This is a genomic window from Actinosynnema pretiosum (assembly GCF_024171695.1).
Lineage (GTDB): Bacteria > Actinomycetota > Actinomycetes > Mycobacteriales > Pseudonocardiaceae > Actinosynnema > Actinosynnema pretiosum.
In genome coordinates this window covers 447857-504125 of sequence record NZ_JAMTCF010000003.1, presented here as the reverse complement: position 1 = coordinate 504125, position 56269 = coordinate 447857, and the positions used below count along the sequence as shown (strand labels likewise).

The following is a 56269-nucleotide window of genomic DNA, read 5'->3' as shown; positions in this document are numbered from 1 at the left end:
GAGGTGACCGGCGCGCAGCGGCTGTACGGCATCGTCAACAACGGCGACCTGGCGTACGTCGAGGAGCGCGCGATGGTCGGCCAGCCCATGCAGCCGCACTCCTCGGCGCACCTGCGCCGGGTCGTCGGCTAGCACCGGGCCGACCTCCCGGAACGGCAGGACCGCGAGACCGCAGCACCGGCAGGACCGGCAGGACCGCAAGACCACTGAACGGCGAGGCAGCGAGGAGGTCGGGCCCGGCGCGAGCCGGGTCCGGCCCACCGGCCGAGCGGGACCCCACCCCGGTCCCCGAGGCCACCCGACCGGCGCGACCCGCCGGTCGGACACCCGGCGAAGAGCGGACCAGCCCGGCGCGAGCCGGGCCCGGCGCACCACCGGCGGCGTTCCACGGCCGCCGTTCCCGACCACGCGGACCGGACCACCGGCCGAGCCCCGACGGGGGCTCCCGACCGGCCCCGCCACGGGGAGCACGCACGACACCACCGCCCGTTCGGGGGATAGCCCTTCGCACGGGTTGTTGAACAATCCAACAATCAGACGATCCAGACCAACCGATCCGGGCGGAGGGCCATGCGGGTGCGGCGGTGCGGCTCCGACGCGGTGCTCGTCGAGGTGGGTTCGCTGGACGAGGTCGCCGCGGTGCGCGCGGCGGTGCGCTCCGCCGACCTGCCGCAGGTCGACGAGGTCGTCCCGGCCGCCAGGACGGTGCTGGTCAAGGCCGCGCCCGGCGGGCTGGGGGCGGTGCGCGAGCTGCTCGACGGGCTCGACCTGTCGGCCGTCGCCCCGGCGCGGGCGCGCGAGGTCGTGCTGCCGGTCCGCTACGACGGGCCGGACCTGGAGCTGGTCGCGGAGACGGCGGGCCTGGCGGTGGACGAGGTGGTCGCGCTGCACACCGGGGCCGAGTACGAGGTGGCCTTCTGCGGCTTCGCGCCCGGCTTCGGCTACCTGACCGGCCTGCCGGAGCCGCTGCGGCAGCCGAGGCTGGACTCGCCGAGGACCCGCGTCCCGGCCGGTTCGGTCGCCGTGGCGGGCGAGTTCACCGCCGCCTACCCGAGGGCGACGCCCGGCGGGTGGCGGTTGATCGGCACGACGGACGCGCCGCTGTTCGACCCCGCGCGGGACGAACCGGCACTGCTGGCTCCGGGTGACCGGGTGCGCTTCGAGGCGTTGTGACCGAGGCGACCCGACTCGCGCGGGTGAAGGGGCACAACCGGGGGAACCCCCGCGTTGTTTCGTAGTACTACGAAGGACTTTCGGCACTGTGCAGAACGGGAGGAGGTGGAAGATATGAGTTCACTGGCAAACCCGAAGCGGCTGCGCCTCGGCGTTCCCTCGCGGCCCGCGAGCAGCTCCGAGGAGCACTCGCTCGCCAACCAGACGCGGCACACCGCGGTCTCCGAGGAGCGCGCCGAGCGCGAGTCGGACAACGAGGTGGGAATGTGAGAACGCTCCGCGTCCTGCGGACCGGACCGCAGGCGCTCGTGCAGGACTTCGGCCGACCCGGCCACGCCCACCTGGGCGTGCCGCCCTCCGGGGCGCTGGACCGGGCGTCGCTGGCGCTGGCCAACCGGCTCGTCGGCAACGCCGACGGCGCGGCCGGGCTGGAGCTGCTGCTGGGCGGCCTGGCGGTGGTGGCGACCGGCTCGTGCACGGTCGCGGTCACCGGTCCGCAGGTCGCGGTGCGGGTCAACGGCAGGGCACGCGACTCGCCCTGCCACCTCGTCGACGGCGACGAGCTGGAGGTCGGGACCCCGACCTCCGGCTTGCGCTGCTACCTCGCGGTGTCCGGCGGGATCTCGGTGCCCGAGCAGCTGGGCAGCCGGTCGTCGGACCTGCTGTCCGGGATCGGCCCGGACCCCGTCGAGCGGGGCGACGTGCTGCCGCTGGGCGAGCCGACCGGCATCCCGGTCGGCGTCGACGTGCTGCTGCCCGCCCGCGCGCCCGACGAGGTCGAGGTCCCGGTGCTGCTGGGGCCGCGCGACGACTGGTTCCCCGACCCGGCCGGGCAGCTGACCGCCGGGAGCTGGGTGGTGTCGGACCGGAGCAACCGGGTCGGGCTGCGGCTGGCCGGGACGGCGCTGCGGCGCACCGGCGCGGCGACCGGCCGGGAGCTGCCCAGCGAGGGCCTGGTGACCGGCGCGGTGCAGGTGCCCGCCGACGGCCAGCCCGTGGTGTTCCTCGCCGACCACCCCACGACCGGGGGTTACCCGGTGATCGGGGTCGTCGCGGAGCGCGCGCTGCCGGGGCTCGGCCAGGCGAGGCCGGGCACGCGCCTCAGGTTCAGGGTCGAGCGCTGACGCGGGGGACCCGCGCGGGTCCCCCGACCGCTCTCTCCTGGTACCGCGCCCCTAGTACTGCGACTCGTAGAGCGCGTGCAGCTCCGCGTGCAGCGCGGTCGAGTCGGGCAGCGCCTTCCCGTCCAGGGTGTGCACGCGGGTGATCGTGCGGACGCTCGACACCAGCAGCACCGCGTCGGCGGTGAGCAGCTCCTCGGCCGCGATCGGCTCGACGACGACCGTCCACCCGGCCTTCTCGGCGGCCTGGAACAGCACGGCCTGCGTCGTGCCGGGCAGGATGCCCAGCGTCGCGGGCGGCGTGGTCAGGGTCCGGCCGCGCACCGCGATCAGGGTGGACGTCGGGCCCTCCAGCACCGAGCCGCCGGAGGTCGTGAAGACCACCTCGGCCGCGCCCCTGCGCTCCGCCTCGCGCAGCGCGGCCATGTTCACCGCGTACGACAGGGACTTCGCGCCGAGCAGCAGCCACGGGGCGCGCTCGGCGAGGCCCGGCTCGATCCCCCGGTCGAGGGTGACCGCCGCGATGCCCTCCGCGCGCTGCGCGAGCACCTTCGGCGAGATCTCCAGCCCGAGCGCGAAGCCGGTGGGGGTGCCGTCACCGCCCTCGACGCCCCTGGTCATGACGAGCTTGAGCGCCATCTCGGCGCTGCCGGACCAGGCGTCCAGCACCGCCTTCGCCGCCCGCTCGAAGCCCGCGCGGTCCGGCGCGGGCAGGTCGAGCATGGCCGCCGACCGCTCCAGGCGGTCGAGGTGGGGGCCCAGCTCCCTGGTCTTGCCGTCGACGACGAGGATCGTCTCGAAGATCCCGTCACCGCGCACGAGGCCGAGGTCGTCGACCCGGATGAGCGGGGCGTCGGGGTCCGCGAGGGTTCCGTCGAGCAGTGCGAGCACGCGCATGGGGGCGAGACTACCCACGGGCTTACCATCGAGGTCGTGGACACGGCGGGCGGGCAGCGGGCTTTGCGCAGCACACTGCACCAACGGGGGATGCGGATGACACCGCAGCGCCAGCTGGTGCTGGACGCGGTGCGCGCGCTCGGCCACGCGACCCCCGAGCAGGTGTGCGCGCGCGTCCAGGAGACCGCGCCCACCGTCAACATCACCACCGTCTACCGCACGCTCGACCTGCTCGACCGGCTCGGCCTGGTCAGGCACACCCACCTCGGCCACGGCGCGCCGAACTACTCGGTGGACGAGCACGAGCACGTGCACCTGGTGTGCCACCGCTGCGGCCGGGTGGACGAGGTGCCGTGCGAGCTGCTGGAACCGCTGTGCGGAACACTGCGCGAGCGGGACGGGTTCGAACTGGACGCAACGCACCTCGCGCTGTCCGGCACCTGCCGGGACTGCCTCAAGGAGACCGAGTGAACTCCCCGACGCTGACCACGCCCGGCGCCGTGGCGCCGTTCGACGGCGCGCCCGACCAGGGCGTGCCCTGGCACTTCGGCGACCCGTTCTCCGAGCAGCGGGCGGCGGCGCGCGGCGTCGCGGTGTTCGACCGCTCGAACCGGGGCGTCATCGCGGTGCCCGGCGAGGACCGGCTGACCTGGCTGCACTCGTTGACCAGCCAGCACTTCACCGCGCTGGCGCAGGACCGGGGCACCGAGATGCTGGTGCTGGACGCGCAGGGCCGGGTGGAGCACCACGCGGTGGTCGCCAACACCGGCGGGACCGCGTACCTGGACGTCGAGGCGGAGACGACCGCGCCGCTGCTGGAGTACCTGTCCCGCATGGTGTTCTGGTCCAAGGTGGAGCCGCGCGACGCGACGGCCGAGCTGGCGCTGCTGACCGTGGCCGGGCCGGACGCGCCGGAGCTGCTCGGGAAGCTGGACGTCCCGCTCCCGGCCGAGCCGGACGGCGTCTCCCCGCTGCCCGGCGGCGGGTTCGCGCGCCGGGTCTCCTGGCCGGGCGAGAACGCGGTGGACCTGGTGGTGCCGCGCGGCGAGCTGGCGGACTGGTGGTCCCGGTTGACCGGCGCGGGCGCGCGGGCGGCGGGCAGCTGGGCGTTCACCGCGCTGCGGGTGGAGTCGCTGCGGCCCCGGCTCGGGGTGGACACGGACGAGAAGACCATCCCGCACGAGGTCAACTGGATCGGCTCGGCGGTGCACCTGGACAAGGGCTGCTACCGGGGGCAGGAGACGGTGGCGAAGGTGCAGAACGTCGGCCGCCCGCCCCGGCGGATGCTGCTGCTGCACCTGGACGGCACGCGCGAGGTGCAGCCGGAGACCGGCGACCCGGTGAAGCACGGGGACCGGGTGGTAGGCCGAGTGGGTAGCGTCGCGCTGCACCACGAGCTGGGCCCGGTGGTGCTGGCGCTGGTGAAGCGCTCGGTGCCGGTGGACGCGGAACTGCTGGTCGGCGACGAGGACCGGGTGGTGCAGGCGAGCGTCGACCCGGACTCGGTCCCGGCCGACTCCCCCCGCCTCGGCCACGAGGCGGCCCGCAGGCTCGCCAGGTGAGGGGCGGGGATGTGCCACTATCACGGCATGTCCCGTCCCGGTCCACGCGGAACGATGATCATCGCGGCCCCCGCCGGGGTCGCGCGCGGCGACGTCCCCCACCTGCCGGTGGCCCCCGGTGAGCTGCTGACCGCCGCGCTGGCGTGCGAGCAGGTCGGGGCCTCGGTGGTGCGGGTCGACGTGCGCGGCCCGGACGGTCTGCTGTCACTGGACCCCGGCCTGGCCGCCGAGGACGTGGCGGCGCTGCGCGAGGGCTCCTCGCTCGCGGTGCTGCTGTCGCTGGAAGGCCCCGAGGACGCTCCGGACGCCGACCGGTTGCGCGTGCTGGACGCGCTGCCGGACTCGGCGTCCTTCGCGCTGGGCGCGCCCGGTTCGGACGGCGCCGACCGCTGGGAGTTCGCGGTCGCCGCGCACGAGGCGACGCGGGAGCGCGGGATCGTCCCGGAGTACGGGATCAGCGGCGCCGGGCAGCTCGCGCTGCTGCGCAGGCTGCTGGACGAGCGCGGCCTGCCCGCGGGCGGGCTGGTGCACGTGGGGCTGGTGCTGGGCGCCCCCGGCGGGCTGCCCGGTGACGCGGACACCCTGGTGTCGCTGGTGCGGGAGCTGCCGGAGGGGGCGCTGTTCTCCGCGACCGGGCTCGACCGGGCCGGGTTGCCGGTGCTGCTGGCGGCGCTGGCCTCCGGCGGGCACCTGCGGGTGGGCCTGGCGGACACGCCGGAGTACGCCGAGGGGCAGCGGGCGCAGAGCACCACCCAGCTGGTGGCGCGGGCGGCGGGGGTCGCCCGGATCGCCCAGCGACCGCCGCTGTCGGGCGCCCAGGCGCGCGAGTTGCTCGGTCGGCGCGCACCGGTACGGGTTTGAGACAACTTTGGAAGCAGGTTTGTGTTGGCGGCCAAGCACGGACTACCCCAGGATGAGTACGTGATCGAGGTGCGCCCCGGAGGGCGCCGCCGCATCGACCGGGTGCTCGCCCCCGACTACACCGAGGGTGTCGAGGAGCTTCCGCTCGCCGAGGTGCGCGCGAAGCGCGACGAGGCCGCGCAGGAGGAGACCGACCTGTCGTACCTGCGGCGGTTGCTGCACGCCCGGATCGACATGGTGCGGGCCGAGCAGCAGCGGCGCAGCACGGGCGGGTCGGCGGTGGTGGACCGGCTGGCGGCGATCCTGTCGTCCAACGCCGTGGGACCGGCGACGGGACTGGGCCGCTACCAGGCGCAGGAGCCGTCGCGGGCCGACGCGCACCAGCGGCACGTCGAGGCGCTGGTGTCCGACGTGGACCTGTCGGACGTGAGCGCGCTGGACGATGAGAAGCTGGACCTGGCGCTGCGGACGTTCGTCGCCGAGGAGGCGTCGGTGTCGGCGCGGCGGCGCGAGGTGCAGGGCGTGGTGGACCGGCTGAACGACGAGATCGGCGGGCGGTACCGGAGCGGCACGGCGTCGGTGGACGAGCTGCTGGCGGTGGAGCGCGGGCTGCGCGGCAAGCGCGCGGGCGAGTAGTCGCGACCTGTGGTAACGTCGTTCAGCGTTCTAACATATGGGATCACACTCCCACATCTTGAGCAACCGGGCTTAGCGTCGGGGGCGTGATCAGCCGCGCCCTCCTCCCGCCCTCCCCGTCCGCCCGCGCCCGCCGGGGCGGTGGTCGCCGGTGAGCTACCGCTGGGTGGTGCTGCTGGTCGGCGCGCTCGCGCAGGGGACCAACGCGGCGGTGTTCCTGGGGCTGCCGTCGATCAGCCCGCACCTGCGCGAGCACTTCGGGCTGTCGCTGCCGCAGGTCGGGCTGCTGCTGGGCGCGGCGAACCTGGGCACGATGCTGGCGCTGGTGCCGTGGGGCGCGGTCGCGGACCGGCGCGGCGAGCGGCTGGTGATGGCGGTCGGCGGGTTCGGCGCGGCGGCGTGCCTGGCGCTGGTGGCGCCCTCGGGGGCGGTGCTGGCCGGGGTGGCGCTGTTCGGGGCCGGGCTGTTCGGGGCGAGCGTGAACGCGGCCAGCGGGCGGGCGGTGCTGACCTGGTTCCCGAGGGAGCGGCGCGGGCTGGCGATGGGGGTGCGGCAGACCGCCGTGCCGCTGGGCGCGGCGGTGACGGCGGCGCTGCTGCCCGCCGTGGCGGTCGGGTTCGGGGTGCCGGTGGCGTTCCTGGCGCTGGCGGGCGCGACGGCGCTGGTGGCGGTCGCCGTCGCGGTGTGGGTGCGGGAGCCTCCGGGGGTGGTGCGGGTCGCGCGCGGCGGGCAGGGCCTGGTGCTCGCGGACCGGCGGCTGCTGCGGCTGAGCCTGGCCTCGGGGCTGCTGGTGGTGCCGCAGTTCACGGCGGGCGCGCTGCTGGTGGAGCTGCTGCACGGCCACCTCGGGATCGCGGCGGCGACGGCGGCGGCGCTGTTCGCGGTGGCCCAGGTCCTCGGCGGCGCGGGACGGCTCGCGGCGGGGATCTGGTCGGACCGGGCGGGCGGCAGGCTAGGACCGCTGCGGACGATCGGCGGCGCGGTCGCGGTCGGGTTCGCCGGGTGCGCGCTGCTGCTGGACTCGGCGCCCCGGTGGCTGGTGTGCGCGGCGCTGCTGCCGACCGCCGCGCTGGCGATGTCGTGGAACGGCCTGGCGGTGACGGCGGCGGGCGAGCTGGCCCCGTCGGGGCGCGGCGGGACCGCGATGGGGATGCAGAACAGCGCGAACTACCTGACCGCGACGGTGACGCCCGCGCTCGCCGGGTGGGTGGCGGTGTCGTTCGGGTGGACCTGGGCGCTGGCGCTGGCCGGGCTGTGCGCGGCGGCGGCCGGGGTGGTGCTGGCGCGCGGCGGGCTGACCGAGGGGCCCGCGACACGCCCGGCGGGGTGATCGAGTCAGGGAACCCGGTCGGCGGGTGGCGCGCGGGGCGTTGAGGGCTCTCGAAGGGGTGGTTCTGGCGAGATCACCCGATCGGGGCGAACGGTGGATCTCCGGGCGGCTGAGTCGGACAGCGGGCGGCAGGGGGCGGGCAGCTCGGAGTCGGCGGCCGGACCGGATCGCCGGGTCCGAGCGGGTAGGGGAGTTCGGGCGACCGGGCTCCGGAAGTCCCGGAGTCCGGAAGTCCGACGGTCCTGGACCCTGGAAGTCCGGGACTCCGCGCCTCGGCGGCCCGGCGCCTCAGCCGTGCCGCTCGCGCCTGGCCAGTTCGCCCCAGAACTCGCGCAGCACCTCGTAGCGCAGCGCGACCTCCTCCGCGTCCCCCTCCTCCAGCGCGTCCACGATGGCGTTGACGTCCTGCGCCGAGGTGTCGTCGGCCAGGTCCCGGTCGTCGATCAGCTGCACGAGGCCGCCGTAGTCCAGCTCGACGGCCGAGCCCGCGTCGAAGTGCTCCAGCCAGCGGCCGGTGTCGGCCAGGACCTTCGCCGGGCCCTCCTCGCCGATCGAGTCCCGGACCACGCGCAGCGCCCGCGCGACCCGCTCGCGCGCGTCCGTCATGGACGCCCGCCAGGACACCTCGCGCTCCGGCGCGTCCCTGGTGGCCGTGACGAGCCGCCGGGCCGCCGGGTCGACCAGCGCGAACCAGGGCAGCGGGACCGTCCAGGTGGTGGAGATGACGTGCACCGCGCCACCGGTCAGCTCGGCCATCACCGCGCCCGCCCGCGCCCGGACGGCGTCGGGGCTCGCGGGCAGCGCCTCGTCCTGGAGCGGGCCCCAGGAGGTGGCCAGGAAGCCGACGAGTGCGGCGGCCGAGCGGGCGCGCAGGTCCAGCGGGCAGACCAGCGGGCCGTCGCCGACCTCGCCGGGGACGTCGGCCGGGTCGAGCGCCATCACGTCGAAGGGAGCGGTGGGCGAAGGTCCCCCGTCGGGGCGTTCTCCGGGGAGCAGGCGCGGGCGCCCGCCCAACTGTGATCGCAACCACAGGTGACGTTCCCGCTCTCCCGCCTCCGCACGGGTCAGCGGGCCGTCTTCCAGGGCTTTTCGCACCCGGTCCGCCAACGGTGCGTCAAGGGACGACAGCGGTTCGTACACCCTGAGGTAGGCGACGAACGGTCGAGGCACCCCCGCATCCTCCCACGCGGAGATTTGGCGGCACGTGTCACGCCTACCGCGTCGCGGACAACCCCATCGACACGGTACGGTAGTTACCAGGAACTAGTTGTCGAGACGAGTGGGGCCGCCGTTCCCCCGGCCGCCCCCGTCCCTGTGCGAGGGGGTCGAGCCATGGGGCGCGGCCGAGCGAAGGCCAAGCAGACGAAGGTGGCGAGGGAGCTGAAGTACAGCTCTCACAACACCGACTTTGATGCCTTGCAACGCGAGTTGTCCGGCGATTCCGACATCGGTCGACGAAGCGATGATCGCGTCGACGACTCGTCGGACGACGATTACGACGACTACCGTCGCTGACGCAATCACACCCATGCAGAGGTCGGGCTGCCGGTACCACCGGCAGCCCGATCTTTGACACTGACATCGCCCTGGCGCGCTGCCTCGGCGGAGTCGCCCACACCCCCGGACGGGACCGCCGAGCGCGGAGCCGTGCGGGGTTCGTGGTGCGACCCCTGCCACCGGTGGCACCAGGTCGGCCGCAGCACCGGCGGGAAGCCTCCCGTCCCGGTGCTCTTCGGCGAACCGGTTGAACGCCTCCCACCGCTCGTGCCACCGGCACGCGCGGTGGGTGGGCGACGTCCGGGACACCGGCCGACGTGGAGCGTCCGGGCGCGACACCGCACCGCCCGCCAGACCTGCGCCGCGCTCTTCGGAGCACGGCCGGGGACACGGGCGGATTTTGTGCTGTCCGGGTGAGCCCGGCCCGCGCGCGGCCCGGCGGGACACCCGGCGAGCAGGTCCCGTGAGACGGCGCACAACGACCGGCGGTGGCGGTCGTTTTCCTCGGCACCCGACTTCGACCTGACGCGGACCCCGCGCTCGCGCACCGCTGTCGACCGCCTGCGCGCCGTGACCGCCCCCTGGGCCGCTGGAGGCCCCGACCGGGGGACGCCATGACTGCGGGAGGCGGGGCAGGCGGGTTCGGTGCCGGGCTTGGCAACTCGGGCGCGACCGGGCAGGCTGTGGCCCGGCAGACCCGAGAAGGTTTCACGTGCCCCCCGAGGCACCCGCCCCGAGGGCGCGGTGGACGGGAGGGCGGCGGCCCTGCGGCCCGGTCACGGGGCTCGCGACCCGCCGAGCGGACGGGTTCGGGCCCTTCGGACATCTCAACAGGTCCAAGGTCCCGGATCGGACAGGTCTTCACCGGTCGGCGCGCCGATGGCGACGTGCGGGAGCAGGGCGATTCCATTTGATTGGGCATTGCGAACGTATTCGCGTGCGATCTTCCGGAGGCTCCCGATGGGCAAAACGCCGAACTGGCTCAGCGCACTTACCCCCCAATCGGGTGTACTGTCCGCAGCACGTTAGGGGAGACCATCACTTGCCGACCGCACCGGGTCGACCCAATTGAGTTCCGCCGGTCACGACAGTAACAGGACCCACATGCTGCCCATGCCGAGCACCGCGCCCCAGGAACAAGTGTGGCCCAGCAACAGCCTGCTGAGCAGGCTCCGCGAGAACACCAGACAGGAGCTGCTCGCGGTCGGCACCGTGGTCCGCTACGCCGCCGACCGGGAGGTCATCGAGCAGGACGCGAAGGACACCCACGTCCTGCTGCTGCTCGAAGGCGTCGTGAAGGTGCAGACCACCGACGAGACGGGTGACACCGCGCTGCTCGCGATCAGGGTCGCGGGCGATTTGGTGGGCGAGATGGCGGCGCTGGACCAGAAACCGCGCTCGGCGACCGTGGTCACCTGCGGGGACGTGGTCGCGAAACTCATCACCAGCGTCGAGCTGATGGGGTTCCTGCACCGCAGGAACGACGTGTTCGTGGAATTGATCGGAATGATCAACGACCGGTTGCGAACTGCCAACCAGCGGCGACGCGATTTCCTCTCGCACCCCGCCGCCGAACGCGTCGCACGGGTTCTGGTGGAATTGATCGAGACTTATGGTCGCGAGGAAGTGCACGGCTGGACGCTCGGAATTCCGCTGACGAAGGTGGAACTCGCTTCCATCGCCGGGATGAAGCCGAGGACCGCCGAGAAGGCTTTCAGCGATCTGCGCAAGGCCGGGGTCGTGGTGAGCCACCTGCGCCGGGACGTGCTGATCCCGGACCTGGACGAACTGCGGACCTTCGCGGGGATCTGAGCCCCGACCGCACTGGTGCGGGGTGCGCGCGGGCTCGGTGGTCCAGAGTGTGGTGGTCCGGGGTGTGGTGGTCCAGGGTGTGGTGGTCCAGGGTGTCCTGTCAGGAGGAAAGCCCAAAATCACGGAGCCGCAGCACAGGGGCCGGGGTGCAGTGGCTTGTGGTCTCGCACTGCTGCGCAGCGCGGGGATCATCGTCACACCTGCGGGTGGCGTTGATCACCGGTGGAACGGGTACCCGCGAGTAGCACCGGACCCGGTCGGGTCCGATCGGCAGCGCTCCCCGCGACCACCGGGTGGAGGCGGCGCCGAGGGGTCGACCGGCCGGGTGCTCGCGCTCACCGACACCGGGCTCCCCACCCCCTGTCCCCCCGCACCGCCTGATGAGAGGACGCACGACCTTGCCGGAGGCGTTGCTGATGCTGGCCGGGGCCGTGGCGAGCGCCCTCGCCAGGGCGACCGACACCCCGCTGTGGCCGGGGTTGCGGGACGGGGTCGCCGAGGCCGTCGACCCGGTGCGGCCGGGTGTGCCCAGGTTGCGGCTGGAGAAGGGGCGGCGGGCGCTGGTGTCGCAGCACGCGGTCCGGCGGGAGCCCGCCCGCGCCGCGTTCACCGCCGAGTGGCGGGACTCGCTGCACGAGGTGCTGCTCCGTCGGCCCGAGGCCGCCATAGGGCTGCGGCGGGCGCTGGCCGAGGTCAGCCCCTCGCTGCCCCGGTGGAGCGGGCAGGACGGGGTGGTGCCGCCCTCGGTGCTGCGCGGGTCGGTCAAGCTGGCGCAGGCCTCGCCCTACCGGTGACGCCGCCTCGTCGGTGACCCGGTCCTACCGGCGCCCCCGCCCCAGGTGGCGGACCTGGCGGCGCTTGCCCTCGGCGTGCTCCGCGTGGCCCGGCAGGGACCTGGGCACGCCCACCTCCCACCACGCGCCCGACTGCGTCCACGACGACGGGTGGGTGCGGATCACCACCACGGCGGGCCGCGCGCCGGTCACCGCCGCCTCGCGCGCCGCGCGGTAGGCGCCCGGCAGGGCGGCCAGGTCCGGCGCCGGGTGGACCGAGCAGCCCAGCGCGGCGGCGTGGGCGGCGAAGTCGACCGACGGCGGGTCGGCGCGCCCGGTGCGGACGTCCGCGTACAGGTTGTGGAACGGCCGCGCGCCCTGGTCGCGCTGGAGCCGGTCGATCACCGCGTAGCCGCCGTTGTCGCACACCACGGCCACGAAGCCGTGGCCCGCGAACGCGGCGGAGAACAGGTCCGAGTTCAGCATCAGGTACGAGCCGTCGCCCAGCAGGGTGGTGACCACGCCCCGGTCCCGCACGATCGCCGCGCCCCACGCGCCCGCCAGCTCGTAGCCCATGCAGGAGAAGCCGTACTCGACGTCCATCCCGGGTTCGCCACCGACCGCGCGCCAGCCGCCGACCAGCTCGCCCGGCAGGCCGCCGGACGCGGTCAGCGCGTAGTCGCCGTCCTCGGACAGGTCGTTGACCACGCCCACGACCTGCGCGTACGTGGGCAGCCCTGGGCTCGGGGCGCGCAGGGCGGTGACGTGGGCGTCCCACACCTCGCGCTCGGCGCCCGCCCGCGCGGTCCACGCCGGGTCCGCGCGCCAGCCGCCCATCGCCGCGCCGAGTTCGCGCAGGGCTTCCAGGGCGTCCCCGGTGACGGCGGCGGCGCCGTGCTTGACCGCGTCGAAGCGGGCGGCGTTGACGTTGACCAGCGCCGCCGAGGGGGCGAAGGCGGTCCAGGAGGCGGTGGTGAAGTCCTGCAGGCGGGTGCCGACCGCGAGCACGGCGTCGGCGTCGGCCGCCAGCCGGTTCGCGGACGCCGAGCCGGTGATGCCCAGCGGACCGGCGTGCAGCGGGTGCTCGTGCGGGACGAGGGTGCGGCCCGCCGTGGTCTCGGTGACCGGGACGCCGTGCCGCTCCGCGAGCGCCAGCGCCTCGGCCGCCGCGCCGGAGTAGCGGACGCCCCCGCCCAGCACCAGCAGCGGGCGGGTGGACCTGGACAGCAGGTCGGCCGCCGCCGCGAGCTCCGCGCGGTCGGGGCGGGGGCGCAGCGGGCGGTGCAGGACCGGCTCGAACAGCGCGTCCGGGAAGTCGTGCTCCTCGACCTGCGCGTCCTGCGGGAGCGCCAGGACGGCGGGGCCGCAGTCGGCCGGGTCGGTCAGCGCGCGGGCGAGCTGCGGGAGGGTGCCGATCAGCTGCTCGGGGCGGGTGATCCGGTCGAAGTAGCGGGCGACCGGGCGGAAGGCGTCGTTCGCCGTGGTGGTCGGGTCGTGGAAGTGCTCGACCTGCTGGAGCACCGGGTCGGGGGCGCGGCCGGTGAAGGTGTCGCCGGGGAGCAGCAGCAGCGGGAGGCGGTTGGCGTGGGCCACGCCCGCCGCCGTGACGGCGTTGAGCGCGCCGGGGCCGATGGAGGTGGTGACCACGCCGACCTGGCGGCGGTGGGCGGCCCTGGCGAGCGCGGTGGCGGCCAGCGCCATGCCCTGCTCGGTGTGGCCGCGCCACACCGGGAGGCGGTCGCGGACCTCGTCCAGCGCGGTGCCCAGGCCCAGCGCGTTGCCGTGGCCGAGGATCGCGAAGACGCCGGGGAACAGCGGGGCACGGGTCCCGTCGAGCAGCTCGGTGCGCTGGGCGAGCAGCCAGCGGACCAGCGCCTGGGCGGTGGTGAGCCTCATCGGGCCCGCCCCTGGGCTCCGGTGACCGGCACGCGCGGGTCCGGCGGCCTGCCTGCCCAGGAGTCGCGGACCCAGGAGTGCGCCGGGTCGTCGTGGAAGTCCATGGCGCGCGGGCCCGGTCCGGCCAGGACGTTCAGGTAGTAGAGCGGGTAGCCGGGGGCCGCCGCGCACGGGCCGTGGTAGCCCTCGGGGATCAGGAACACGTCGCCGTCGCGCACCGGGACGTCGTGCTCGGCGCCCTCGGCGGTGTAGGTGCGGTGCAGCGCGAAGCCCTCGCGGGACGGGGTGACGCCGTCGCGGCCCGCGACGCGGAAGTAGTAGACCTCCTCGTTGGGCACCGGGCAGGTGTGGTCGTGCTTGTGCGGCGGGTAGGAGGACCAGTTGCCGTCGGGGGTGATCAGCTCGCAGGCCATCAGGCGGTCCGCGTGGTCCCAGGCTCCGGGGACGCCGAAGTTGGTGACCTGGCGGGTGGCCGGGCCAGCGCCCCTGGTCTCGACGGGCACCCGGTCGGCGGGGCCGTAGGCGGGGGTGAGGCGGCGCTCGCAGCGGGCCAGCGGGACGGCAAGCTCGGTCGCGCGGTCGGCGCGGATCTCGGCGGAGGCGTCCCTGGGCAGGTAGGCGAAGTCGGTGACGCCGGTGAAGACGCTCTCGCGCCCGCGCAGGGTGAAGCGCTCGCCGTCGACGTCGACGGTGCAGCCGCCGGACAGGGGGAGCAGGAACGCCTCGTGGTCGCCGGTCTCCAGCAGGCGGGTCTCGCCGGGGGCGAGTGCGAGCACGCGCAGGCCGACGCGGTCCCAGCCCGCGTCGGCGGGGGTGAGGACGACGGGGTCGCCCGCGGCGGTGAGGGTGCCGAGGGGGCGGTGGAGGTCGGACACGGGGGCTTCCTTCCCTCTGGGGGTTCTGGCCTCTCGGGGTTCTGCCTCTGCGGGTTCTGCCTCTCGGGTCTCTCGGGCGGGTCAGGTCCGGGGGTGCTCGCGGTCCCGGTCCAGCAGCGGTTCGATCTCGGCCGGGGTGGGCATGGCGTCCGCGCAGGCCAGGCGGGCGGCGACCAGGGCGCCCGCCGCGTTCGCGTAGCGGGCGGTGCGCTCCGGCGGCCACCCGGCGAGCAGGCCGTGGGCGAGCGCGCCGCCGAACGCGTCGCCCGCGCCGAGCCCGCACACCACGTCCACCGGGCAGGGCGGGACGGTCCAGGCGCCGTCGCGGGTGGCGACCAGCACGCCGTCCGCGCCCAGCTTGACCACGGCTAACTCAACGCCGCGCGCGAGCATCCGCCGCGCGGCCTCGGCGGGGTCGGCGGTGCCCACGGCGATCTCCACCTCGGCGCGGTTGCCGACTGCGACCGTGACGTGGTCGAGCATCCAGCCGATCTCGCGCCCGGCCCGCTCGGCGCTGTCCCAGAACGCGGCGCGGTGGTCCAGGTCCAGGACGGTGTGCGCGCGGCGGGCCCGGTGCTCCAGCAGGGCGCGCTGGGTGGAGCGGGCCGGTTCGGCGCACGCGCCGGTGCCGGTGACCCACAGCAGCGGCACCCGCTCGACCAAGTCCCACGGCACGTCGGCGGGCACGAGGGTCAGGTCGGGGGCGGTGGGCTGGCGGTAGAACAGCAGCGGCGGGTCGTCCGGCGGGTCGAGCGCGCAGAACACCACGGGGGTGCGCAGGTCGGGTGCGGTGCCGACGTGGTCGGTGCTGACGCCGAAGCCGCGCAGGGCCGCGCGCACGTAGCCGCCGAAGCCGTCCGCGCCGACCTTGGTGAGCACGGCGGCCGAACGCCCCAGGCGGGCGGCGGCGACGGCGACGTTGGTGGCGGTGCCGCCGAGGGACTTCGCGAAGGTGCGCACCTCGGCCAGCGGCACGCCGCTCTGCTCCGGGTACAGGTCGACGCCGACCCGGCCCACGGTCAGCACCTCGGGAAGTCCCCCGGCGGCGGTCACCGGTCGGTCCCGCGCAGCTCGTGCTCCAGCTCGGCCAGCTCCGCGCCGCCCGCCATGCGCTCGGTCAGCTGGGCAAGGCTGATCTCGGACTTGTCGTGCCAGCCGACCGCGCGTCCGCGCTGGAGCAGCAGGAACCGGTCGCCGACCGGGTGCGCGTGGTGCGGGTTGTGGGTGATCAGGACGACGCCCAGGCCCCGGTCGCGGGCGCGGGCGACGTGCCGCAGGACGAGCCCGGCCTGCTTGACGCCGAGCGCGGCGGTGGGCTCGTCCAGGATGAGCACGCGGGCGCCGAAGTGCACGGCCCGCGCGATGGCCACGCACTGGCGCTCGCCGCCGGACAGGGTGCCGACCGGCTGCTCGACGTCGCGCAGCTCGATCCCCAGCTCCGCCAGCGCCTCCCTGGTGGTCTCGCGGGCGGCGCGGCGGTCCAGGAAGGGCCCCTTGCGCGGCTCGGAGCCGAGGAAGAAGTTCCGCCACACGCTCATCAGCGGCACGACCGCGAGGTCCTGGTGGACGGTGGCGATGCCGTGGTCGAGCGCGTCGCGCGGGGAGGAGAAGCGCACCTCGGTCCCGTCGACCAGGAAGCGGCCCCGGTCGTGCCGGTGCACCCCGGAGAGGATCTTGATCAGGGTGGACTTGCCCGCGCCGTTGTCGCCGAGCACGCAGGTGACCTGCCCGGCCTCGACGGTCGCGGACACGTCGTGCAGCGCGTCCACGCTGCCGTAGGTCTTGCCGATGTCGTCGACCTCGATGAGCGCCGTCACCGCCGCACCCGCTCCGCCCTGCGCCGCAGCGCGTTGTTGACCAGCACGGCGGCCAGCAGCATCGCGCCGAGGAACAGCTGGAACCAGTCGCTGTTCCAGTTGGCGTAGACGATGCCCTGGCGGGCCATGCCGAAGATGAGCGCGCCGATCGCGGCGCCGATCGCGGAGCCGAAGCCACCGGTGAGCAGGCAGCCGCCGATGACGGCCGCGATGATGAACTGGAACTCCAGCCCGATGCCCTGGTTGGCCTGGACGCTGGTGAACCGCAGGATGTTGATGCTGCCGACCAGCCAGGCCGCCGCCGCGGTGGTCATGAACAGCAGGATCTTGGTGCGGCGCACCGGGACGCCGACCGCGCGGGCGGCGGTGGCGCTGCCGCCGACGGCGAAGACCCAGTTGCCGAAGCGGGTGCGCAGCAGCACGACGGCGGCGAGCGCGGTCACCCCGAGCCACCACAGGATCGAGACGCGGAAGTCGGTGTCGCCGATCCTGATGGTGGAGGCGAAGAAGTACCCGGCGGAGGCGTAGCCGTCGGCCGAGCGCATCCCGGACACCTGCACGGTGCCGGTGACGAGGCGGGTGACGCCGAGGTTCAGGCCCTGCAGGGCGAGGAACGCGCCGAGGGTGACGATGAAGCTGGGCAGGCCGGTGCGCACGACGAGCCAGCCGTTGAGGGCGCCGACCGCGAGGGCGAACGCCAGCGACACCAGCAGGGCGAGCCAGGTGTTCCAGCCGAGGCGGGTGGCCAGCACGGCGGTGACCAGCGCGGTGGACGCGGTCATGACGCCCGCCGACAGGTCGAACTCGCCGCCGATCATCAGCAGCGCGACGGCGACGGCGGCGATGCCGAGGGTGGAGGCGTCGTCGAGCCAGGTGGCGACGCCCGCCGGGCTGAGGAAGCGCTCGGTGGCCAGTGAGAAGAACGCGAACACCAGCAGCGCGCCGAGCAGTGCGCCGACCTCGGGGCGGCGGACGAGGCGGTCGACGGCGCGGCCCGCGAGCGGGTCGGCGGGCAGGGCTCCGGTGGTGGTCGTCATGGGGGTCACCTGGTCCCGCGCTCGGCGTACTCGGCGACGCGGTCCACCGTGGAGCGGTCCACGATGCCCGGTCCGGTGAGGACGGGCTTGCCGCCGCCGACGGTGTTGGCGTTGTCCCGGTAGAGCTTGATCAGCACGACCGGGAGGTAGCCCTGCTCGTACTGCTGCTGGTCGACGGCGAACAGCACGTCCCCCGCCTTGATCGCGTCGGTGACGTCGGTGTTGAGGTCGAACGTGACGATCGCGGCCTTCGACCCCGCCGACTTCGCGGCGGTGACGGCGGTCGCGGCGACCTGGGAGTTGAGCGCCAGCACGGCGTCGAGCGAGGGGTCGGTGCGCAGCGCGCCGGTGATCCTGGCCTCGGCGTCGGTGGGGTTGTTGATGTCGACCTGGAGCGTGGCGCTCTGCCCGCCGAAGCCCGCGCGGGCGCCGTCGCAGCGCTGGTTGAGGCCGGTGTTGCCCGCCTCGTGGATGACGCAGAGCAGCTTGGACTTCCCCTCGGCCTTCAGGCGCTTGCCCGCCTCCTCGCCCGCGAGGTCCTCCTCCTGGCCGACGTGGGCGATCGCGCCGAACTCGGTGCTGCGGGCGCCGCCGGAGTTGATGGTGACCACCGGTATGCCCGCGCGGACGGCGCCCTCGACGGCGGGGCGCAGCGCGTCCGGGTTGGCCATCGACACGACGATGCCGCCGACGCCCTGCGCCACCGCGTTGTCGACGAGGGTGGCCTGCTTGCCGGGGTCGCCGTCGGAGTTGTAGTCGACGGCGGCGCCGAGCTGCTCGCCCGCGTCGGTGGCGCCGTTCTTCACCACGTTCCAGAAGGCGTCGCCCGCCGTGCCGTGGGTGATGACGGCGATCCGCAGCGGACCGCCGGTCTCGGCGAGCGCGCCGGTGGGGCGCGGGTCCTCGGCGGTGGGGCCGGTGCACGCGGCGAGCAGGGTGAGCAGCGCCGCGCCGCGCAGCCACCGGCCGGGTGGGCGGTGGGCGCGGGTGGTGCTGCGCGGAACGGGCGTCATCGTCTCTCCTGGCGTGGGTGGGGACAGGTCCCCGGCGGGGACCCGGCCCGGCGCGGGTCAGCCGAGGTGGGGTCGCAGGAACGCCAGGCCCCGTGCAGTGTCCCCGACCGGGGCCGCCGAGGTCGCGCCCGCGTCGAGCGCGGTGTCCTGCTCCAGCACCAGCCAACCGCCGTAGCCGTTGATCCGCAGGGCGGCGAGGATCGCGGGGACGTCCAGGTCGCCGTCGCCCAGCGGCGGGTACAGGCCGCTCCTGACCGCGTCGGCGTAGCCGGTGCGGCCCTCGCGGACCTCGGCGGCCAGGTCGGCGCGCACGTCCTTGAGGTGCACGTGCCCGATCCGGTCGGGGTGCCGGGAGGCGAGTTCGAGCGGGTTCGCGCCGCCGATCAGCAGGTGGCCGGTGTCCAGGCACAGCGGCACGTCGGACTCGGCGAGGAGGCGGCCGACCTCGGTGGCGCGCTCGACGTGCGTGCCGACGTGCGGGTGCAGCGCGGTGCGCACGCCGTGCGCGGCGGCGGCGTCGCGGGCGGCCTCGGCGGCGCGCAGCAGCGCGGTCCACTGCGCGGGTGCGAGCTCGGGGCGGGCGTCGTAGCCGTCCAGGCCGGTGGCGGCGGCCAGGACGAGGACGTCGCCGCCCGCGCGGGCCAGGCGCTCGGCGGCCCGCTCGGCCTCGGCGACCGCGCCGGGCTCGTGCAGCGGCACGGCGAGGAAGCCGCCGACGAGGGCGAGGTCGTGCGCGGCGAGCAGGTCGTGCAGCTCGTCGGGGTCGGTGGGCAGGTAGCCGGGCGGGCCGAGCTCGGTGGCGGTCAGGCCGAGCGCGGCCATGTCGGCGAGCACGGTGCTCGGTGGCAGGACCTCGCCCCAGCCGGGGACCTCGCACACGCCCCAGGTGATCGGCGCGCCCGCGAGCCTCACCGCGCGCTCCTCGCGCCGACCGGCTCCTCGGCCAGCCGCACGGGCGCGCCGGTGCGGCGGGAGAGCTCGCACGCCTCGGCGAGGCGCAGGCTGACCAGGCTGTCCCTCGGCGGGGACGGGTTGGCGGCGCGCCCGGCGACCACGTCGACGAAGGTGGCGACCTCGGCGAGGTAGGCGCGGCGGAACCGCTCGGGGAAGCCGGGGTACGGGTCGTCCGGGGCGCGCCCGCCGGGTTCGAGGGAGGTCAGCGGGGTGCGCTCGTCCACGCCGACGGCGAGGCAGTCGCGGCTGCCGAACACCTCGGTGCGGTGGTCGTAGCCCGCCGGGTCGTGCCTGCCGCCCGCGAGCAGGGCGTGCGCGCCGCCCGCGAAGGTGAGCAGGGCGACGGCGGTGTCCACGTCGTCCGCGGCGGCGAACACCTCGTCCACCAGCACCGAACCGGCCGCGTAGACCTCGGTGACGGGTTCGCCGACCAGCCAGGGGACGGCGTCCAGGTCGTGGATGAGCAGGTCGCGGAACAGGCCGCCGGACGCGGGCAGGTAGCCGGGGTCGGGCGGGACGGCGTCGTTGCCGAGCGCGCGGACCAGGTAGACGCGGCCGACCTCGCCCGCGCGCAGGCGGCGGTGCAGCTCGGCGGTGGCCGGGTCGAAGCGGCGCTGGAAGCCGACGACGACCTCGGTGCCGGTGGCCTCGACGTCCGCGACGAGGGCGCGCATCTCGGCCTCCCCGGCGGCGATGGGCTTCTCGCACAGCGCGGGGACGCCCGCGGCGGTGGCGGCGCGGAGCAGGTCGGGGTGGGTGGCGGTCGGGGTGGCGATCAGGATTCCGTCACAGGCGGTGAGCAGTTCGGCGAAGCTGTCGACGCTGCGGGCGCGCGGCAGGGCGGAGGCGGTGGCGTGGGCGCGGCCGGGCAGCGGGTCGTGCAGCAGCAGTTGGTCGACCTGCTCCAGCGAGGCCAGGTTCGTGGCGTGCATCGAGCCGATCCGGCCCGTTCCGGCAACTCCGATGCGCATTACGAAGGTCTCCGTCCTGGTGGGAGGGGTCTTCCGTTGGAGCGCTCTACTTCCCGAAGCGCCCCCATGCTGTAACTTGGATCACAGTGATGTCAAGGGCGGGGCTGCGGACCAGCGTTCCGGCGGCGGGAGGTCAGTGGTGTCCAGACCGACGATGGAGGACGTCGCGCGGCGCGCGGGCGTGTCCAGGGCGCTCGTGTCGCTGGTCATGCGGGGGTCACCGAGGGTGAGCGAGGTGCGGCGCTCGGCGGTGCTGGTGGCGGCGCGGGAGCTGGGGTACTCACCGCACGCGATGGCCCGGTCGCTGGCCAGCCGGACCTCGCGGGTGCTGGGCGTGATGGTGTCGGACCTGCACAACGCGTTCTTCGCCGAGGTGGTCGACGGGATCGACGCGGTGGCGCGGGAGCGGGGCTACGACCTGATCATGAACACCGGCGGGCGGTCACCGGCGCGGGAGAGGGGGGCGGTGCAGAGCCTGCTGTCGTTCCGGCCCGCCGGGCTCGCGCTGCTGTCGCCGGTGGTGCCGTCGTCGACGATCGCGGGCGCGGCGGCGCAGACGCCGGTGGTGCTGGTGGCCCGGTCGTCGCGGTTGTCCACCGTGGACACGGTGAACGACGACGGGGTGCTCGGCATCGGACTGGCCGTGGACCACCTGGTGTCGTTGGGGCACAAGGAGATCGCGCACCTGGACGGCGGCCAGGGCGCCCAGGCCGGACCGCGCAGGCGCGGCTACCTGGCGAGCATGGCAGCGCACGGCCTGGCGCCGCTGGTGGTGGGCAGCGAGTACACCGACGCGGCGGGCGCGGCGGCGGTGCGGGAGTTGTCGGCGCGCGGCAGGATGCCGACGGCGCTGGTGGCGTGCAACGACGCCAACGCCGTGGGCGCGATCTCCGCACTGGAGGAAGCAGGCCTCCGGGTGCCGTACGACGTGTCCGTGGTGGGCTACGACAACACGTCCCTGGCAGCGCTGAGGCACGTCTCGCTGACCACGGTGGACCAGCCGCGCAACGAACTGGGCAGGCTGGCAGCGCTGGCGCTGCTGGAACGGGCGGGCGGCGGACGGGCGGAACCGGTGCGACGACTGCTGCGCCCGACGCTGGTGGTACGCGCGACGACGGCGCAGCCGCCCCACCGAGAAGCATCCCGCTGAAGCGCGCGTGAACGTCCGCCCCGCCACGGAAATCCGCCCCGGCAGGCGCTCACCCAGGCGCTCTTCGGCAAGGAATTCCTCGGCAGGGTGCCATGACGGCGGAGAGCCGAGGGCATCGATGTCGACGAAGAGCCGGGGGCGCCGGAGAGCCGGGGGGCGCCGATGTCGTTGGCGGGCGCGGCGAAGGTTGGGGCCAGCAACGCAAGCAGGCCCACGCGGATCAGACCGCCGACGAAGTGGCCGATCGCGGTGGCGGCCAGCGGAAAGGCCGAGGTCTGCTTGTTGAAGCGCGGCGGCACCAGAACGGCGCGGACTACTGGCAGCGCGGACTGACTGGCAGCGCGGTTCCTCACGGCTCGTCGAGCGAGGCCCGACAAACTCACCAGGCGCGGTTCGGTACAGCTCGATCCGGAGGTGCAGGTCAGTGCGGCCCGATCTGGGCGCGGTTCGGCACGGCTCAATCCGGGGGTGCAGGTCAGTGCGGCCCGCCCCCGCGCGTGGAACGGCGGCGCGAACCGAACTGCGCCGCGTGGTGCGTCGCAGCGCGTTGGGGCGTTCACGCGCGACTCAGTCCCAGCTGCCGCCCTTGCGACCCTGCTTGGTCTGGGCGCGGCGCTTCTTCTCCGCGATGCGGCGTTCCTGCGAGCCCCTCGTCGGCTTGGTGGGGCGACGGGTCGCGGTCACCTTCACCGCGCTCGACAGGAGCAGCACGAGGCGTTTGCGGGCTGCCACGCGGTTTTGCAGTTGGGCTCGGTGCTCGCTCGCGGCGACGGTCAGGACGCCGTTGACCAAGCGGTTCTCCAGGCGGCGCAGGATCAGGGGGCGGAGGTGTTCCGGCACGGCCGGGGAGGCGCCCACGTCGTACGACAGCTCCACCCGGCTGTCCGCCGTGTTCACGCCCTGCCCACCAGGACCCGAGGACCTGGAGAAGCGCTCGCTCAGCTCGCTCGCGGGAATGACGAACGAGCGCAGCACCACCAGGTCTTCGTCCACCCGACCAGGCTAGAACTTATAACCGACGAAAGCGCACCCATTTCCCCGCCAGCGACAGCGCCACCCAGAGCAGGACCACCAGAGCGACCGACAGCAGGACCGGTGCCTCCCAGCCCACCTGGATCGGGACCGGCAGCACTCCCAGCGCCAGCAGCGCCCAGCACAGGAACAGCACCCGGCACAGCAGCAGCACCCAGCACACCACGCCGAAGCCCTGCTTGAACACGTCCCTCCTGAACGCCTCCAGCACCGCGCAGCGGCGTGCGCCCGTGAATCGCCGCAGCGCGCCCGTGAACCACAGCAGTGCACCCGCGAATCGCAGCAGTGCGGCCCCGGACCGCCGCAATGCTGTCCCGGACCACCGCAGTGCGGTCGCGACCTGCCGCAGTGCGGCCTTGAACGGACGCAACGCAGCCTTGAGCTGCCGGGATGCGCTCCCCCGCAGCCGCGCCACAGCCCTGGGCCGGCGCGTTGCGGTTCCACGACGCCGCGTTGTGGTTCCACGGCGCCGCACCGTGGTCCCAGGCTGCCGCACCGCAGTTCTGGACTGCTGCGCTGTGGCCCCAGGCGGCCGTATCGCAGCCCCGGACTGCCGCGCCCCGGCTCCGGACTGCGGCATCACAGCCCCAGGCGGCCATGCGGCAGTCCCGGACCGTCGCCCCGCAGTCTCAGGAGGCCGTGCTGCGGTTCCGGACTGCTGCGCCACAGTCCCAGGCGACCGTGCCCCGGCTCCAGACTGCCGCGTCGCCGTTCCGGACTGCGGCACCGCAGCCCCAGGCTGCCGTGCGGCAGTCCCAGGCGGCCATGTCGCAGTTCCGGACTGCGGCACCACAGACCCGGACCGCCGCCCCGCAACCCCGTGTCGCGGCTGCCCGGTCTCGCGATGCCGACCAGCCGGTTCGGCCCCTCCGCCCGGCAGCTCGACCTCTCCGCCCGACGCCTCGCCCCCTCCGCCCGACGCCTCGCCCCCTCCGCCCGGCAGCTCGACCTTTCCACCTGGCGGCTCGCCCCCTCCGCCCGGCGGGCGACCCCTCACAACTCCGCGCGCAACCCCACCAGGAAGTCCTTGGTCGCCGCCGGGTCGAGTGACAGGTGCCGCAGGTGGTTCATCGCCTGGCCGTAGTCCTCCACCGCGTCGACCGCGTCGTAGTAGTAGCCGCACCTCCTGGTCTCCTCGTACGCCACTCGCCAGTGGTCGTCGAAGCGCAGCAGGAAGATCGGTCCCTGCAGCGACGGGTGGAGTCCAACCTCCTCGCGCAGCACCTGCAGGGTCACGTTGTCCAGCTCCGCCAGCTCCAGCAGGTGCTCCACCTGCCCCCGCAGCACCCCCGCCCCACCGACCGGCCTGCGCAGGACCCGCTCCTCCAGCACCGCCCACAACCGGACCGGCGCGGTGGCGCGCGTCAGCGGGGCCTGCCCGGTGAGCGCCTCCGCCACCTCCGGCTCCCCGCCGCCCCGGTGCTCCACCACCGCCCTGGCGTACGGCTCGCTGCGCAGCAGGGCGTTGACCAGCATCGGGTCGTACGCCTCGATGCTCGTCGCGACCGACACCAGCACCGGCCCCGGCTCGTGCGGCGCCACCAGCTCGACCACCCGGTCCGGTTTCGCCTTGGCCGCGGACAGCAGCTCCAGCAGCAGCGGCAGGTGCTCCGGGCGCGCGAAGTAGGACACCAGCACCTCCAGCACCGGCCTGCTCGGCAGGGTCCGTCCACGGACTAGCTGGGTGAACCCGCTGCGCGTCATGCCCAGCCGCTCCCCCACCTGCGCGTGCGTCCTCCCGGACTCCCCGCACAACCGCTCCAACTCGCACCTCAGCAGCCGCCTGGCGACCTTCGGCCCGAACGCGCACCGCACCACACCAACCTCCCGTGAGAACCGACCCCGGATTTCGGGGCACGACGAAGTGACCACCACGACGGAGGGCTCGACCGAGCCCGAAGAGCGGGAAATCCCGGACAGGGGAGATCCCGAAAGCCGTGCGGCGGACCGGTGGGCGGCGATGAGGCCTTGCGGCACCGATGAAGTCCGCGGTGTCCGAGAACCGGACGGGAACCAGCTCGCGGCTGGTAGTGATCACTTTACCGAGGGTGAAGGGCGGTGCGAAGCTCTGGAGCGGGCCACGATCGGGTGTAAATCGGGCGCCAATGCGAAGGGGCGCCGCCGGTGGTCCCGGCGACGCCCCTCACGAACGAGAAAACCCAGCGGAGATCAGAACCTGGGGTGGTCCCCGGCCAGCACGGCGCCGGTCTCCCCGGCGGTGACCTCGCCCAGCACCCACGCGGGCACGTGGCGGGCGGTCAGCACGGCCAGCGCGCGGTCGACGTCCTCGGGCGACACCACGGCGACCATGCCGATGCCCATGTTGAACGTCTTCTCCATCTCCTCGCGCTCCACCCGCCCGCGCTGCGCGATCAGCGCGAACACCGGCGCGGGCGTCCAGGTCCCCCGGTCGAGCCGCGCGTGCAGCCCCTCCGGCAGGACGCGGGCCAGGTTGGCCGCCAGCCCACCACCGGTGACGTGCGCGAACGTCCGCACCTCGGCCTCGGCGGCCAGCGCCAGGCAGTCCTTGGCGTAGATCCGGGTCGGCTCCAGCAGCTCCTCGCCGAGGGTCCGCCCGAACTCCTCGACGTGCCCCTCCAGCGGCATCCGCGCGATCTCCAGCAGCACGTGCCGCGCGAGCGAGTACCCGTTGGAGTGCAGCCCGGAGGAGCCCATGGCGATGACGACGTCGCCGTCGCGCACCCGGTCCGGCCCGAGCATGGCGGAGGCCTCGACCACGCCGACGCCGGTGCCGGAGATGTCGTAGTCCCCGTCGGCCATCAGGCCGGGGTGCTCGGCGGTCTCGCCGCCCAGCAGGGCGCACCCGGCCTGCACGCAGCCCTCGGCGATGCCCTTCACGAGCGCCGCGATCCGGTCGGGCACGACCCGGCCGACCGCGATGTAGTCCTGCATGAAGAGCGGCTCGGCGCCGCACACCACCAGGTCGTCCACGACCATCGCGACCAGGTCGATGCCGACCGTGTCGTGCTTGTCGAGCGCCTGCGCTACCGCGATCTTGGTGCCCACCCCGTCGGTGGAGGAGGCCAGCACGGGCTCCTTCCACCGGTCCAGCTTCAGCTGGAACAGGCCGGCGAAGCCGCCGATCCCGCCGAGCACCTCGGGGCGGTGCGCCTTGGCCGCCCACGGCTTGAGCTTCTCCACCGCCTCGTCACCGGCTTCGATGCTCACTCCGGCTGCGGCGTAGGTCGCCTTGGCGCTGTCCGTCACGTCTACAAGCTCCATCTTCAGGGCCTCTGGAGGGCGTCCTCGGCACCGTACCCGTTCGGCAGGACCGGGGTCGCCGAGCCCGCGACGCCGCGACCGCCGTCCCCGCGCGCGCCTTCGAGCAGGTGCTTGCCGATGAGCGCGTCCTCGGGCAGCGGGATCGGGTACTCGCCGTCGAAGCAGGCCGCGCACAGCCGCGACTTGGGCTGCTCGGTGGCCGAGACCAGCTCTTCGAGCGACACGTAGCCGAGCGAGTCGGCGCCGATCGAGCGGCGGATGCCGTCGTCGTCGAGGCCGTTCGCGATCAGCTCGGCGCGCGAGGCGAAGTCGATGCCGTAGAAGCACGGCCACTTGACGGGCGGCGACGCGATCCGGACGTGCACCTCCAGGGCGCCCGCCTCGCGGAGCATCCGGACGAGGGCGCGCTGGGTGTTGCCGCGCACGATCGAGTCGTCCACGACGACCAGGCGCTTGCCCCGGATGACGTCGCGCAGCGGGTTGAGCTTGAGCCGGATGCCGAGCTGGCGGATCGTCTGCGACGGCTGGATGAACGTGCGGCCGACGTAGGCGTTCTTGACCAGGCCGGACCCGTAGGGGATGCCGGAGGCCTGGGCGTAGCCGATGGCGGCGGGCGTGCCGGACTCGGGCACCGGGATGACCAGGTCGGCCTCGACCGGGTGCTCCTTGGCGAGCCTGCGGCCGATCTCGACGCGGGTGGCGTGCACGCCGCGCCCGGCGATCGAGGTGTCCGGGCGGGCCAGGTACACGTACTCGAAGATGCAGCCCTTGGGCTCGGGGTTGGCGAACCGGCTGGACCGCAGGCCGTTCTCGTCGATGGCGATCAGCTCGCCGGGCTCGACCTCGCGGACGTACGAGGCGCCGACGATGTCGAGCGCGGCGGTCTCGCTGGCCACGACCCAGCCGCGCTCGAGGCGGCCGAGGACGAGCGGGTGCACGCCGTGCGAGTCGCGCGCCGCGTACAGCGTCGACTCGTCCGAGAAGACCAGGCAGAACGCGCCGCGCAGGGTCGGCAGCAGCTTCATGGCGGACTGCTCGATGCCGAGGTCGGCGGCGTCGGCCGCGAGCAGCCCGCACACCAGGTCGGAGTCGGTGGTCGCGCCGTGGCCGGTGTCGACGCCCGCCGCGCGGGCCCGCTCGCGCAGCTCGGCGGTGTTGACCAGGTTGCCGTTGTGGCCGAGCGAGAGCGCCGAGCCGGTCGCGGTGTGCCGGAACGTCGGCTGCGCGTTCTCCCACGTCGTGGAGCCCGTGGTGGAGTAGCGGCAGTGGCCGACGGCGACGTGGCCGCGCAGCGAGGACAGCACCTGCTCGTCGAACACCTGGGAGACCAGGCCGAGGTCCTTGAAGACCACGACCTGGGACCCGTCGCCGACCGAGATGCCCGCGGCCTCCTGGCCGCGGTGCTGGAGCGCGTAGAGGCCGTAGTAGGTGAGCTTGGAGACTTCCTCACCCGGCGCCCACACGCCGAAGACACCGCATTCCTCGCGGGGTTCTCGATCGGGGTTTTCGGGTTCGGTGCGGCCGGTTGCTGACTGGTCGGTGACCACCGAGTGCTCCCTAGCGACGATGTCGGGCTGCACTTCGAGTGTAAGGCGAACGGGGGGTGAACCACCCCCATCAGCACCCCCGGTACGTGACCAAACGCACCTCAGTCGAGGCGGAGGGCCCGCACCAGGGCGGGATCGCCCTCGGCGCGGAGCGGCAACCTGCCCCACAGCCCGTAGTGGACGAGCTGCGCCTCGCCCGAGACGGTGACGTCGGCCTGCTCGCCGGGTTGGGGGGCGCGGACGTCGGGGACCTCGCCGGGGGTGAAGGTGACCAGCCAGGACTCGGGCAGGTCGGTGAGGGCCACCAGCGCCGTCCCGCGCGCGGTCGGCGGGGAGTCGGTGGCGTGCTTGGCGGCGAGCAGGGTGCCGAGGGACTCGTCGACGCCGTCGGCGGCGAAGTCGGCCGCGAGGCCGGGGGCGCCCGGCACGAGGGTGCGCAGCGCGGCCTGGGCGTCCCAGCGGCGCAGGTCGACCTCGTGGGCGATGCGGCGGTGCCACACCCAGGCCAGGTCGGGGGCGGCGGGGGAGAACGTCCAGGTGGCGCGGTTGGCCGGGACCTGCGGCAGCACCTCGGCGGCGCGGGCGAGCTGCGCGTCGAGGTAGTCGAGCGGCAGGCGGGCGTCGGGCGCCGGGAGCGGGGCCAGGCGGACCGGGCTGCCGGTGCGCAGGTGCTCGACCGCGGTCTCCAGGAAGCGCGCGACGTGCAGGGTCAGCTCGGTGAACGTCCAGCCGGGGCAGGACGGCACCGGCGCCGCCGGGTCGGCGCCCCCGACCGCTTCCCGGAACATCGCCGCCTGCTCGGTGAACACCGCGGTCCACCGCTGCGCGGTCCATCCTCGTGCCACTGTCCGCCTCCCTCGAAGGTCGTGTGCCATCGTGCCCCACCCGGCTTCGCCGGGTGGCGGGAACCGGGGCGGTTCCCGGTGCGTCGCACCCGTGCGGTGCGCCGGCCCCGCGCGGGTCGACCGGGTGGTTTCCCGTCCGGTGGGGTCCGGTTGGGGCCGGTTCCCGGTCAGCTCGTGCTCGGTTCGGTCTGCTCTGGTTCGGTCTGGTCTCGGTTCGGTCTGGTTCGGTCCGGTCGTTCGTCAGCCGCTCAGCGGGTGAAGGGTGGGGAAGTCGTGTTCGGTGTGCAGCCAGAGTCGTTGCGCTCGGCGTCGAAGCAGTTCCAGGAGGGGGCCGACGCCGCGGGCGAGGGCGCCGAACTGGTCTCCATGTTCACCCTCGACGCGGGAGCGCTCGGCGAGGTTCCGGCGGCGGGCGAGTTCGCGGCGGCCGTGGCGAAGTTCGCCTCGGAGCACGGCGAGGACCTGCGGCGGGGCAGCGCGTGGTACCGCGACGCGGGTGACGGGCTGGTGGAGAACGCGGAGAACTACGAGCGGGTCGACGACCAGTGGACGGCGAGCTTCACGAAGATCAGCGGAGGGCTGTCGTGATCGATCCCGAGGTGCTCTACGGGCAGTTGGCGTCCGGGAGCGCGAGCTCGGTGGCCGCGGCGGGCGACCCGCTGACCGGTGCGTCGAGCGCGCTGTCGCGGGCGGGCGACGCGGTGCGGTCGGGCGGGTCGACGGCCACGTCGGCGTGGCGCGGCACGTCGGCGACCGGGTTCGGCAAGCGGGCGGAGCTGTCGGCGAAGGCGGCCGGGACCGCGCAGGAGCGGCTCGGGATCGGCGTCGAGGTGGTCCAGGCCGCGGCGGAGGCGTACTCGCGGATGCGCGGCGCGGCGGACCAGGCGATCTCCGCGTGGCGCGCCAGGTCCCCGCTGATGACGCCCGCCCAGACGCTCAACCTCGCCGGTCAGGTGAACCAGGCGCTCGAAGGGGTGAAGAACGGCTACGAGAACGCGCTGCGGCAGTACGCGAGCGCCCTCGGGAAGGTGAAGCCGGGCTTCGGTGAGGTGGCTTCCGGTGACGCCGGGTGGGGGAGCGCCGTGGCGGCCGTGCGCTCGCCGCAGGTGCCCCAGCCGGGCAGCGACCCGAAGCAGGTGGCGGCCTGGTGGAAGGGGCTGTCGCAGGAGCAGCGGGACGAGCTGCTGCGGACGAAGTTCCAGGAGCTGGGGCAGCTGCGCGGGCTGCCGTCCGAGGTGCTGGACCAGGCCAACCGGGCTCGGATCGCCGACGACGCGCAGCGGTTCGGCGCGGAGCGGGACCGGTTGGACGCCGCGATGGAGGAGCGGGCTCGGGAGCTGGGGATCGACGCGTCGACGTCGGACGGGCTCACCAGGCTGCTGAACGATCCCGAGTACGCGCGGATGATGGACGAGCGGCAGGTCGCGGCGACGAAGGCGGACAACGCGGCTGCGGCGCAGAAGAGCCTGAACGAGTCCGCCGCGCTCGCCAAGGACAACGGGTGGCCGGAGAGCGACGTCCGGGTCATGGCCTACGACCCGTACGGCCCACGCGGCGATGGCGGCATGGCGATCGCGTTCGGCAACCCCGACACCGCGAAGAACCTGGCGGTGACCGTGCCGGGCACCGGGTCGACGCTGGACAGCTTCTCCGTCAACCAGGCGGCGAACCTGCGCGCGGAGATGGGCGCGGATGGCAACGCGACGATCCAGTGGCTCGGCTACGACGCGCCCGGCTGGGAGCTCGGTGAGGTCGACAACCCCGCTCAGGCGCGCGAGGGCGGCCTGAACCTGGTCGCCGACGTTGACGGTTATCGGGCCGCAGCCGGGGCAGCGGGCACCGACCAGCACCTGACGGTGATCGGGCACTCCTACGGCTCCACCACGGTCGGCTACGCGGGCATGAACGGGCTGAAGGCGGACGACATCGCGTTCGTCGGCTCACCGGGCGTGGGCGCCTCGAACGTCAACCAGCTCTCGGTGGGCCCCGGTCACGTGTACGCGGGCGCGACGGAGCACGACCCCGTCGTCCAGGGCACGAGTTCGACCTGGTTCACCGAGGACGGCTCTTCCACCGGGCCGTACGACAAGGACTTCGGCGCGAAGGTGTTCGGGACCGGCGACTCCGGGCACCTGGTCGACGCGCACGTCCAGTACTACGACCGCGGCTCGGAGTCGGTGCAGAACCTGGCCAGGATCGCCAATGGCGAAGGCGGCTCGGTGACCTCGCAGAAGTGGCACGACAGCCCGCTCGGCCCGTCGCTGCCCGGTTCGGACCTGCCGGTCGTCGGCCCGGTCATCGACGTGGTCAGCAGCACGGCGGTGGGCGCCGCAGACCTGGTGGTCGACGCGGGCAGCGGCCTGTGGGACGCCGGGAGCGCTGCGGTGGACGGCCGCTGGGGCGACGCGGGCCGGGGCGTGCTGGACACCGCGGGCGAGGTGCTGAACGACGCGGGCGACATCGTGGTCAACGGGGTCGGCGACGCCGTCGAGTTCGGCAAGGACGTCTGGGACAACACCTTGGGCGCTTTGTTCTAGGACCGGGTCCGGGGCCCCGCTCCTGGGGCCCCGGACGGTTCAGGCCGTCTTGCAGGGACCGACGGTCACCTTGGCCTCGACGTCGTCGAACCCGTTGTCGTCGTAGCGCCGGACCGAGCACACCAGCACGTCGTCGACCTCCAGCCCGACCGGGAGCTGGTCCAGGTCGATCGCCTTCGGCCCGAGCCACTTGGGCTCGGCCTGGTCGATGACCATCCGGGCGTAGGGCTTCTGCAGCTCGCCCGCCTTGTTCTCGGCGGCCGGGTGGAGCTCGATCACCTTGAAGCGGACATCCTCCTGCCACTCGCTCGAACAGCCTGACAGCAGGAAACCCAATGCCAGCAACGCGATACCCAGCCGCTTCATACCGCCGAACCTAACCGGACCGGCGAGCGCGCGCCCCGGTTTTCCCGGCATCAGGCGGGCGTGCAGGACTCCATGGTGATCTCCGCCTTGAGCGAATCGAGCCAGTTCTTGTCGTACGAGCGCACCTGGCACACCAACCGGTCGCCGATCTCGATCCCTGCGGGCAACCGGTCGAGGGCGACGCTCTCCCGGTCGACCGAGATGTCCCAGCTGCCGAGCTCCTCGTCGATCTCGAGCACCGCACCGGCCGGGTGGTGGGCCACGCTCGTGTCGAAGGCCTCGGTGAAGCGGACGACCTTGAAGGTCAGCTCCGCGTCCTGGTCGACCGCGCACCCGCTAGTGAGAAATCCCAACGCCAACAACGCGATGACCAGTCGTTTCACAGCGCGGACCCTAACCGCGCCGGACGTCCGCCGCCCTCAGAACCGCAGAAGTGGCAGGTGCTCCGACAGGTCCGCGCGGGTGCCCGACGCGGTCACCCGCGACGTCGCCAGGGCGGCCTCCCAGGTGAGGCGGCCGGTTGCCAGTTGGAGCCACGTCCTCGGGTCGGTCTCGACCACGTTCGGCGGGGTGCCCCTGGTGTGCCTCGGGCCCGCCACGCACTGCACCGCCGCGAACGGGGGGACGCGCACCTCCACGGTGTGGCCCGGCGCGGTGTGCTCCAGGGTGCGCAGGCTGAGCCTGACCGCCGCCGCCAGGTCCGGGCGGGGCGGGCGGGTCGACTCGTCCTCCAGCCACGGCAGCACGGCCTCGACGGCCGCCCTGGTCTCGGTCGGGTCGGGTGGTTTCCTCGGCACGGCGCCAACCCTATCGGCGGACTTCCTGGCCTGCGGCCAGCATCGCCTCGGTCAGCAGCTCGTCGACCTGGTGGGTGAGCCTGCGGGTGTCGGTCGGGGTGAAGGTGCTCCACGCCTCGGCGCCCTGGGTGGTGCGGCGCTGCTGGAGGAAGCGGCCCTCCTCGTTGTCGAAGAACCCCACCACGCGCTCCGGGCGGCAGCGCTTGCCGTAGCGGTCGCGGGCCGCCGCGCCGAAGTTGCCGGTGCCGACCGGGTTGGTGAGCATCTTGGCCAGGGCGGTCGCGTCGGCCTCGCGCAGGCCCTTGGCGCGCAGCGCGCTCTCCATGCCCTTGGTGGTGTTGTCCGAGCCCTCGACGGCGGCTTCCAGGTCCGCGCTGGGCAGGGTCACCGAGTGGCCTGCGCCCGCCGGGTGCTTGGGGAGCGCGGCCACGACGGCGCTCGGCAGGCCGGTCCCGGCCGCCCTGCGGAACGTCAGGTGGCCGTCGACCAGGGTGGCCAGGGAGCCGTGGTCGCCGTTGGCGGCGGCGAGCACCCGCACGCTCCTGCCCAGCCACAGCCTGGCGTCGACCTCGCGCTCGGGCCGGATGAGCGTGCGCAGCAGGAAGTCCAGCTCGGGGTGCAGCCCCCTTGGCCCGCCGAGGCCGCGCGCGCCGATCGACCGCCACACCCGGTCCTCCAGCTGCGCCCGCTCCGAGTAGGTCTTGCCGGGTGACGGGACCTTGATCACCAGCGGCATCGGCCCCGCGTCGAAGCGCTCCCAGAGCACGTCGAACTCCTCGGCCGACAGCGTGATCGGCTCCTGCTCCTCGGCTCCCCCGAAGTAGTCCACCGGTCGTCTCCCCCAAGAGAAAAAGTGGTCCTGAACTGGAAAAGCGGCCCGCGCGACGATATCGCGCGGGCCGCTCCCCCACTGGCTACTCGCCGCCGATGACCGGGGGCGCGACCATGCGGTCGTCGCCGAAGACGTCGGTGGTCTCCACGAGGTAGTCGGCGAGCTTGTGCTCGACGTCGTCCTCGTCGCGCGCCGCCGCGCCGGGCGCACCCGCGCCACCCATGCCCGCACCACCGGCCGCACCGCGACCGCCCGCGCCCGCCGCGGCGCCCGCGCCGCCGGGGCCGAAGCCCTGGACGCCCGCCGCGCCGCCGCGACCGAGGCCGGGCTGGCCGTTGCCCGCGACACCGGCCGCGCCGGTCCCGCTGGGCATGCCCGCGCCGCCCGCGCCACCGCCCGCCGCGCCGAAGCCGCCCATGCCGGGCATGCCCGGCATTCCGGGACGACCGCCGCCGAGACCGCCGGGCCCACCGGGCATCCCCGGACGGCCGAAGGCGTTCGGGACGCCGGGAGCGCCGGGGAGCTTGGGCGCGTTGCCGCCCTGGGAGGTGCCGGTGGGCAGCACCGGGGGACGCGCGCCGCCGAGGTTCGGGTTGGTCCTGGGCGGGTTGGCGCCGGTGTTGCCGCCGCCGTTGCCAACCGGGTTCGGCATGGTCCAGGTGCCGCCACCGCCGCCGGGGTTGCCACCGCCGGACGGGGTGGTGGTGCCGAGGCCGGGCGGGGTCACCGGGGGCGTGACCGGAGGGCTGACCGGGGTCGGGGTCGCCCACGAGGTGTTCGTGGTGCCGCCGCCGGTGCCGACCGGGGTGTAGCCGCCGATGCTGACCGGGGGAGCGGTCGGGGTGGGCGTGTAGGAGCTGGTGCCCGTGGTGCCACCGCCGCTCGTGACGCTCCAGTCGGACCGCGAGGCGTACCCGGCCGTCGCGGTGCTCTGGATGCCGCTGGCGCCGGAGGGCAGGGGCGCGTCGATGACGACCTGCGGCGGCGGCACGAACTCGCCCAGCGTGTTGCGGTTCCACTCGCTGTTCGACTCGTACGACTTCATGACCGCGATGGCCTTCTGCTGCGCGTTCTCCTGCGCGGCTTCCTGGGCCTCGTGGTCGCGCTGCTGGCGGATCACGTCGGCGGAGCTGCCCGCGAGGCCGAGCGTCACGCCGTCGGTGAAGCCCGCCTTGAACTTGTCCCAGCCGGAGGGGGCCTCGGTGGTGATCGGGACCGGCTCGGGCATCTCCTTGCGGGCGTCGGCGATGTAGTCGGCCTGGAGACCGGCCGAGGACTTCATCGTCCTCGCGCTCTGCTGCGCGTCCTGGGTCCACTGCGCGAGGGGGGACACCGCGGTCTGGGTCGAGTCGGCGGTGTCGCCCTCCCAGCTCGCGTTAAGGCCGGCCAGACCGTCGCGGAGGTCCGCGTCGATGGCTTGAAGGGCAGTGTCCAGCCTCTGCCAGCCGTCCTCGACGACGTAGGAGGCGGAGGGTCCGGGGCCGGAGTTGATCATGTTGTACAGCTCGGGGTGGTCGTAGCCCCGCCAGCGGTGGTCACTCATGTCGCGCTCGTCCCCCTCAGGCGTTCGCGGTGCGGTTGAAGGAGGCCTGGTTGCCGGTCTCGACACCCGTGTAGGTGGCCTCGATCTGCGCCAACTGGTCGATGACGCCCTGGATCTGCGCGCGGTACGCGACCAGCGCCTGCATCGCGGCGTTGTCGCCGGCGTCGAAGGTGTCGTGGTTGAACTTCTCCGCGGTCTCCTTGCTGACCGGGTCACCTCCCCACGGCTTCGCCTCCACCTCCCGCTCGGCTGGCTTGAACTGCGCGTCGAAGTCGGCCAGCGCCTTCAAGAACAGCTCCCGAGCCTTGGGGATCGAACCAGCGTCGAGCTTCAGCCTCCGCTGCGCACCGCTGTAAGCGGGCAGCTGGCTCTGCGCGGACCCCCCGGCACCGCCATCCGCGATGAACACGACACACCCTCCTCGAAAGTCAATTCCCCTGCGCGCCTGCCTGGACGACTGTAACTCCGACGCGATGCGGGTGTCTCCAGTTCCACCGGCAAGTCGAGTAGAACTACTTGACCATGAACTACCTGCTCATGAGCGCTTGCAGTGAGTAGCTCGCCGCTTTCTCGAGCCTCGTGTGCAGCTCTTCCACGGCCGGCTCCGCGACGCGCGTGAAGTCCATCCGGAAATAGGAGATGTCGAGAGCGAGGACCTGCCCCTCCGCGACGTCCACCAGGAGTGTCCATTCCACCTGGATCGTGCCGCTCTGGTCGACGAGGTAGGTGGGGAAACCGTCGACTTGGCCGGGCTTCATCTTGTCGCCCGCGTTCATCCGCTCCCGGTAGTCGTCAACGCCTGCGGCCTTGGACACGACGTACCCCAAGGACCAGCCGGGGTTCTCCGCCCAGTTCATGGCGCAGGTGTAGGTGCCACTGGCGTTGATGGGATCGGGCTTGTTCTGGACCGGCGGCCTGACCCCCAGCTCCGCGAGCTGGGCGTTGGTCAGCAGGACGTCGCACGTCTCCAGGCTCTTGAGGTCCAGCTCCTTCGGCCTGCTCACCTCGGGCTTCGCCGACGAGGAGGCGGCCGAGGACGGCGACTCCGCCTTCGGCGTGCCCTCGGTGGTCCCCCCGCACGCGGACAGCGCCAGCGCGGCGACCAGCACGGGCGCGGCGAGGCTCGGCAGTCTTCTCCCCATGCGGGTCAAACTAGCGGACCGGCGGCCCGCGAGTGTCCCGTTCGGGAGTGCCGCTCACAACGTCCGTTCGGCCCAACGAGCGCGGCGGGGCGCGGTTCGGGGACGTAGCCTCCTGCCGTGGCTGACGGGGTGCGGGCGGCGTGGGCGGTTCCCGGTGCGCCTGAGCGGTGCGCGGTGGTCGAGCTGGAGGCGGTCGAGCGGGTCGGCGAGGTGCTCGTGGCCGGGCGGTTGGCCGGGGTGTGCGCGACCGACGTGGAGATCGTGCGGGACGGGTTCGGGTGGCTGCCGCCCGGTCGGGACGGGTTGGTGCTGTTCCACGAGTCGCTCGGCGAGGTGCTCAGCGCGCCCGACGGGTCCGGGTTCGCGCCCGGCGACCTGGTGGCCGGGGTGGTGCGGCGGCCGGACCCGGAGCCGTGCGCGGCGTGCGCGGCCGACGCGTGGGACTTCTGCCGCAACGGGCGCTACCTGGAGCGCGGCATCAAGGAGCTGGACGGGTACGGGGCTCAGCGGTGGAGCGTGCCGCCCCGGTTCGCGGTGAGGCTCGACCCGGCGCTCGGCGACGCGGGCGTGCTGCTGGAACCGGCGTCGGTGGTGGCGAAGGCGTGGGCGCAGGCGGAGCTGCTGTGCTCGCGCGCGTTCGTGCCCGCCCGCATCGCGCTCGTCGTCGGCGCGGGCCCCATCGGGCTGCTGGCGGCGCTGCTGGGCGTGCAGCGCGGGGCGGACGTGCACGTGGTGGACCGGGTGGCCGACGGGGTGAAGCCGGACCTGGTGCGGGCGCTCGGCGCGACCTACCACCGCGCGGTCCCCGACCTGCCGGTGGACGTGGCGATCGAGTGCACCGGGGTCGCCGAGCTGGCCTGGGAGTGCGCGCGGCGGGCGTCGGTGGTGGTGCTGGCGGGCATCTCCGGCGAGCGCGGGTCGGCGGCGCTGGACCGGTCCGTGCTGGACGCCGCCGTGCTCGGCAACCGGGCCGTGGTGGGCACGGTCAACGCGGGCCCCGACGACTACCGGAAGGCCGCCGCCGCGCTGGCGGGCGCCGACCTCGGCTGGTTGCGCGGCCTGATCACCCGCCGGGTGCCGCTGGAGCGGTTCACCGAGGCGTTCGACCGGGCCGACGACGACGTGAAGGTGGTCGTCGACCTGGCCTGAGCGCGGGGCGGGCGCGACCGCTCAGCGCCGCAGCATCTCGTCGATCCCCTCCGGCGCCATCGGCTTGGCGTAGAACCACCCCTGCCCGGTGTCGCAGCCGATCCGGTGCAGCCGCTTGGCCTGCGACGGCGTCTCCACGCCCTCCGCCGTCACCCCGAGCCCGAGCGCGTGCGCGAGCTGCACCAGCGTGGACACGATCTGCGCGTCCACCGGGTCCTCCTCGTCGGCGGCCCGCAGCCCCTCCATGAACGACCCGGCGATCTTCAGCTCGTGCACCGGCAGGTGCTTGAGGTACGCCAGGTTCGAGTAGCCGGTGCCGAAGTCGTCGATCGCTATCCGCACGCCCATGTCCGACAGCGCCCGCAGCGCTTCGAGGGGCTCGTCGGCGGTGCCCATGATCGCGCTCTCGGTCAGCTCCAGCTGGAGGTGCCTTGGCGGCAGGCCGGTCTCGTCCAGGATGCGCTTCACGTCGCGCACCAGCTCCGGGTCGCGGGACTGCCGCACCGCCAGGTTCACGCTCACGTACGGCGCCAGCTCGGCGAACTCGTCCAGCCACCGCCGCCCCTGCTCGCACGCCTTGCGCAGCACCCACCGGCCCAGCGGGACGATCAGCCCGGTCTCCTCGGCCAGCTCGATGAACCGGTCCGGCGCGAGCCGCCCGAACTCCGGGTGCTGCCAGCGCACCAGCGCCTCCACGCCGACCACCCGCGCGTTCTCCAACCGCACCAGCGGCTGGTAGTCCACGTAGAACTCGTCGCGCTCCAGCGCGGCGGGCATGGTGGCGGACAGGGTGAACCTGGCGATCTCCTTGGCGTTGCGGTCCGGGTCGTACAGCGCCCAGCGGGACTTGCCGTCCGCCTTGGCCCAGTACAGCGTGATGTCGGCGTCGCGCACCAGGTCGGGCGCGCTGGTGCCCTCCAGCCCGCGCTCGACGATGCCGATCGACGCGGACACGGTCAGCTCGTGCCCGCCGATGCGGATCGGGGACTCCAGCTCGCGCAGCACCCGGTCCGCGACGGCCACGATGTCGTCGGTGCGGGTGGAGTCCTCGACCAGGATCACGAACTCGTCGCCGCCCATGCGCGCCACGAGCTTGCCCTCACCGGACACCGAGCGGTCCAGCCGCCTGCCGACCTCGACCAGCAGCTGGTCGCCGATGTCGTGGCCGAGGCTGTCGTTGATCACCTTGAACCCGTCGAGGTCCAGGTAGCACAGGCCAGCGCGGTGCTTGTCGGGGTTGCCGAAGACGCGGCTGAGCCGGTCGAGGAACAGCGCCCGGTTCGGCAGGCCGGTGAGCGGGTCGTGCAGCGCCTGGTAGCGCAGCCGGTTCTGCAGCAGGTGCCGGTCGGTGACGTCCTCGATCATGGCGACCTGGTACTGCGGGTCGCCGTGGTCGTCGCGCACCAGCGACAGCGTCAGGTGCGTCCACACCTGCTCGCCGTCGGCCCGCCGGAACCGCTTCTCCGCGCGGTAGTGGTCGCGCTCGCCCGCCGTGAGCTGGTCGTAGAGCCGCCACACCGACGGCCCGTCCTCCGGGTGCATCAGGTCGCGGATGTTGTGCTGCCGCATCTCCTCGACGCCGAACCCGAGCATGTCCTGCAGCGCCTGGTTGACGTCCAGGATGCGGCCCTCGACGTCGGCGATGCCGATGCCGATCGCGGCCTCGGTGAACATGGCGCGGAACCGGGCCTCGGAGGCGCGCAGCGCGGCCTCGGCCTGGTCGCGGGCGTCCAGCACGGCGGCGCGGATCGCCTCCTGCTCGGCCAGGGTGCGCTCGCGCAGCGCACGCGCGTAACCGGCCGCGAGCGCGCCCTGCAGCGCGGCGAGGCGGGTGCGGGTGGCGTCGTCGGCGGGGATGCCCAGCTCGGCGCACAGGTCGTCGCCCATGAGCTGCACGGTGCGGCCGAGCGTGTCGGTGCCGGTGAAGTGCGCCTCGACCAGCCGGGCGCCGATCTCGTGGCCGGGCGCCGGGCGGAACGGGGTGGCGAGCAGCGCGGCCACCAGCACCTCGGTGAGGGCGCGCAGGTGCTCGACCACCTCGGACCGGGTCATGGGCACGTAGCTGCTGCCTATGACGGCCGTCGCCCAGGTTCGCGCGAACGACTCGGCCCCGGCCCGCAGCGCCGGGTCGGTGTTGTGGGACCGCTCCGAAGGAGCCACCAGGTGTCCAGCCCGTTCCGTCATGCCCGCCCCGCGCCGCGAAGCGGTGCGAGACCGCGAACCGCCGCACGGCGGCCCGTGCTGCGGCTCAGCGGGGTTCGCCGTCCGCCCCGATCCCCACCGTAGCCCAGCGCGGGCCGCGCGTCCCCGCCCGCACTGCGGAGCGGGGCGGAACCCCGGACCGCCGCGCCCCGGCTCGGCGCGGTCGACCGGCCGCGCCACGACCTCCGGGCGCGGGCGGCCTGGTCGGGTCCGCCGGGCGCGGTGCTCGGCCGCTGCTGCACGTGGTCTCCGTTCGCGATCCGGTCACCCGCACATCATGGGCCACCGCGCAGGGTGACCGCACCGGCCTGCCCGGTGGTTGCCGGTTCTGATCACCCGCGGCGCGCGGCACGGGCAGAATCGCCCGCGTGGAGCACGTGTGGTGGATCGCGGGCGCGGTGGTGTCGGTGCTGGCGCTCGCGCTGGCGCTGGTGGAGCTGCGGAGCAAGCGGAAGCGGATGCTGGCGGCGACGCTGCTGGGGTCGGCGGGGGCGTTCCTGCTGGTGGCCGGGTTGTTGCTGGCGATCGACCCCGGCTCGCCCAAGCACGAGACGATCAAGACCGGCGGCCTGGCCGGTGGCGCGGTGGTGGCGCTGTACGCGCTGTGGCTCAACGACCGGCGGCGGCGCACCGACGAGGCCAAGCACGAGCTGGAGAGCCAGCGGGCCGAGCACGACCGGTCGCGGGTGGCGGACGAGCGGTTCGCGAAGTCCGTCGAGCTGCTCGGGCACGACGCCGACCAGGTGCGGGTGGGCGCGATGCACGCGATGGCGGGGCTGGCCCGGTCCCGGCCGGAGTACGCGCAGACCGTGCTGGACGTGCTGTGCGCGTACCTGCGGCGCAAGCCGGAGGCGCCGGACGGCGAGCAGCGGGAGCGGGACGGCGAGCAGGAGGTCCGGCTGACCGCGCAGCGCGTCGTCGCCGACCTGCTGCCCGCCGCCGACGCGCAGGACCCGCCGGAGTACCGGTTGGACCTGACCAACGCGCACCTGCGGTACTTCGACCTGTCGCACCGGGCGGTCGGCTCGCTGGTGATGCGCGGCGCGGTGCTGTCCGAGTCGAACTCCTTCCACCACGCGGTGTTCCTCGGCGACGTCTGGCTCACCGGGACGCGCAGCGGCGGCGAGCTGCACCTGCACGACGCGGTGTTCCGGAAGCGGGCCTGGTTCAGCGGGTTCGGCTGCGAGGGGGCCGCCTCGTTCGAGCGGACGAGGTTCCTCGGTCCCACCAAGTTCGCCGACGCCCGGTTCACCGGGACGACCACCTTCGACGGCGCCGGGTTCACCGGGGACGCCGACTTCCGGGGCGCGCGGTTCACCGGCGGGCTGGTGCTGCCGACGGGGCTGAAGGCTCAGGCGCACGGGATGCGGGTGTCCGAGGAGCACGCCAACCGGCTGCCCGATGGCTGGAAGGTCGGCGCGCGCGGGGAGGTCCGGTCGTGAAGCGGGTGAACCGGGGACTGGTCGCCGTGATCGTGCTGTCGGTGCTGGCGACGGTGGCCGCGGCGGTGGGGCTGGCGCTGCTCGACCCCGGCCAGCCCAAGGGCGAGGCGATCAAGACCGGCGGGCTCGTCGGCGCGTCGGTCGTTGCCCTGTACGCGCTGTGGCTCAACGACCGGCGGCGGCGCGTCGACGAGGCCAAGCACGAGCTGGAGAGCGACAAGGTCGCCGACGAGCGGTTCGCGCGGGCCGTGGAGCTGCTCGGGCACGACGCCGACCAGGTGCGGGTGGGCGCGCTGCACGCGCTGGCCGGGCTGGCCCGCGCCACGCCGCGCTACCGGCAGACCGTGCTCGACGTGCTGTGCGCGTACCTGCGCAGGCCCTTCGACCACCCCGCGTACGAGAAGAACCCCGACGACCCGGCGCGGTGGGGCGCCGCGCCGGGCACGGACGAGCAGGAGCTGGAGCGGACGGTCCGGCTGACCGCGCAGGGGCTGATCACCGACCTGCTGCCGTGGGGGATGGACGACCCCGAGCAGCGCTTCAACCTGAACCTGTCCGGGGCGAACGTGGAGTACCTGCGCCTTGAGGGCCGCCGGGTCGGCCGGTGCGTGATGCGCCGGACCCGGTTCTACGGGGTCAGCCGGTTCGCCGGGGCCTCGTTCAGCAAGCCCGCGCTGTTCTCCGGGGCGGCGTTCCTGGGCCGGGTCGAGCTGCGGGATTGCGACTTCGCGGGCGGGCTCTCCTTCCAGGAGGCCGAGTTCCGGGCCGGGGTGGACGCGCGCGGGGCGCGGGTGGGGCAGTTCGCGCACCTGGCCGACGCGCCGCCGCCGGAGCTGCGCGGCGGGTTGCGGGTCGTCGGGGAGGTGTCGCTGCGCGGTGGGCCGCGCGAGGGCTGGAACCTGGAGGGCGACCTGCCGGAGGAGGGGTCCGCCTCCCCGGCGTGAGCCCGAGCGGCGTGAGCCCGGTAGGCGCGTGCCGGACCGGCCCGTGCCCATCCTGCTGGGGTCCCCCACCCCTGACCCGTGAACCGCCTTCGGTCACGGTGCGTCTTTCCGGGTGACACACCGGATGCGTCGTAAGCCGTTCGGGCGGACCATCGGTGTGCCGGAAGCAGCAGCACCGCAGACCGATCGGGGGCTTCGATGACGCCGCAGGGCCGAACACGCAGGTGGGCGACCCGGTGGGGCCTGCCCACCACGGCGGCGGCAGCGCTGCTCGCCGTCGCCCACGCCACCGCGCTGCACGCCGAACCACTGCCCGGCGAGGGGCTGCCGGAGGGCTCGGACCAGCACTACGCGGGCTCGGAGATCGCCAAGCGCGAGGGCTGGGCGAGCGCCCGCTCGGCGGCGGCGCCCGACCAGGCGGGCAAGGTGCCCGGCATGGACGTGAGCAGCCACCAGGGCGACGTGGACTGGGGGCGGCCGTGGGGCGACGGGGCGCGGTTCGCCTACGTCAAGGCGACCGAGGGCACCGGGTACACCAACCCGCACTTCCAGCAGCAGTACGAGGGCTCGCGCGGCGTCGGCATGGTGCGCGGGGCCTACCACTTCGCGCTGCCCGACCGCTCGGACGGCGGGACCCAGGCCGACTACTTCGTGGACCACGGCGGCGGTTGGGCGGGCGACGGGATGACGCTGCCCGGCGCGCTGGACGTGGAGTACAACCCGTACGGGGACACCTGCTACGGCAAGGACCAGGGCGCGATGGCCGAGTGGGTGCGGCAGTTCAGCGGCAGGCTCGCCGAGCGCACCGGGCGGCACGCGACGATCTACACGTCCACGAGCTGGTGGAACCAGTGCGTCGGGGAGCAGCTGCGGCTGAGCGAGTCGAACCCGCTGTGGGTGGCGCACTACACCGACCAGCTGGGGCAGCTGCCGCACGGCTGGGACTACCAGACGTTCTGGCAGTGGCAGGCCGCCGGTCAGTTCCCCGGCGACCAGAACCTGTTCAACGGCGACGCGGGCCAGCTGACCAGGCTCGCGACGGGCTGATCACCCGAATGCGCGCGCTGCTCCGTTTTCGTGACCTATTAACAATCAGTCTGGTCATCTTGTTGGAACTGTCGCACACTGCGGTCGAGTCAACCCTGCAGGCTCGACCACGAGGAGTCGAACGATGAGGCCACTCGTCCGACGCGCGGTCACCGCGCTCGCCTGCGCCGCCGCCGCACTGTCCACTTCGGCGTCACCGGCGTCGGCCCTGCCCGAGGGCGACCACGCGATGGGGTCCCAGATCGCCAGGCACGAGGGCGGTCCGGGGCAGCGCGCCGCGCCGCGCGGGCCGTCCGCCGCCGCGGCCGTCTACGGCATCGACGTCAGCAGCCACCAGGGCAACGTGGACTGGGGCGGGCAGTGGAACGCCGGGCGGCGCTTCGCCTACGTCAAGGCCACCGAGGGCACCACCTACAAGAACCCCTACTTCGCGCAGCAGTACAACGGTTCCTACAACGTCGGCATGATCCGGGGCTCCTACCACTTCGCGCTGCCCGCGAACTCCAGCGGCGCCGCGCAGGCCAACCACTTCGCGAGCAACGGCGGCGGGTGGTCCAGGGACGGGCGGACGCTGCCCGGCGCGCTGGACATGGAGTACAACCCGTACGGCAGCACCTGCTACGGGCTCTCCCCGTCCGCGATGACCGCCTGGATCAAGGACTTCAGCGACACCTACCGGTCCAGGACCGGGGTCTACCCGGTGATCTACACGTCCACGAGCTGGTGGAACCAGTGCGTGAGCGGGGACTTCGGCGGCACCAACCCGCTGTGGGTGGCGCGGTACGCCTCCACCGTCGGGACGCTGCCGCGCGGGTGGGGCGTCTACACGATGTGGCAGTACTCGTCGTCGCCGATCGACCAGAACGAGTTCAACGGCGGGTACGACCGGCTCCAGGCGCTCGCGAGCGGCTGACGCCCCGACAACGCGAGCGGGGCCCGCCGGACACCGAGTCCGACGGGCCCCGCTCGCATCGTCCGATCAGTCGAACAGCGCCGGGAGGGTGCCCTCCCACGCCTCGCGCAGCTCGGCCAGGCCCAGCTCGCCGAGGCCCTGGAACTCGATGGACTCCGACTCCGGGTCCACCACGCCGACCTTGCGCCACGGCAGGCCGCGCGCGGTGCACATGTCGGTGAACCGCAGCTCCTCGGAGCGCGGCACGGCCACCAGCACGCGACCGGCGGACTCGCTGAACAGGTCGGTGAACTCGTCCTCGCCCAGGAAGACGCGCGCGCCGGTCTCGCCGATCAGGCAGGTCTCGACCAGCGCCTGCGCCAGGCCGCCCTCGGCCAGGTCGTGCGCGGCCGACACCATGCCGTCGCGGGAACCGGCGACCAGCACCTCGCCGAGCAGCTTCTCGCGCGCCAGGTCCACCTTCGGCGGCAGGCCGCCCAGGTGCCCGTGCACGACGTGCGCCCACTCGGAGCCGCCGAACTCGGGACGGGTGTCGCCGAGCAGCAGCAGCGTCTCGCCCGCCTCCGCGCCGATCCCGGTGGGGATGCGGCGGCGGACGTCGTCGATGACGCCGAGCACGCCCACGACCGGCGTCGGCAGGATCGCCGTGGAGCCGGTCTGGTTGTAGAAGCTGACGTTGCCGCCGGTCACCGGGATGCCCAGCTCGGCGCAGCCGTCCGCGAGGCCCTTCACGGCCTGCTCGAACTGCCACATCACCGCCGGGTCCTCGGGCGAGCCGAAGTTCAGGCAGTTGGTGACCGCGACCGGGGTCGCGCCGGAGGCGGCGACGTTGCGGTAGGCCTCGGCCAGCGCCAGCTGCGCGCCCGCGTACGGGTCGAGCTTGGTGTAGCGGCCGTTGCAGTCGGTGGACAGCGCCACGCCCCGGTTCGTGCTCTCGTCGATCCGGATCATGCCGGAGTCGGAGGGCTGGGCGAGCACCGTGCCGCCGCGCACGTAGCGGTCGTACTGCTGGGTGATCCAGCGCTTCGACGCCAGGTTCGGCGACGCGGCCTGGCTCTTGACCAGCTCCAGCAGCTCGCCCCTGGTCGGGCGGGGCAGCGAGTCGGGCGTGTTCGCCTGGAGCTCGTCCTGGTCGGCCGGGCGCTCGATCGGCCGGTTGTAGACCGGGCCCTCGTGCGCGACGGTGCGCGGCGGGACGTCCACCACGACCTCGTCGTTCCAGGTGATGACCAGGCGGTCCCCGTCGGTGACCTCGCCGATCTCGGTGGCGATGACGTCCCACTTGGCGCAGACGGCCATGAAGGCGTCGACGTCCTCGGGCCGCACGACCGCGCACATGCGCTCCTGCGACTCGCTGGAGAGCACCTCGGCGGGCGTCATGCCGGTGGCGCGCAGCGGGACGCGGTCCAGGTAGACGTGCATCCCGCCGTCACCGGCCGAGGCCAGCTCGGAGGTCGCGCAGGACAGGCCCGCGCCGCCGAGGTCCTGGATGCCGACGACGATGCGCTCGGCGAACAGCTCCAGGCAGCACTCGATCAGGACCTTCTCGGTGAACGGGTCGCCGACCTGCACGGCGGGCAGCTTCTTGCGCTTGCCCGCCGAGTCGTCGAACGTCTCGCTCGCCAGCACGGACACGCCGCCGATGCCGTCGAGGCCGGTGCGCGCGCCGAACAGGATGATCTTGTTGCCCGCGCCGGACGCGTGCGCCAGGTGCAGGTCCTCCACGCGCATCGCGCCGACGCACAGCGCGTTCAGCAGCGGGTTGCCCTGGTAGGACTCGTCGAACACGACCTCGCCGCCGATGTTCGGCAGGCCGAGGCAGTTGCCGTAGCCGCCGACGCCCGCGACGATCCCGTGCACGACGCGGCGGGTGTCCTCCGCGTCGGGCGCGCCGAAGCGCAGCGGGTCCATCACGGCCAGCGGGCGGGCGCCCATCGCGAGGATGTCGCGCACGATGCCGCCCACGCCGGTCGCGGCGCCCTGGTAGGGCTCCACGTAGGACGGGTGGTTGTGGCTCTCCGCCTTGAACGTGATGGCCCAGCCGTCGCCGATGTCGACGACGCCGGCGTTCTCGCCGATGCCCGCGAGCATCTTCGAGCGCATCTCGTCCGTGGTGGTCTCGCCGAAGTACTTCAGGTGCACCTTGGACGACTTGTAGGAGCAGTGCTCGCTCCACATGACCGAGTACATCGCCAGCTCGGCGTCCGTGGGCCTGCGGCCCAGGATCTCCTTGATGCGGGCGTACTCGTCGTCCTTGAGGCCCAGCTCCTTGTAGGGCTGGTCCTGGTCGGGGGTCGCGAGCGCGGTGTCGACGGTGTCGGTCACGCCTTCACCGCCGAGTCGATCAGGGAGAAGAACATGCCCAGTCCGTCGTCCGTGGGGCCGGTGAGCGCGTCGATGGCGTGCTCGGGGTGCGGCATGAGGCCGACCACGCGACCGTTCGCGCTGGTGATGCCCGCGATGTTGTTGCGGGAGCCGTTGGGGTTGTCGCCGACGTAGCGGAACACCACGCGGCCCTCGCCCTCCAGCTCGTCCAGGGTGGCCTGGTCGGCCTGGTAGCCGCCCTCGCCGGACTTGAGCGGCACGAGGATCTCGGCGCCGTCGTCGTAGCGGGTGGTCCAGGCGGTCGAGGTGTTCTCCACCTTGAGCCACTGGTCGCGGCACACGAAGTGCAGCTTGTCGTTGCGGGTCAGCGCGCCGGGGAGCAGGTGCGCCTCGCAGAGGATCTGGAAGCCGTTGCAGATGCCCAGGACCGGCATCCCGCCCTTGGCGGCGGTGACGACCTCCTGCATGACCGGGGCGAACCGGGCGATCGCGCCGCAGCGCAGGTAGTCCCCGTAGGAGAAGCCACCGGGCACGATGACCGCGTCGACGCCCTTGAGGTCGGCGTCGGCGTGCCAGAGGCTGACCGCCTCCCCGCCCGCGTAGGTGACCGCGCGGGCCGCGTCGACGTCGTCGAGCGTGCCGGGGAAGGTGATGACGCCGACCCTCATGCCTCGACCCGCCGGACGACCCAGTCCTCGATCACGGGGTTCGCCAGGAAGGTCTCGGCGATCTTGGCGAGCGTGGCGTCGTCGACGTCGTCGGCGACCTCCAGCTCGAAGTGCTTGCCCTGGCGGACACTGGTGACGCCCTCGAACCCGAGACGGGGCAGCGCGTTGGCCACCGCCTGTCCTTGCGGGTCGAGGATCTCGGGCTTCGGCATGACGTCGACGACGACTCGGGCCACGACAGGCTGCTCCCTGATGGAGGGCGTGCGGTACCGCGCAACCGTACCTGAGCTGGGTGTTCATCGAGTTCACAGGTGGCGTGGGGCACAGGTTCACCTGATCGTGGGGCTGGAAAGGGCTGCTTGGAAAGCTTTCGACTTGCTACTCTGGTAGCAGCTTCGGCCCGTAAGCCGAGGAAGTGAGCACGGTCCCCGTCCGGACGGTCGGCGGCCGTGCTTCGCGCTTTCTAGGGGTTCTTGAGGTCGACGACCGACCCGATGATCGGCCTGACCCGCGTCGCCCACTCCCCGCCCGCGCCGTGGCACCACGCCACGATGTCCGCGACCCACAGCAGCGGATCGCTCGTGCTGTCCAGGTGCTCGTAGACCAACCCGGTGTCCCTGGCGCGCTTGCCCAGCGCGAGGCGGATCGTCAGCAGGTCGTGCTCGTCCCGCACCTGGCGGGAGTCCAGCAGGAGCCGCGTCCCTCCCACGTCGAGCAGGTCGTCGGTCAGCCGCGTCAGGCAGGTCCGCCTCGCGCGCTCCTCCCCCCGGTCGCAGGTGGCGAGGTAGACGTCGGCCCGCGCACCGCACTCGACCAGCCGGGAGAGCAGTTGCCTGCGGCGTTGTGGGGTCTCCTTCTTGAAGTGCAGTTCCCGCTGCCCCGGCATGAGGAGTCCGCGCAGGGCCGTCCGCTGCTTCTTCAACTTCTCCGGCTCGACCAAGGCCGCGGCGAGGAGGTAGGTGTCGCGCCGACGGCTCTCGTCGACAAAGGCGTGCAAGCTCACCGTAGATCCATCGGCACGTTCGGGTGAGCCCTCGACCAAGCCCACCCGAACGTGTGTTCGTCCGTTCGCCATCGGCGGAGTCGCTGGCCCGCGCGGCTCGGGTGCGAGCAGGGTGGAGGGCATGCGAGTACTGGTGCTCGGGGGGACGGTGTTCCTCGGTCGCGCGGTCGCGGCCGAAGCCGTGCGGCGGCGGCACGAGGTGGTGTGCGCGGCGCGCGGGGCGTCCGGGGGTGTGCCGGACGGGGCTTCGCTCGTCGTCGTCGACCGGGCCGACGGGCTCGGCGCGCTGGACGGCGAGCGGTTCGACGCGGTGGTGGACGTCGCGCGGTCCGTCGGGTGGGTGCGGGAGGCGCTGCGGGTGCTCGGGGAGGGCGCCGGGCACTGGACGTTCGTCTCCACCGGGTCCGTCTACGCCGACCCGTCGTCGTCCACGAGCACCGAGCTGCTGGAGCCGGTCGAGGACGACCCGGACGCGCCCGTCACGCCCGAGCGGTACGGGGCGTTGAAGGTCGCAGCCGAGAACGCCGTGCGGGACGCGCTGGAGGACCGGGCGTTCGTCGTGCGCGCGGGCCTGATCACCGGGCCCGGCGACCTCAGCGACCGGTTCGGCTACTGGCCCGCCCGGATGTCCCTGGGCGGCCGGGTGGTCGTGCCCGACGCGCCCGAGCAGCCAGCGCAGCACGTGGACGTGCGCGACCTCGCCGCCTGGGTCGTGGACGCGGCCGAGCAGCGGATCACCGGCACCTGCGACGGGGTCGGCCCGGCCGAGCCGCTGAGCCTGCTGCTCGGCGAGATCGCGGGCGCGGTGGCGCCGTCGGGGACCGAGCTGGTCCGGGCGCCGGTGGACCTGCTCGACCGGCACGGCGTGCAGCCGTGGGCCGGGCCGCGCTCGCTGCCGCTGTGGCTGCCCGAGGGGTACGAGGCGATGATGTTCCGCAACCCCCGGCCCGCGCTCGAAGCGGGCCTGCGGGTGCGGCCGGTGTCCGAGACGGCGGTGGACGCGCTGGCGCACGAGCGGGAGCTCGGGCTCGACCGGTCGCGCCGGGCCGGGCTGGACGCCGCCACCGAGCAGGCGCTGCTCGCCGAGCTGGGGTGACCGGGGTAGAACGGGACCGGAGGCACCCGACCTAGGAGAACCGCGTGAGGATCACCCACTTCGGCCAGTCCTGCCTGCTCGTGGAGGCGGGCGGGGCTCGCCTGCTGTTCGACCCCGGTGCCTACTCGACCGGGTTCGAGCAGCTCACCGGGCTGGACGCGGTGCTGGTCACCCACCAGCACCCCGACCACCTCGACCCGGCGCGGCTGCCCGCGCTGCTCGCGGCCAACCCCGGCGCGACCCTGGTGCTCGACCCCGGTTCCGCCGAGCAGCACCCGGACCTGGGCGCGATCACCGCCGAACCGGGCGCCGAGCTGGAGCTGGGGAGCGCGCGCGTGCGGGTGCTGGCCGCGCCGCACGAGGCGATCCACCCCGCGATCCCGCTGCCGCCGAACGTCGGCTACCTGGTCGACGGCTTCTACCACCCCGGCGACTCGCTCGCCCCGCCCGGCGAGCCCGTGGACGTGCTGGGCCTGCCCGCCGCCGCGCCGTGGCTGAAGCTGTCCGAGGCGGCCGACTTCCTGGCCGCGATCGCCCCGCGCGTCGCGGTGCCGATCCACCAGGCCGTGCTCGCGGACCCGACCCTGCACCACACCGTGCTCACGTCCACGGCCCCCGCCGGGACGTCCGTGGTGGTGCTAGCGCCGGGTGAGCCGACCGAGGTCTGACCCGGTCACCAGGTCGGCGTAGGTCGTCGGGTCGGCGCCGTGGGCCAGCACGACGTCCACGGCGCCGAGCACCGCGCCGCGCAGCCCCGGCAGGTCGGCCGCGTCGACGCCGATCCGCACCACCCCGCCCCGGCGCAGCGCGGCGGCCAGCCCCTTGGGGCCACCACCGCGCACCCGGCTCTCCACGTACCGGTCGGTGCGCAGGTCCCGCACGCCCGCGAGGTCGGCGCACACCGCGAACCGGTGCCTGGCCAGCGCGAGGAGCGCGCCGGGCGAGACCACCCAGGACGGCGGCGCGAACACGTCGGTGGCCAGGCCGTGGCGGGCGAACGCGGCGCGGGCGGCCACCAGCCGCAGCCCGGCCTCGTGCGCGGGCAGCACCGCGAACTCGGCGCGCCTGCGCAGCGCGAACGGGTCGTCGCGGTGGTCGAACCCGTGCTGCACGAGCGCGTCGCCCCCGTCCAGCCGCGACCGCACCCAGTCCAGCGCCTCGCCCCGCCGGACGTGCGCGGGCGCGAGCAACAACGACAGCGGAACACCCCGGCGACCCAGCTCACCGGCCAGTTCCGAGCTCGGCCCCACCGGTGCGGAGCCGATCCCCGACAGCGACACCACCAGGCGCGCGACCATGCCCACCAGTGCGCCGCACGGGCGTGTACCGCGCGCCACGGCGGGGTGAAGGCGGGATGCGGATTCCGCGAAAACCGGGGGGGAGGCGGCCGGGAGCAGCTCCGGCGCGGTCCACGGGAGATCGGGACCGCGCCGGAGCGCTCAGAGGGGGAGGATCAGGCCGAGGGCCAGTCCGCGAAGGACAGCCCGGTGATCCGCTCGTACGCCTCGACGTACCGGGCGCGGGTCGCGGCCACGACCTCGGCGGGCAGCGCGGGCGGCGGCGCGTCCGACTTGCGGTCCCAGCCGGACTCGGCCGAGGTCAGCCAGTCGCGCACGTACTGCTTGTCGAACGAGGGCTGCACCCGGCCTGCCTGGTAGGAGTCGGCGGGCCAGTAGCGGGACGAGTCCGGGGTGAGCACCTCGTCGGCCAGCACCAGCGTCCCGGACCGGTCGACGCCGAACTCGAACTTGGTGTCGGCCAGGACCACGCCCCGGTCGCGCGCGTGCTCGCGGGCCGCCGAGTACACCTGGAGGGTCCGCGCGCGCAGCTCCTCGGCCAGCGCGCCGCCGACCACCGACTCGACGTGCTCGAAGCTCACGTTCTCGTCGTGCGCGCCGATCTCGGCCTTGGTCGCGGGCGTGAAGATCGGCTCGGCCAGTTCGGACGCCTCGACCAGGCCCTCGGGCAGCGGGACGCCGCACACCGACCCGGTCTCCCGGTACTCGACCATGCCGGAGCCGGTGAGGTAGCCGCGCGCGACGCACTCGACCTGCACCATGTCCAGCCGCCTCACCAGCAGCGCCCGGCCCCTGACCTCGGCCGGGATGCGCGGGTCGTCCCAGGCGACGAGGTGGTTGGGCGCCAGGTCGGCGAGCTTGTCGAACCAGAAGACGCTCATCGCCGTGAGCACCCGGCCCTTGTCTGGGATGGGCGTGCTCAGGACGTGGTCGTAGGCGGAGATCCGGTCGGACGCGACGAACAGCAGGAGTTCGTCGTCCACGGCGTGGACCGAGCGGACCTTGCCGGTGGCGATCACGGGGTAGTCGGCGAGCTGCGGCACGCGGAGCAGCGTACTTGTCCCAGCAGGTGAGCGATCCGCCCGGTACGGGGGATGATGACCGCCATGCGCTCCCCCGCCCTGCTGATCGCCGCCGCCGCGATCGCCGCCGCCTCCGCGTGCGCCCCCGTCGACGAGACCTCCTCCGCGCCGTCGGGCTCCGCGTCCGCCGCCTCCTGCGAGAAGGGGGCGCTGCCGACGCTGACCTCGGGCAAGCTGACCCTGGGCACCGACCAGCCCGCCTACGCGCCGTGGTTCGTCGACGACGACCCGGCCAGCGGCAAGGGCTTCGAGTCCGCCGTGGCCTACGCGCTGGCCGAGGAGCTGGGCTACGCCAAGGCCGACGTCGAGTGGGTGCGGGTGCAGTTCAACGCGGCCGTCCAGCCCGGCCCGAAGACCTTCGACCTCGACCTGAACCAGTTCTCGATCACCGACGAGCGCAAGCAGTCCGTCGACATGTCCGCGCCCTACTACGACGTGGCGCAGGCCGTGATCGCGCTCCAGGACTCGCCCGCGGCGGCGGTGACGTCGCTGGAGGCGCTGCGCGGCGTGAAGATCGGCGCGCAGGTCGGCACGACCAGCTACGACGCGGCGGAGCGGCTCCAGCCGTCGCAGGAGGTGTCGGTCTACAACACCAACGACGACGCCAAGGCCGCGCTGCGGGCGGGCCAGGTGCAGGCGCTGGTGCTCGACCTGCAGACCGCGCTCTACGTCACCTCCGCCGAGCTGGAGGACGCGAAGATCGTCGGGCAGATCCCCGCGGGTGACGGCAAGCCGGAGCAGTTCGGCGCCGTGCTGGACAAGGGCAGCCCGCTGACGAACTGCGTGTCCCAGGCGGTCGAGGCGCTGCGCTCCAGGGGCGTCCTGGCCGCCCTCGAGCAGGAGTGGATGTCCGCTTCGGGCTCCGCGCCCGTCCTGAAGTGAGCGGTTCCGCGGCGCGGGCGCCGCTCCCGGTCAGCGAGCTGCACCGGGAGCGGCTGGCCTACCGGCGCTCGCGGGCCCGCCGGTCCACGGCCGTGGCGCTGGTGTCGACCCTGGTGTTCGCCGCGGCGGCCTGGTTCACGGTGACCGGGGCGCCCGGCTGGCCCAGGGTGAAGGCGTCGTTCTTCGACTCGGAGGTGGCGTGGGACGCGCTGCCCGCCGTGCTGGACGGGCTGTGGCTGAACCTGCGCGTGCTGCTGGTGTGCGCGGCGTGCGTGCTGGTGCTGGCGGTGCTGCTGGCCGGGCTGCGCACGCTGCGCGGGCCGGTGTGGTTCCCGCTGCGGGCGCTGGCCACCGGGTACGTGGACCTGTTCCGGGGGCTGCCGCTGATCATCCTGCTGTACCTGGTCGGGTTCGGGCTGCCCGCGCTGCGGCTGGGCGGGGTGCCGACGGACCCGGTGGTGCTGGGCGGGATCGCGCTGGTGCTGACCTACAGCGCGTACGTGGCCGAGGTGTTCCGCGCGGGCATCGAGTCGATCCACCCGTCGCAGATCGCGGCGGCCCGCTCGCTGGGGCTGGACCACCGCAGGACGCTGCGGCTGGTGGTGCTGCCGCAGGCGGTGCGGCGGGTGACGCCCGCGCTGCTCAACGACTTCGTGGCGCTGCAGAAGGACTGCGGGCTGATCTCGGTGCTCGGCGCGGTGGACGCGGTGCGGGCGGCGCAGATCGTGCAGGCCAAGACGTTCAACTTCACCCCGTACGTGGTCGCGGCGCTGCTGTTCGTGCTGCTGGCGATCCCGTCGGGGCGGCTGGCCGACGCGGTGGCGCGGCGGGCGGCCGAGCGGCAGGGGGCGCGATGAGCGGGCCGGTGGCCGGGCAGCCCGTGCTGGGGCTGCGGAACGTGGTGAAGGAGTACGGCGGGCGCCGGGTGCTCGACGGGATCGACCTGGACGTGGCCGAGCACGAGGTCGTGACGCTGATCGGCTCGTCCGGCTCGGGCAAGTCGACGCTGCTGCGCTGCGCGAACCTGCTGGAGGACCTGGACGACGGGCAGGTGCTGCTCGACGGCGAGGACGTCTCCGACCCGAGGGTCGACGCGGACGTGGCGCGGCGGCGGATGGGCGTGGTGTTCCAGGCCTACAACCTGTTCCCGCACATGTCGGTGCTGGACAACGTGACGCTCGCGTCGCGGGTGGTGCACGGCGCGCCGCGCGCGCAGGCCGAGGAGCGCGCCCGCGAGCTGCTGGCGCGGGTCGGGCTGGCCGACCGGGCGGGGTCCTACCCGGACCGGTTGTCGGGCGGGCAGCAGCAGCGGGTGGCGATCGCCAGGGCGCTGGCGCACGGGCCGAGGTTGCTGCTGCTGGACGAGATCACCAGCGCGCTGGACCCGGAGCTGGTGGGCGAGGTGCTGGGGCTGGTGCGGGAGCTGGCGGCGCAGGGCACGACGATCCTGATGGCCACGCACGAGATGGGCTTCGCCAGGCAGGTCGCCGACCGGGTGTGCTTCCTGGACGGGGGCAGGCTGCTGGAGTCGGGGCCGCCCGCGCAGGTGCTCGGCGAGCCGGAGCACGAGCGGACCCGGTTGTTCCTGCGGCGGATCGTGGACGCGGGGCGGTTGTAGCGCGGGCGGTGGGTCGCGCCGGGGAGCGCGCCCCGCGCTCCGGCGCGACACGCCGCCGTTAGACCGATCGGGATACGCCGCTTGGAGCAGCGGTCCGCCGCCCCTAGTCTGCTCGTCGTGGTGGACCGGAGAGCACTCGCGCGCGCCTCGGCGCTGACCGGGGCCGCGCTGCTCGCGCTGCTCACCGCCTGCGGTTCGCCGCAGGCCGCGCCCGCGCCGACGCCCGCCGCGACCACGACGACGGCCAAGCCCGCGCCGACGACGGTGCTGGTGCCGCAGGTGGACATCTCGGTGCGGCCCGCGCCGACCACGGCGAGGCCGACGGTGGCGGGCACGACCGCCCCTCCGCCACCGCCCGCGCCGACCACGACGGCGCCACCGCCCGCGAGCGCGCCCGCGCCCACGACGACGACCAGCGCGCGCGAGGACACCCGGCGGTACGACCAGATCGCGCTGGGCGGGTTCCCGTGCGCGGAGGTCGGGACGACGGCGGTGGACCCGACCGGCCGCAGGCTGGTGTGCCAGGCCGGTCCGCGCGGCTGGCTGCGCTGGGAGGGCTGAGCGCGGGACCGCTCGACCGGGGAGAGGTCCCCGGCCGGGCGGTGTCAGGTCGTGCGACCGCTCGGGCGGTCAGGCGCTCAGAGGATCGGCGCGGGCGCGTAGTCGGCGGCGCCGGGGTGCTTCTCCAGCAGCGCGGCCACCGCCTCGGCGACCTTGGCCACCTGCTCCTCGGCCACCCCGGTGAACGAGAGCCGGTCGGCCAGCAGCGCGTCCAGCCCGGCCCGGTCCAGCGGGACCCGCTCGTCGGCGGCCAGCCGGTCAAGCAGGTCGTTCTCGGCCAGCCCCTGCTCGCGCATGGCCAGCGCGACCGCGACCGCGTTCTCCTTGATCGCCTCGTGGGCCCTCTCCCGGCCGACGCCCGCGCGCACCGACGCCATCAGCACCTTCGTGGTGGCCAGGAACGGCAGGTAGCGGTCCAGCTCGCGCTGCACCACCGCCGGGTAGGCGCCGAACTCGTCCAGCACGGTCAGGAACGTCTCCAGCAGGCCGTCCAGCGCGAAGAACGCGTCAGGCAGCGCGACCCGGCGCACCACCGAGCACGACACGTCGCCCTCGTTCCACTGGTCGCCCGCCAGCTCGCCCACCATGGACAGGTAGCCGCGCAGCACCACGGCCAGGCCGTTGACGCGCTCGCACGAGCGGGTGTTCATCTTGTGCGGCATGGCGCTGGAGCCGACCTGGCCGGGCTTGAAGCCCTCGGTGACCAGCTCGTGGCCCGCCATCAGCCGGATGGTCTTGGCCAGCGACGACGGGGCGGCGGCCACCTGCACGAGGCTGGAGAGCACGTCGAAGTCGAGCGAGCGCGGGTAGACCTGGCCGACGCTGGTGAACAGCCGCTCGAACCCGAGGTGCCCGGCGACGGCGCTCTCCAGCTCGGCGAGCCGCGCGCGGTCGCCGCCGAGCAGGTCGAGCATGTCCTGCGCGGTGCCGACCGGGCCCTTCACGCCGCGCAGCGGGTAGCGGGCGATCAGCTCGTCGACCCGCTGGAACGCGACCAGCAGCTCGTCGGCGGCGGTGGCGAAGCGCTTGCCGAGGGTGGTGGCCTGCGCGGCCACGTTGTGCGAGCGGCCCGCCATGACCAGGCCGGTGTGCTCGGCGGCGAGCCCGGCCAGGCGCGCCAGCACGGCGGCCACCCGGCCCCGGACGTGCTCCAGGGAGCGCAGCACCTGGAGCTGCTCGACGTTCTCGGTGAGGTCGCGCGAGGTCATGCCCTTGTGCACGTGCTCGTGGCCGGCGAGGGCGTTGAACTCCTCGATGCGGGCCTTCACGTCGTGCCTGGTCACGCGCTCGCGGTCGGCGATGGAGGCCAGGTCGACCTGCTCCAGCACGCGCTCGTAGTCGGCGACGGCGCCCTCGGGCACCTCGACGCCCAGCTCGGCCTGCGCCCGGAGCACGGCCAGCCACAGCTGCCGTTCCAGGACGATCTTGTGCTCGGCCGACCAGAGCCGGACCAGGTCCGCTGACGCGTAGCGGCCTGCGAGGACGTTCGAGATGCGGGGCTTGCTCACGCGGTCAGGATAGTCAGTCCACGCTGGTCTTGAGGTTCGCGTCCGTGGCGATGCCCCGCGCGGCCTGGTAGTTGTCCAGGTCGAGCTGCACGTCGGGAGCGGCCGGGTCGGCGTAGTAGCTGACGACGCGCACGACGCGGCCGTCCAACCGCTGGTGGACGAACTCCAGCCCGCCGGGCTCCTCCACGCCACCGGGGTGGCTGGCCACCTGGAGGCTGCTGCCGTCCGGCTGCTGCTCCTCGGAGTGGCAGTACGACTTGTCCGGGCACAGGGAGCGCAGTCCCGAGTCCCTGCCGCCGACCTCGACGCGCAGCACCCCGTTGGCGCCGTTCCTGGTGTAGCGGACGACGTAGCTGAGCGAGCCCTCGTCGTCGCCCTTCTCGTGGAAGGTGTTCGCGACGAGCCGGGTGTCGCCGAGCGTCAGATCCCCGTAGTTGGGGTAGATGTCGTGCAGGTAGTGGTAGACCCAGCCCGACTCGGAGCTCTCCAGCGTCGGCTTGCCCGTGGCCCTCGTCACCTCGGCGGGGTCGGGCTCGGCGGACGCGGGGGACTGCTCCCCGGTGATCGTGATCGGGCCCGACCCGGCCGAGTCCACCGCGCCGGAGCGCAGCTTGTCGACCACCAGCGGCACCGACAGCGCCGTCACCAGCAGCAGCGCCGTGGTCGTGCCGACGGCGGCCAGCGCGCGCCTGCGCTTGCGCCGCTGCCTGCCCTTCCTGATCAGCGCGTCGGCGTCGAAGTCCAGCGGGGGCTCGTCGCCCAGCGCGGCGAGCATCCCCTCCCGCAGTTCAGCCTCGCTCATGACGCAACCACCCGCCCTTCCAACGCTTCCACGGCCGCGCGCAGCGCGACCAGTCCACGAGCCGTCTGGCTCTTGACCGTCCCCTCGGTGCACCCCATCGCGACGGCCACCTCGCTCACCGGCAGGTCCTCGAAGTACCTCAGCACGAGAACCGCCCGCTGTCTCGGCGGCACGCGCAGCAGGCCCGCGTGCACCAGGTCCCTCGCCCACAACCGCTCCCCCGCCAGGTCCGGGTCGGCTCCGGCGTCCGCGACCTCCGGCAGCTCCCCGTCCCGCTGCTCCGCCCTGCGCCACGGTCTGCGCCGCTCGTCCAGCCAGGTGCGCAGCAGGACCTTGCGGGCGTAGGCGTTGGCGTTGTCGCGCCACTCCACCCGGTGCCAGGCCTGGTAGAGCTTGAGCAGGGTGGCCTGCATCAGGTCCTCGGCCGTGTGCCAGTCGCCGCAGAACAGGTAGGCGGTGCGCCGCAGCGC

General features: G+C 73.8%; 59 protein-coding genes (2 of these 59 cut by a window edge). 26 read left to right on the top strand and 33 right to left on the bottom strand.

The features are described from left to right. The 4 genes from LV78_RS08750 to LV78_RS08735 all read left to right on the top strand — a co-directional run. A protein-coding gene (locus LV78_RS08750) for a heme-binding beta-barrel domain-containing protein (RefSeq protein WP_253844200.1) crosses the window boundary here: on the top strand, positions 1–132 show its 3' portion. 504 nt of this gene lie to the left of the window's left edge; only the last 132 of its 636 coding nucleotides appear in the window; its start codon lies off the left edge, out of view; its stop codon occupies positions 130–132. A gap of 438 nt (positions 133–570) precedes the next feature. Further along, positions 571–1173: a 5-oxoprolinase subunit PxpB gene (gene pxpB, locus LV78_RS08745; protein ID WP_253844199.1), complete on the top strand. Its 603-nt coding sequence runs from the start codon at positions 571–573 to the stop codon at positions 1171–1173. Between the two features lie 114 nt (positions 1174–1287). After that, positions 1288–1443: a hypothetical protein gene (locus tag LV78_RS08740; protein WP_015805506.1), complete on the top strand. Its 156-nt coding sequence runs from the start codon at positions 1288–1290 to the stop codon at positions 1441–1443. Continuing rightward, positions 1440–2297, top strand: coding sequence for a 5-oxoprolinase subunit C family protein (locus LV78_RS08735; RefSeq protein WP_253844198.1), 858 nt, complete (start codon positions 1440–1442; stop codon positions 2295–2297). Before LV78_RS08740 ends, LV78_RS08735 begins: the two co-directional genes overlap by 4 nt. A 51-nt stretch (positions 2298–2348) precedes the next feature. On the opposite strand, the gene LV78_RS08730 is transcribed toward LV78_RS08735, so the two are convergent. Further along, on the bottom strand, positions 2349–3191 hold the full coding sequence (locus tag LV78_RS08730; RefSeq protein WP_253844197.1) for an aminodeoxychorismate lyase: 843 nt from the start codon (positions 3189–3191) through the stop codon (positions 2349–2351). Positions 3192–3227: 36 nt separating this feature from the next. On the opposite strand from LV78_RS08730, the gene LV78_RS08725 reads away from it, so the two are divergent. The 5 genes from LV78_RS08725 (at position 3228) to LV78_RS08705 (ending at position 7580) form a co-directional block, all read left to right on the top strand. Beyond that, entirely contained in the window at positions 3228–3662 is a 435-nt protein-coding gene (locus LV78_RS08725; RefSeq protein ID WP_015805509.1) for a Fur family transcriptional regulator, read from the top strand. Further along, on the top strand, positions 3659–4753 hold the full coding sequence (gene ygfZ, locus LV78_RS08720; protein ID WP_253844196.1) for a CAF17-like 4Fe-4S cluster assembly/insertion protein YgfZ: 1095 nt from the start codon (positions 3659–3661) through the stop codon (positions 4751–4753). The genes LV78_RS08725 and ygfZ overlap by 4 nt, the downstream gene beginning before the upstream one ends. Before the next feature lie 54 nt (positions 4754–4807). Beyond that, positions 4808–5614 carry a beta-keto acid cleavage family enzyme gene (locus tag LV78_RS08715; RefSeq protein ID WP_253844195.1) on the top strand — a complete coding sequence of 269 codons (807 nt, stop codon included), beginning with the start codon at positions 4808–4810 and terminating at the stop codon, positions 5612–5614. Between the two features lie 60 nt (positions 5615–5674). Next, positions 5675–6250, top strand: a complete 576-nt coding sequence (locus tag LV78_RS08710; RefSeq protein WP_253844194.1) for an RsiG family protein — start codon at positions 5675–5677, stop codon at positions 6248–6250. A 151-nt stretch (positions 6251–6401) separates the two neighbouring features. Further along, positions 6402–7580, top strand: a complete 1179-nt coding sequence (locus LV78_RS08705) for an MFS transporter (RefSeq protein ID WP_253844193.1) — start codon at positions 6402–6404, stop codon at positions 7578–7580. A 288-nt stretch (positions 7581–7868) separates the two neighbouring features. Here LV78_RS08705 and LV78_RS08700 read toward each other — a convergent pair whose 3' ends face one another. Beyond that, positions 7869–8750: a DUF8083 family protein gene (locus tag LV78_RS08700; protein ID WP_253844192.1), complete on the bottom strand. Its 882-nt coding sequence runs from the start codon at positions 8748–8750 to the stop codon at positions 7869–7871. A gap of 162 nt (positions 8751–8912) precedes the next feature. Here LV78_RS08700 and LV78_RS08695 point away from each other — a divergent pair, with 162 nt between their 5' ends. The 3 genes from LV78_RS08695 (at position 8913) to LV78_RS08685 (ending at position 11683) form a co-directional block, all read left to right on the top strand. Then, entirely contained in the window at positions 8913–9095 is a 183-nt protein-coding gene (locus LV78_RS08695) for a DUF3073 domain-containing protein (RefSeq protein ID WP_015805515.1), read from the top strand. 1194 nt (positions 9096–10289) lie between these two features. Continuing rightward, a complete protein-coding gene (locus tag LV78_RS08690; RefSeq protein WP_253844191.1) occupies positions 10290–10889 on the top strand; it encodes a Crp/Fnr family transcriptional regulator in 600 nt (199 codons plus the stop codon). A gap of 398 nt (positions 10890–11287) precedes the next feature. Continuing rightward, positions 11288–11683, top strand: coding sequence for a hypothetical protein (locus LV78_RS08685; protein ID WP_253844190.1), 396 nt, complete (start codon positions 11288–11290; stop codon positions 11681–11683). A 24-nt stretch (positions 11684–11707) separates the two neighbouring features. On the opposite strand, the gene iolD is transcribed toward LV78_RS08685, so the two are convergent. The 8 genes from iolD to LV78_RS08645 all read right to left on the bottom strand — a co-directional run bounded on the left by iolD (position 11708) and on the right by LV78_RS08645 (position 20225). Continuing rightward, the gene (gene iolD, locus LV78_RS08680) at positions 11708–13558 is read right to left on the bottom strand and encodes a 3D-(3,5/4)-trihydroxycyclohexane-1,2-dione acylhydrolase (decyclizing) (RefSeq protein WP_253844189.1); all 1851 of its coding nucleotides are present in this window, start codon (positions 13556–13558) and stop codon (positions 11708–11710) included. Further along, positions 13555–14433, bottom strand: coding sequence for a 5-deoxy-glucuronate isomerase (gene iolB / locus LV78_RS08675; RefSeq protein WP_253844188.1), 879 nt, complete (start codon positions 14431–14433; stop codon positions 13555–13557). The genes iolD and iolB overlap by 4 nt, the downstream gene beginning before the upstream one ends. A gap of 81 nt (positions 14434–14514) precedes the next feature. Then, positions 14515–15486 (bottom strand): 5-dehydro-2-deoxygluconokinase, encoded by a 972-nt coding sequence (gene iolC / locus LV78_RS08670; RefSeq protein WP_253844187.1) that lies wholly within the window; start codon positions 15484–15486, stop codon positions 14515–14517. Then, positions 15483–16250, bottom strand: a complete 768-nt coding sequence (locus LV78_RS08665; protein WP_253844186.1) for an ATP-binding cassette domain-containing protein — start codon at positions 16248–16250, stop codon at positions 15483–15485. The genes iolC and LV78_RS08665 overlap by 4 nt, the downstream gene beginning before the upstream one ends. Next, a complete protein-coding gene (locus tag LV78_RS08660; protein ID WP_253844185.1) occupies positions 16247–17287 on the bottom strand; it encodes an ABC transporter permease in 1041 nt (346 codons plus the stop codon). The genes LV78_RS08665 and LV78_RS08660 overlap by 4 nt, the downstream gene beginning before the upstream one ends. Before the next feature lie 5 nt (positions 17288–17292). After that, positions 17293–18300, bottom strand: a complete 1008-nt coding sequence (locus tag LV78_RS08655; RefSeq protein ID WP_253844184.1) for a substrate-binding domain-containing protein — start codon at positions 18298–18300, stop codon at positions 17293–17295. Between the two features lie 57 nt (positions 18301–18357). After that, complete coding sequence (locus LV78_RS08650; RefSeq protein ID WP_253844183.1) at positions 18358–19212, bottom strand: TIM barrel protein; 855 nt, start codon at positions 19210–19212, stop codon at positions 18358–18360. Next, complete coding sequence (locus LV78_RS08645) at positions 19209–20225, bottom strand: Gfo/Idh/MocA family protein (RefSeq protein ID WP_253844182.1); 1017 nt, start codon at positions 20223–20225, stop codon at positions 19209–19211. The genes LV78_RS08650 and LV78_RS08645 overlap by 4 nt, the downstream gene beginning before the upstream one ends. Before the next feature lie 139 nt (positions 20226–20364). Between LV78_RS08645 and LV78_RS08640 the strand changes: the two genes are divergently transcribed. Next, a complete protein-coding gene (locus LV78_RS08640; RefSeq protein ID WP_253844181.1) occupies positions 20365–21375 on the top strand; it encodes a LacI family DNA-binding transcriptional regulator in 1011 nt (336 codons plus the stop codon). Between the two features lie 567 nt (positions 21376–21942). Here the strand turns inward: LV78_RS08640 and arfB are convergent. The 6 genes from arfB to LV78_RS08610 form a co-directional block, all read right to left on the bottom strand. Continuing rightward, positions 21943–22368, bottom strand: a complete 426-nt coding sequence (arfB, locus tag LV78_RS08635; protein WP_253844180.1) for an alternative ribosome rescue aminoacyl-tRNA hydrolase ArfB — start codon at positions 22366–22368, stop codon at positions 21943–21945. A 16-nt stretch (positions 22369–22384) separates the two neighbouring features. Beyond that, complete coding sequence (locus LV78_RS08630) at positions 22385–22822, bottom strand: hypothetical protein (RefSeq protein ID WP_253844179.1); 438 nt, start codon at positions 22820–22822, stop codon at positions 22385–22387. 578 nt (positions 22823–23400) lie between these two features. Continuing rightward, the gene (locus tag LV78_RS08625; protein WP_253844178.1) at positions 23401–24222 is read right to left on the bottom strand and encodes a helix-turn-helix domain-containing protein; all 822 of its coding nucleotides are present in this window, start codon (positions 24220–24222) and stop codon (positions 23401–23403) included. 354 nt (positions 24223–24576) lie between these two features. Continuing rightward, positions 24577–25650 carry a phosphoribosylformylglycinamidine cyclo-ligase gene (gene purM, locus LV78_RS08620; protein ID WP_301306052.1) on the bottom strand — a complete coding sequence of 358 codons (1074 nt, stop codon included), beginning with the start codon at positions 25648–25650 and terminating at the stop codon, positions 24577–24579. Positions 25651–25652: 2 nt separating this feature from the next. Further along, positions 25653–27197, bottom strand: a complete 1545-nt coding sequence (gene purF, locus LV78_RS08615; protein WP_253844177.1) for an amidophosphoribosyltransferase — start codon at positions 27195–27197, stop codon at positions 25653–25655. Between the two features lie 101 nt (positions 27198–27298). Then, positions 27299–28042, bottom strand: a complete 744-nt coding sequence (locus tag LV78_RS08610) for a maleylpyruvate isomerase N-terminal domain-containing protein (protein ID WP_253844176.1) — start codon at positions 28040–28042, stop codon at positions 27299–27301. Positions 28043–28315: 273 nt separating this feature from the next. Between LV78_RS08610 and LV78_RS08605 the strand changes: the two genes are divergently transcribed. Then, on the top strand, positions 28316–28630 hold the full coding sequence (locus tag LV78_RS08605) for a DUF2563 family protein (RefSeq protein ID WP_253844175.1): 315 nt from the start codon (positions 28316–28318) through the stop codon (positions 28628–28630). Then, complete coding sequence (locus tag LV78_RS08600; RefSeq protein WP_253844174.1) at positions 28627–30579, top strand: alpha/beta hydrolase; 1953 nt, start codon at positions 28627–28629, stop codon at positions 30577–30579. Before LV78_RS08605 ends, LV78_RS08600 begins: the two co-directional genes overlap by 4 nt. Positions 30580–30618: 39 nt before the next feature. On the opposite strand, the gene LV78_RS08595 is transcribed toward LV78_RS08600, so the two are convergent. The 7 genes from LV78_RS08595 to LV78_RS08565 form a co-directional block, all read right to left on the bottom strand. After that, positions 30619–30945, bottom strand: a complete 327-nt coding sequence (locus LV78_RS08595; RefSeq protein WP_253844173.1) for a hypothetical protein — start codon at positions 30943–30945, stop codon at positions 30619–30621. Positions 30946–30995: 50 nt separating this feature from the next. After that, complete coding sequence (locus LV78_RS08590) at positions 30996–31328, bottom strand: hypothetical protein (protein ID WP_253844172.1); 333 nt, start codon at positions 31326–31328, stop codon at positions 30996–30998. Positions 31329–31364: 36 nt separating this feature from the next. Continuing rightward, positions 31365–31742: a sterol carrier family protein gene (locus LV78_RS08585; RefSeq protein ID WP_253844171.1), complete on the bottom strand. Its 378-nt coding sequence runs from the start codon at positions 31740–31742 to the stop codon at positions 31365–31367. 10 nt (positions 31743–31752) lie between these two features. Then, positions 31753–32571, bottom strand: coding sequence for an ESX secretion-associated protein EspG (locus tag LV78_RS08580; RefSeq protein ID WP_253844170.1), 819 nt, complete (start codon positions 32569–32571; stop codon positions 31753–31755). An 85-nt stretch (positions 32572–32656) separates the two neighbouring features. Next, a complete protein-coding gene (locus tag LV78_RS08575) occupies positions 32657–34117 on the bottom strand; it encodes a PPE domain-containing protein (protein WP_253844169.1) in 1461 nt (486 codons plus the stop codon). A gap of 16 nt (positions 34118–34133) precedes the next feature. Continuing rightward, the gene (locus LV78_RS08570) at positions 34134–34526 is read right to left on the bottom strand and encodes a transcriptional regulator (RefSeq protein WP_253844168.1); all 393 of its coding nucleotides are present in this window, start codon (positions 34524–34526) and stop codon (positions 34134–34136) included. Between the two features lie 118 nt (positions 34527–34644). Next, positions 34645–35259: a DUF3558 family protein gene (locus tag LV78_RS08565; protein ID WP_253844167.1), complete on the bottom strand. Its 615-nt coding sequence runs from the start codon at positions 35257–35259 to the stop codon at positions 34645–34647. Positions 35260–35376: 117 nt separating this feature from the next. Between LV78_RS08565 and LV78_RS08560 the strand changes: the two genes are divergently transcribed. Next, positions 35377–36408, top strand: coding sequence for an alcohol dehydrogenase catalytic domain-containing protein (locus tag LV78_RS08560; RefSeq protein WP_253844166.1), 1032 nt, complete (start codon positions 35377–35379; stop codon positions 36406–36408). A 21-nt stretch (positions 36409–36429) separates the two neighbouring features. Here LV78_RS08560 and LV78_RS08555 read toward each other — a convergent pair whose 3' ends face one another. Then, on the bottom strand, positions 36430–38592 hold the full coding sequence (locus tag LV78_RS08555) for a putative bifunctional diguanylate cyclase/phosphodiesterase (protein ID WP_253844165.1): 2163 nt from the start codon (positions 38590–38592) through the stop codon (positions 36430–36432). A gap of 386 nt (positions 38593–38978) precedes the next feature. Here LV78_RS08555 and LV78_RS08550 point away from each other — a divergent pair, with 386 nt between their 5' ends. The 4 genes from LV78_RS08550 to LV78_RS08535 all read left to right on the top strand — a co-directional run bounded on the left by LV78_RS08550 (position 38979) and on the right by LV78_RS08535 (position 42956). Beyond that, the gene (locus tag LV78_RS08550; RefSeq protein ID WP_253844164.1) at positions 38979–40052 is read left to right on the top strand and encodes a pentapeptide repeat-containing protein; all 1074 of its coding nucleotides are present in this window, start codon (positions 38979–38981) and stop codon (positions 40050–40052) included. After that, positions 40049–40996, top strand: coding sequence for a pentapeptide repeat-containing protein (locus LV78_RS08545; RefSeq protein ID WP_253844163.1), 948 nt, complete (start codon positions 40049–40051; stop codon positions 40994–40996). The genes LV78_RS08550 and LV78_RS08545 overlap by 4 nt, the downstream gene beginning before the upstream one ends. A gap of 198 nt (positions 40997–41194) precedes the next feature. Then, positions 41195–42043 carry a lysozyme gene (locus tag LV78_RS08540; RefSeq protein ID WP_253844162.1) on the top strand — a complete coding sequence of 283 codons (849 nt, stop codon included), beginning with the start codon at positions 41195–41197 and terminating at the stop codon, positions 42041–42043. Between the two features lie 124 nt (positions 42044–42167). Continuing rightward, the gene (locus tag LV78_RS08535) at positions 42168–42956 is read left to right on the top strand and encodes a lysozyme (RefSeq protein WP_253844161.1); all 789 of its coding nucleotides are present in this window, start codon (positions 42168–42170) and stop codon (positions 42954–42956) included. A 66-nt stretch (positions 42957–43022) separates the two neighbouring features. On the opposite strand, the gene purL is transcribed toward LV78_RS08535, so the two are convergent. The 4 genes from purL to LV78_RS08515 form a co-directional block, all read right to left on the bottom strand. Further along, complete coding sequence (purL, locus tag LV78_RS08530; protein ID WP_253844160.1) at positions 43023–45281, bottom strand: phosphoribosylformylglycinamidine synthase subunit PurL; 2259 nt, start codon at positions 45279–45281, stop codon at positions 43023–43025. Next, complete coding sequence (gene purQ / locus LV78_RS08525; protein ID WP_253844159.1) at positions 45278–45949, bottom strand: phosphoribosylformylglycinamidine synthase subunit PurQ; 672 nt, start codon at positions 45947–45949, stop codon at positions 45278–45280. The genes purL and purQ overlap by 4 nt, the downstream gene beginning before the upstream one ends. Further along, the gene (gene purS / locus LV78_RS08520) at positions 45946–46185 is read right to left on the bottom strand and encodes a phosphoribosylformylglycinamidine synthase subunit PurS (RefSeq protein ID WP_015805550.1); all 240 of its coding nucleotides are present in this window, start codon (positions 46183–46185) and stop codon (positions 45946–45948) included. Before purS ends, purQ begins: the two co-directional genes overlap by 4 nt. 227 nt (positions 46186–46412) lie before the next feature. Beyond that, complete coding sequence (locus tag LV78_RS08515) at positions 46413–46952, bottom strand: DUF3800 domain-containing protein (protein ID WP_253844158.1); 540 nt, start codon at positions 46950–46952, stop codon at positions 46413–46415. A 121-nt stretch (positions 46953–47073) separates the two neighbouring features. On the opposite strand from LV78_RS08515, the gene LV78_RS08510 reads away from it, so the two are divergent. Both LV78_RS08510 and LV78_RS08505 read left to right on the top strand, forming a co-directional pair. Then, positions 47074–48048 carry an NAD-dependent epimerase/dehydratase family protein gene (locus LV78_RS08510; RefSeq protein ID WP_253844157.1) on the top strand — a complete coding sequence of 325 codons (975 nt, stop codon included), beginning with the start codon at positions 47074–47076 and terminating at the stop codon, positions 48046–48048. A gap of 44 nt (positions 48049–48092) precedes the next feature. Next, the gene (locus tag LV78_RS08505) at positions 48093–48716 is read left to right on the top strand and encodes an MBL fold metallo-hydrolase (RefSeq protein ID WP_253844156.1); all 624 of its coding nucleotides are present in this window, start codon (positions 48093–48095) and stop codon (positions 48714–48716) included. Here LV78_RS08505 and LV78_RS08500 read toward each other — a convergent pair. Both LV78_RS08500 and LV78_RS08495 read right to left on the bottom strand, forming a co-directional pair. Further along, positions 48687–49346, bottom strand: coding sequence for a DUF2334 domain-containing protein (locus tag LV78_RS08500; protein ID WP_253844155.1), 660 nt, complete (start codon positions 49344–49346; stop codon positions 48687–48689). The two genes, LV78_RS08505 and LV78_RS08500, sit on opposite strands and share 30 nt — an antisense overlap. A 155-nt stretch (positions 49347–49501) precedes the next feature. Beyond that, positions 49502–50389, bottom strand: a complete 888-nt coding sequence (locus tag LV78_RS08495; protein WP_253844154.1) for a phosphoribosylaminoimidazolesuccinocarboxamide synthase — start codon at positions 50387–50389, stop codon at positions 49502–49504. A gap of 63 nt (positions 50390–50452) precedes the next feature. On the opposite strand from LV78_RS08495, the gene LV78_RS08490 reads away from it, so the two are divergent. From LV78_RS08490 to LV78_RS08475, 4 genes are all read left to right on the top strand, one after another. Further along, entirely contained in the window at positions 50453–51310 is an 858-nt protein-coding gene (locus LV78_RS08490) for an ABC transporter substrate-binding protein (RefSeq protein WP_015805556.1), read from the top strand. Further along, positions 51307–52167 (top strand): amino acid ABC transporter permease, encoded by an 861-nt coding sequence (locus LV78_RS08485; protein ID WP_015805557.1) that lies wholly within the window; start codon positions 51307–51309, stop codon positions 52165–52167. Before LV78_RS08490 ends, LV78_RS08485 begins: the two co-directional genes overlap by 4 nt. Next, positions 52164–52928, top strand: a complete 765-nt coding sequence (locus LV78_RS08480; RefSeq protein WP_253844153.1) for an amino acid ABC transporter ATP-binding protein — start codon at positions 52164–52166, stop codon at positions 52926–52928. Before LV78_RS08485 ends, LV78_RS08480 begins: the two co-directional genes overlap by 4 nt. Before the next feature lie 117 nt (positions 52929–53045). Next, on the top strand, positions 53046–53489 hold the full coding sequence (locus LV78_RS08475; protein ID WP_253844152.1) for a hypothetical protein: 444 nt from the start codon (positions 53046–53048) through the stop codon (positions 53487–53489). A gap of 77 nt (positions 53490–53566) precedes the next feature. On the opposite strand, the gene purB is transcribed toward LV78_RS08475, so the two are convergent. The 3 genes in view from purB to LV78_RS08460 are tightly spaced (at most 13 nt apart) and all read right to left on the bottom strand, a layout consistent with a single transcriptional unit that may run on beyond the window. After that, positions 53567–54997: an adenylosuccinate lyase gene (purB, locus tag LV78_RS08470; RefSeq protein ID WP_253844151.1), complete on the bottom strand. Its 1431-nt coding sequence runs from the start codon at positions 54995–54997 to the stop codon at positions 53567–53569. A 13-nt stretch (positions 54998–55010) separates the two neighbouring features. Beyond that, the gene (locus LV78_RS08465) at positions 55011–55799 is read right to left on the bottom strand and encodes a hypothetical protein (protein ID WP_253844150.1); all 789 of its coding nucleotides are present in this window, start codon (positions 55797–55799) and stop codon (positions 55011–55013) included. Further along, positions 55796–56269, bottom strand: partial view of an RNA polymerase sigma factor gene (locus tag LV78_RS08460; protein WP_253844149.1) — the 3' portion only. It continues 54 nt past the right edge of the window; the window shows 474 of its 528 coding nt (coding positions 55–528); its start codon lies beyond the right edge, outside the window; its stop codon occupies positions 55796–55798. Before LV78_RS08460 ends, LV78_RS08465 begins: the two co-directional genes overlap by 4 nt.

What these genes read in the sequence shown, in the direction of transcription:
- pxpB (WP_253844199.1), top strand. Translation starts at nt 571, where the DNA reads ATGCGGGTGCGGCGGTGCGGCTCCGACGCGGTGCTCGTCGAGGTGGGT.
- LV78_RS08740 (WP_015805506.1), top strand. Translation starts at nt 1,288, where the DNA reads ATGAGTTCACTGGCAAACCCGAAGCGGCTGCGCCTCGGCGTTCCCTCG.
- LV78_RS08730 (WP_253844197.1), bottom strand. Translation starts at nt 3,191, where the DNA reads ATGCGCGTGCTCGCACTGCTCGACGGAACCCTCGCGGACCCCGACGCC.
- LV78_RS08715 (WP_253844195.1), top strand. Translation starts at nt 4,808, where the DNA reads ATGATCATCGCGGCCCCCGCCGGGGTCGCGCGCGGCGACGTCCCCCAC.
- LV78_RS08695 (WP_015805515.1), top strand. Translation starts at nt 8,913, where the DNA reads ATGGGGCGCGGCCGAGCGAAGGCCAAGCAGACGAAGGTGGCGAGGGAG.
- iolD (WP_253844189.1), bottom strand. Translation starts at nt 13,558, where the DNA reads ATGAGGCTCACCACCGCCCAGGCGCTGGTCCGCTGGCTGCTCGCCCAG.
- LV78_RS08660 (WP_253844185.1), bottom strand. Translation starts at nt 17,287, where the DNA reads ATGACGACCACCACCGGAGCCCTGCCCGCCGACCCGCTCGCGGGCCGC.
- LV78_RS08655 (WP_253844184.1), bottom strand. Translation starts at nt 18,300, where the DNA reads ATGACGCCCGTTCCGCGCAGCACCACCCGCGCCCACCGCCCACCCGGC.
- LV78_RS08645 (WP_253844182.1), bottom strand. Translation starts at nt 20,225, where the DNA reads ATGCGCATCGGAGTTGCCGGAACGGGCCGGATCGGCTCGATGCACGCC.
- purM (WP_301306052.1), bottom strand. Translation starts at nt 25,650, where the DNA reads ATGGAGCTTGTAGACGTGACGGACAGCGCCAAGGCGACCTACGCCGCA.
- LV78_RS08595 (WP_253844173.1), bottom strand. Translation starts at nt 30,945, where the DNA reads ATGAAGCGGCTGGGTATCGCGTTGCTGGCATTGGGTTTCCTGCTGTCA.
- LV78_RS08575 (WP_253844169.1), bottom strand. Translation starts at nt 34,117, where the DNA reads ATGAGTGACCACCGCTGGCGGGGCTACGACCACCCCGAGCTGTACAAC.
- LV78_RS08565 (WP_253844167.1), bottom strand. Translation starts at nt 35,259, where the DNA reads ATGGGGAGAAGACTGCCGAGCCTCGCCGCGCCCGTGCTGGTCGCCGCG.
- LV78_RS08555 (WP_253844165.1), bottom strand. Translation starts at nt 38,592, where the DNA reads ATGACGGAACGGGCTGGACACCTGGTGGCTCCTTCGGAGCGGTCCCAC.
- LV78_RS08540 (WP_253844162.1), top strand. Translation starts at nt 41,195, where the DNA reads ATGACGCCGCAGGGCCGAACACGCAGGTGGGCGACCCGGTGGGGCCTG.
- LV78_RS08535 (WP_253844161.1), top strand. Translation starts at nt 42,168, where the DNA reads ATGAGGCCACTCGTCCGACGCGCGGTCACCGCGCTCGCCTGCGCCGCC.
- purQ (WP_253844159.1), bottom strand. Translation starts at nt 45,949, where the DNA reads ATGAGGGTCGGCGTCATCACCTTCCCCGGCACGCTCGACGACGTCGAC.
- LV78_RS08510 (WP_253844157.1), top strand. Translation starts at nt 47,074, where the DNA reads ATGCGAGTACTGGTGCTCGGGGGGACGGTGTTCCTCGGTCGCGCGGTC.
- LV78_RS08500 (WP_253844155.1), bottom strand. Translation starts at nt 49,346, where the DNA reads ATGGTCGCGCGCCTGGTGGTGTCGCTGTCGGGGATCGGCTCCGCACCG.
- LV78_RS08490 (WP_015805556.1), top strand. Translation starts at nt 50,453, where the DNA reads ATGCGCTCCCCCGCCCTGCTGATCGCCGCCGCCGCGATCGCCGCCGCC.
- LV78_RS08480 (WP_253844153.1), top strand. Translation starts at nt 52,164, where the DNA reads ATGAGCGGGCCGGTGGCCGGGCAGCCCGTGCTGGGGCTGCGGAACGTG.
- LV78_RS08465 (WP_253844150.1), bottom strand. Translation starts at nt 55,799, where the DNA reads ATGAGCGAGGCTGAACTGCGGGAGGGGATGCTCGCCGCGCTGGGCGAC.